This window comes from Streptomyces sp. NPDC096193 (genome assembly GCF_040302905.1).
Lineage (GTDB): Bacteria > Actinomycetota > Actinomycetes > Streptomycetales > Streptomycetaceae > Streptomyces.
The window spans coordinates 56,572-113,684 of sequence record NZ_JBEOSJ010000001.1; the positions used below are offsets into that span (position 1 = coordinate 56,572).

Below are 57,113 nucleotides of genomic sequence, written 5' to 3' on the forward strand. Positions count from 1 at the left end.
CCGGCCACCGGGTCACCGCGCTGGACGTCCCCACCCCGTCGTGGATGCGCGCTCCCGGCGAGGCGTCCGGCATGTACGCCCTGGAATCGGCGATGGACGAACTCGCCGTGGCCGCCGGCGTGGACCCGGTGCTGCTGCGGCTGCGCAACGAGCCGGACGCGGAGCCCGACAGCGGCCGCCCCTTCAGCAGCCGTCATCTCACCGAGTGCCTCGCCGAAGGAGCCCGGCTCTTCGGCTGGCAGCCCAGGGACCCGCAGCCGGGCATCCGACGTGAGGGCACCCTCCTGCTGGGCACCGGGGTCGCGGCCGCCACCTACCCGGTGCTGGTGAGCGCCTCCAGCGCCTCGGCGCATGCCGCCGCCGACGGCACGTTCCGCATCCGGGTCAACGCCACGGACATCGGCACCGGGGCCCGTACCGTGCTCGCGCAGATCGCGGCGGACGCGCTCGGCGTACCGCTGGAGTCCGTCCGCGTGGACATCGGCAGCAGCGACCTGCCCCATGCCCCGCTGGCGGGCGGCTCGTCGGGGACGGCGTCCTGGGGCTGGTCGGTGCACAAGGCCTGCCGGACCCTCGTCGAGCGCCTGCACGGGCTGGTGAACGAGCTGCCGGCGCAGGGACTGACGGTGACCGTCGACACGGAAGAGGAGACGGCGAAGGAATCCCCGTACGCACGGCACGCGTTCGGCGCGCACTTCGCTGAGGTCCAGGTCGACACGGTGACGGGTGAGGTCCGCGTACGCCGGATGCTCGGGATGTTCGCGGCCGGCCGGATCCTCAACGCCCGTACCGCCCGCTCCCAGTTCACCGGCGCGATGACGATGGGCATCGGCATGGCGCTGACGGAGGGGAGCCATCCGGACCCGGTGTTCGGGGACTTCACCGAGAGCGACCTGGCGTCGTACCACGTGCCGACGAACGCCGATGTCCCGGAGATCGAGGCGCACTGGATCGACGAGGAGGACGAACACCTCAACCCGATGGGCAGCAAGGGCATCGGGGAGATCGGCATCGTCGGCACGGCAGCGGCGATCGGCAACGCCGTCCACCACGCCATCGGGGTGCGGCTGCGGGAGCTGCCGCTCACGCCGGATGTCATCCTGCCGCACGTGACGTCGCGGTGAGGTTCCGCTTCGCCACGAGGGGTCAAGGGCCTCTCACCCGTCCCGTCGATCCATGCCGGCGAGGTGCGCTGCGCGGTCGAAGACCTCCACGAGCATCGGCTGAGTGAGCCGCCCGGTGGACGTGTTGCGCATGCTCGGGTGGTAGCAGCCGAGCAGATGCAGATCGCGGGCGTCACCGCCCCCGGGCAGGACGATGTGCGCACCGTGGCCGAACAACGGCCGGCGCGGCGGGAGTCGATAGCCGGCCTCACGCAGGACGGGCAGCAGGGCCTGCCAGCCGAATGCTCCGAGTACGACGATCACCCGCAGCGAAGGGGCCAGCAGTTCGATCTCCCGTGCCAGCCACGGGCGGCAGGTGTCCCGCTCGGCCGGTGTGGGCTTGTTCTGGGGCGGCGCGCAGCGGACGGGCGCCGTGAGCCGCACTCCGTACAGCTCCAGGCCGTCACCGATGTGGGTGCACGTCGGCCGGGATGCGAGCCCGACCTGGTACAGCGCCCTGACGAGGAAATCTCCCGAGGGGTCGCCGGTGAACATGCGGCCGGTCCGGTTGGCGCCATGGGCCGCGGGGGCGAGTCCGACGACGCCCAGAGCCGCGTCCGTCGGGCCGAAGCCGGGTACGGGACGGCCCCAGTACTCCCAGTCCCGGAAGGCCGCCCGCTTCACCACGGCGATCTCTTCGCGCCAGGCGACGAGGCGTGGGCACGCGCGGCACCCGGTGACGACGGCATCCAGGGCGGCGACATCGACGCAGTGCGGCGCGCGGCGGGTGGGGAAGTCGCTGTCGTCCGGTGCGGGCGGCGGATCTGCGGTGTCGTGCGGGCGCATACGTCCACGCTAGTGCGACGCCCCGGAACCCGCGTGACCCGAGGGGCCGCACGCGGGCCGGGACGGCCGGAGCCCGGAGCCCATGGCTCAGAGTTCGGAGCCGGGAGTCCGGACGTCCGGGCCGGCCGGGCGCTCGAACGGTCAGACGGCGGGTCTGCCGAGCAGGCTCACGGCTCCCCCGGCTGCCGCCGGCAGCGCGTTCAGCGCCGCCACGAGCCGCTTCTCCTCGTAGACGAAGTGCGACTCCAGCAGCGCGGTGAGGCCCTCCAGCTCGACCCGTACACGCGCGGGGTCGAGTGCCGTCTCGTCGGCGACGAGGTTCTCCACGGCACGCAGGATCTCGGTGACTGCCTGATGGTCGTGCTCCAACTCCTCGATGACGGGCCGGAGTTCGGGGTGCTGACGGGCCAGTGCCGGGAAGGCTCCGCCGTCCTCCCCGGTGTGGTGCCGGATGAGTGCCGAGCAGAAGGCCAGACAGTGTGCCCGCAGCTCCCGCGGCCGTTCGCCCCGGCCGTCGAGCCAGGCGTCGGCGTCCTCGCGGAGTTGCTCGAGCTCCTCGCGGAGCGCGAGATGAATGCCGTCAGTTGATTGCCGAGGGCCGTGATGCGGCCGTCGGGTCCGACAGGGGTGTCCATTGGGGTCCCATGGTGCGGCGCCTCCATGTCCACGGCGGTCTCTTTGCCGGGTACACCGCGACGCTGACGTGGGATCCCATCACTCTTCGGACGGTCCGTCAACCGACTTCCGCAGCCGGTCCTGCGATTCGGCCACGGGTGCGGCGGCGGCGGCCGGATCGAGGATGCGGTTGAGGAAGTTCCTGGTCCGCTCGTGCTGCGGGTCGCCCACGACCTGCGCCGCCGGCCCCTGCTCGACGATCACTCCCTCGTCCATGAACACGACCCGGTCGGCGACCTCGCGGGCGAAGCTCATCTCATGGGTGACGACCATCATCGTCATGCCCTCGGCGGCGAGCAGCCGCATGACCGACAGCACATCGCCGACCAGTTCGGGGTCGAGCGCCGAGGTCGGCTCGTCGAAGAGCATCACCGCGGGGCCCATCGACAGGGCCCGTGCGATCGCGACCCGCTGCTGCTGTCCGCCGGACAACTGCGCCGGGTAGGCGTCCGCCTTGTCGGCGAGGCCGACGCGTGCCAGGTTCTCCCGGGCGACCGCGGCGGCCTGCGCCTTGTCCCGGCCGAGCACTCTGCGCTGGGGCAGGGTGAGGTTCTCGGTGACGTTCACGTGCGGGAACAGGTTGAATTGCTGGAAGACCATGCCGATACGCCGGCGCACGGCGTCGATGTCCACATCGAGGTCGGTGACCTCGGTGCCGCCGACGAAGACCTGGCCCTCGTTCGGCTCCTCCAAGAGGTTCACACAGCGCAGCAGTGTCGATTTGCCCGAGCCGGACGGCCCGATGACACACACCACCTCGCCGCGGCCGATCTCCAGGTCGATGCCCCGCAGGACGTGGTTGTCCCCGAACGACTTGTGCAGCCCTCGGATCTCGATCTCCGGGCGGTCGGTGGCCATGGTTTCCGCGGTCTCCGTCTTTTTCGGCATCTCGTCCTCACCTGGCCTTGTCGGCACGCGCTTCGAGGCGGCGCACCACGAAGCTCAGCGGCACGGTCACAAGGAGATAGCACAGGCCCGCGACCAGGATGGGGGTGGAGTTGGCCGTCTCGCTCGCGAGGTCACGGCCGAACTTCGTCAGTTCCCGTTCCTCCAGCGTCACACCGAGGAACAGCACCAGGGACGAGTCCTTGAACAGCAGGACGAGTTCATTGGTGAGCGGCGGGATGACGATGCGGAAGGCCTGCGGGATGATTACCGACACCATGGCGCGGGCGTGCGAGAAGCCCAGCGACCGGGCGGCCTCCATCTGTCCCTTGGGGACCGCCTGGATACCCGCCCGAATCGTTTCCGCCATGTAGGCGGCCGCGACCAGACCGAGGCCGAGCGCGACCTTGCCGTAGGTACCCCCGGGGATCTCCACCCCCGGGAACGCGAGCGGGACCGCCACCCCTACGAAGATAAAGATCAGCAGGGCGGGCAGACCGCGGAAGAACTCGATGTAGACCCCGGCCACCCACCGGTAGGGGGCCACCGACGACAGCCGCATCAGCGCGATGATCAGCCCGAGCACCAGCCCGAAGATGAACCCGGAGAGGGTGTACACCACCGTATTGCGCAGGGCGATGGTGATGATGTCGGGGAAGAGCCGCGACGCGAGGTCGGTCTGTGCGAACTGGTTCTGGAGCCGGTCCCAGTCGGCGAAGACGCCGATCAGGACCAGCACCGCCACGAAGACCGCGTACTGGATTCCCTGCGAGACGCGGCGTTGCTGCCGCTTGGTCAGCCGAGAGGTCACGACGAAGCCTTGGGCAGCGGACCGATCCACTGCTCGTAGAGCTTCTTGTACGTGCCGTCGGCGCGGGCGTCGGTGATCGCCTTGTTGAGGGCGGCGAGGAGCTTGGTGTTGCCCTTCTTCACCGAGAAGCCGTACTGCTCGCCGGTCTCGATGTTCTGGCCGAGGACGAACTCCGCGGCGTTCTTCTTGTCCTTGAGCCAGCCCTGGACGACGGGGTAGTCGATGACGACGGCGTCGACCTGACCGGTGCGCAGACCGTTGAGAACGGCGTCGGAGCTCTCGAAGGCGACCGGGTTGAAGCCCTGCTCCTTGGCGTAGCTCTCGCCGGTGGTTTCCGCCTGTGCGCCGAGCTTCTTGTTCTCGGCCTTCACGTCGGCGAGCGTGGTCACACCGCTCTTCTTGGTGGCGAGGAGGGCCTGGGTGGCGTCGAAGTAGGGAACGGAGAAGTCGACGTTCTTCTTGCGCTCCTCGGTGATCGTCATGCCGGCGGCCGCGAGGTCGCACTCGCCGGAGTTGAGGAAGGCACCGGTCTTGAAGTTCTCGAAGGGGGTGTCGAGAATCTTCTGTTCGACCTTGAGGTTCTTCGCCGCCAGGTCCACCAGGGCGACGTCGAAGCCGACGATCTTGCCGTTCCGCTCGAACTGGAACGGCGGGTAGGGCAGATGCGTACAGGTGGTCAGCTTGCCCTTCTCCACGACGGGCACTCCGCCCGCGGCCTCTCCGGGACCGTCGCTGCCGGAGGAACAGCCGACGGCAAGGAACATCCCCGCGGCGGCAGCACCGGCCGCGGCGCGGATGCGGAAGCTGCTGCGGTGACTGCGGTGTCCTCTGGCCGTCCAGAACACGGTTGACCTCCATGGGGTACAGGGCGGGCGGTGACACGACGAGACCGTCCGTCGCGATCGTAAGGCACCGGCGGCGGTAGGTGAGGGAGCCGTCCACCATGCGTTCGGGCCGGTCCGACACCGTGTCCGGCCTGCGGCTCTGAGTGATCGTCGACCCGGCCGCACGAGCCGGTCGAATGGCCGGAAAGGGGATCGGGGACGGCGGTTCCGGCGCCGTATCGCGGACGACCGGGGTGCCGTCCGACCCGGGGTACGCGGTCAGTTCGTGTCGATGACGAGCTCCGGCCGGTCCCACATCACCGCGGGCGGACGGGCGCGGACGGTGCCGGTACGCCGGGCACCGACACTCAGATAGAAGCCCTCGGCGGGCGGATGGGCGACGACGCGTACGGCCTCGATCCCGGCGGCCCTCGCCTCGGCGACCATGTGGGCGACGAGGAGCCGGCCGATGCCCCGGCCCTGCGCGCTGTCCGCGACGAACATCAGGTCCAGCTCGGGCGGGTCGAGGAGCAGCGCGTAGAAGCCGAGCACGGCGCCGTTCCCGTCGGCCGCGACGAAGACCCGGTGGGTCTCGATGTAGTCGGGGCCGACCCGGTAGCCGGAGACCATCGGGGCGTAGGGGCCCTCGTAGGCGCGTGACCTTCGTACCAGGGCGGTGAGCCGTTTCGCGTCCCGGGCGGTGGCACGCCGGATCAGCGCGGCCTGCCGCCGCCCGCCCCGGCCGGCTCCTGTCATGTCCGACTGCATGGAACGAGTATTCCTCGCCGGTGAGCGGTGGGGAAAAGGAGCCCAGGGCGGCCGGGGGCGGCGGCCCCTTTGCGCCATGGGGCGGAAGTGGCGGGAGCGTGTCTGGCCTTGGGCGCGTGCACGCGGTGGAATGTGCGCGCGCTCCCCGCGTGATCGTCACCTTCCGGGCCCTGGAGACACGATGGCGAGACCCACCGCATTACATACGGCACGCAGGCTCGGCGTCACCGCGCTCGCCGCCTCGCTGCTCACCGCACTCCCGGCGCCGGTGGCGCACGCGGAAGACAAGCCGGCGTTGAAGATCGCCGGCAACCGGACCGAACCGGCCTTCTCCCGCGCCGAGGCCGTCTCGCAGCTCGTCGACATCGAGACCGAGGCGGACAGCGATCATGACGGCAGACGGGACACGGTCCGGATGCGCATCCTGCGCCCGAAGGAGACGGACTCCGGGCTCGAGGTCGCCACGATCATCGAGGCGAGTCCGTATTGGGGCGGCGGCAACGATGTGCCGTTCCACCAGGTGGATCTCGACGAGGACGGTCTGCCCGACGGCAGGCGGCTCGGCGGCCGGACCCGGCTGCCGGGGCTCATCGGCCCTTCGGCGCCGTTCTCCGGCTACACCGACAACTACTTTCTGCCGCGCGGGTACGCGGTCGCGCAGGTCGACAGCCTCGGCACCGGCGGCTCGACCGGCTGCCCGACCTCCGGCGGACGCAATGAGACGCTCGGCGCCAAGGCGGCCGTGGACTGGCTGAACGGCCGTGCCAGGGGCTGGGATCCGACCGGGCGGCCGGTGGGCGCCGCATGGTCGACGGGCAACGCCGCCATGATGGGGATCTCGTACAACGGGACGCTGCCGACCGCCGTCGCCGGGACGGGTGTCAAGGGCCTGAAAGCCATCGTGCCGATCTCCGGGATCTCGTCCTGGTACGACTACTACCGGGCGGGCGGAGGGGTGGTGGCTCCGGGCGGCTATCAGGGCGAGGACACCGACATTCTCGCCAAGGGCGTCTACAGCCGCACCGACCGCGAGATCTGCCGGCCGGTGCTGGACCGCCTCACGGCCGAGCAGGACCGTGTCACCGGGGACTGGAGCAGGTTCTGGGCCGAGCGGGACTACCTCCGCGATGCCGGCAGGATCCGCGCCGGTGTCTTCGCGGTGCACGGTGGCAACGACTGGAATGTGAAGACGCAGCACTTCGGCCGGTTGTGGCAGGCGCTGAAGAAGCACGACGTGCCCCGCAAGATGTGGCTGCACCAGGCCGGGCACATCAATCCGATGCCCCTGCGGATGGAGGAGTGGCTTCGTCAGCTGCATCAGTGGTTCGACTACTGGCTGTACGACCTGGACAACGGCGCGCTCGACGAACCGCCGGTCGAGGTCGAGCAGGCGGACTTCAGCTGGCGTCGTCAGTCCGACTGGCCGGACCGCGGCACGCGCGACCTGACGCTGCGTCTGGGCGGGCGTGGACTCGGGGTGTTGCCGGGAGTGCCGGTGAAGCAGTCACTCACCGACGCGGGCCGTACCCTGGCGGCGGAGACGCTGGTAGCCGATCCCGACAGCGCCGATCCGAACCGGCTCGCGTACACCACCGGCCCGCTGGCGGGCGATCTGCGGGTCAACGGTGTGCCCGAGGTGTCGGTGCGTGCCTCGCTGGACGGGACATCGCCGTATGTCACGGCGCTGCTCGTCGACTACGGCCGCGACACCCGGGCGACGGCGGGCACGGTTGCCGACACGTCGAAGCTCGTCTGCTACGGCGAGGGCATCCCCGGGGACACCGGCTGCACGTACCGCACGGAGCACCGCACCGAGACGACCGACTTCAAGATCGTCTCGCGCGGCTGGCTGGACGTCCGCAATCGTCACTCGCTCTCCCGTGAGGACCGGGTGGTCGAAGGGCGGGAATACCGGCTGGATTGGGCGATGCAGCCCCAGGACCATGTGTTCGAGAAGGGGCACCGGCTGGGCGTGGTGCTGATCTCGACGGACCACGACTACACGTTGCGATACCCGGCGGGGACCCGGATGACCGTGCGCACCGGCGTCAGCAGCATCACGCTGCCGGTGGCGCGCTGACACCCACGGGCCTGTGAGGGTGGTGACGCCCACGGCCCGTCGGGGTGGCGCGGGGGGACCCACGGCCCGTAGGGGTGACGACAGCCACGGGCCTTCGGAGCAGTGACGGGCGCCGGACGGGGCGGCGGCGACGGCCGGCCCCGGCGGCGCTCCGTCGACGTCAGGCAGCGCGCCAGTAGCCGAGGGCGTTGACCTGCTCCTTCGGCAGGGCCAGGTCCTTGCGCGCGAAGGCGCTGAGCGAGCGGGTCGTCGCCGTGTCGCAGGCGACCCAGACGTACGCCCCGGGGTTGTCGCGCAGCAGGCCGGGGAGGGCCTCCTTCACCTCCGTGACGAGGTGGTTGCCGGCGTCGCGGCGCGGGATCAGCCGCAGTTCGTGGAGAGCCGGGTCCAGGCGCAGCGGCAGCTCCTTGTCGGAGTCGTGCGTCGTCTCGAACCAGATCACCGCCGGCACCGCGGGGAGCGCCGCGAGCAGGGAGTTGATGGCGGGGAGCGAGGCGGGGTCCCCGACGACGAGGAGCTTTCCGGGGAGCGGGTCGGGCGTGGTGAAGCCCGTTCCCTGGAGAGTCGCCTCGACGGTGTCGCCGGGCTGCGCCTTGCGCGCCCATTCGCTGGCGCAGCCGTCGTGCAGGGCGAATTCGAGACTGAACGTTCCCGCGTCGGGGTCGGCGTCGACCAGGGTGTAGGCGCGCTGATGCGGTTTTCCGGCGTTGTCGAACCAAACACGGACCCACATGGTGGGATGGACCCCGGTCCGGGCCAGCATGCCGCCGTCGGTGAAGTGCACCCGCCGGAAGTGGTCGGTGACGTCCTCGCCTCCTGTCACGGTGAAGGCGAAGTCCTTGCCTCGCATCAGTTTGAGGACGACGCCCTCCCAGCCATGACCCACAGCCCGCTCCTTCCCCCCTTGGTCCGGGATTGTCTCCCGGACATTCGTGCTCTAATTTAGGCCAGCCTAACCTAAGCACTCGGGGGAATCAGCCAACAGGGCGGGGAAAGTGGACATCAGGAATTACCGCGACGGCTGGGGGATCCCGCATCTGCGGGCCGGCAGCGCGGCGGAACTCGCCTGGGCGCAGGGGCGCAATGCCGCCCTCGACCGGGCGTGGCAGATCGAGGTGGAGAGACACCGGGCGCAGGGCACCTCCGCGTCCTTCCTGGGGAGCGGCGCCGTCGGCTGGGACCGGTTCGCCCGGCAGGCGCGTCTCGACGACACCGCGCGGCGCTGTTTCGAGCGTCTGGAGCCTGCGACGGCGGCATGGATCACCAGCTACGTCGACGGGGTCAACGCCGCCCTGGACGAAGGAGCGGATCGCGCACCGCAGTTCGCGTCGACAGGTCTCGCGCCGACCCCGTGGCAACCGTGGGTGCCGCTCGGCATCTGGCTGAGCACGCACATTCTCTTCGCGGGTTTCCCCACCAAGCTGTGGCGCGAGGAGGTGGCCCGGGCGCTGGGCGAGGACGCGATCGACCTGTTCGCCACCGACGGCATGGGCACAACGGGCAGCAACGGCTGGCTCGTCGATGCGGACCGCACGGCGAGCGGTGCCCCGCTCATCGCCGGCGACCCCCACCGGTTCATCGAGGACCCGGGCATCTACCAGCAGATCCATCTGGCCTGCCCGGAGTTCGACGTCGTCGGCCTGGCCGTGCCGGGAGTCCCCGGCATCGCCCACTTCGGGCACACCGGCTCGGTCGCCTGGGCGATCACCAATGCGATGGCCGACTATCAGGACCTCTACCGCGAGCAATTCCGTTACTGCGACGGCACGTTGGAAGCACTCGGCCCCGACGGCTGGCGCTCCGTCTCCGTGCACGGCGAGACCATCGACGTGGCCGGCTCCGACCCCGTCACCGTGGAGGTCGTGGAGACCGAACGCGGACCCGTCATCATCGGCGGACCCGGCGAAGCGGAGTCGATCAGCCTGCGCATACCGCCGCGCGTCACCGGCGAGCTCGGCTTCGACGCACTGCCCGCACTGCTGCGGGCCCGCACGGTCGGCGATGTGGACCGGGCCTTCGACCGATGGGCCGAGCCGGTCAATGTGGTCCAGGCCGCCGACACCGAGGGTGGGGTGCTGCACCGCGTGGCGGGACGCGTCCCGGTGCGCCACCCCGACAACATGCTGCGCGTCGTACCCGCGTGGGAGGCCGGTCACGACTGGGACGGCTGGCACGAGTCACCGCGACGACACGTCGACAGCATCGCCGTGATGGCCAACGAACGGAGCATCGCCGGCCCGCTCGGGGTCGAGTTCGCTCCCCCGCACCGGGCCGAACGCATCCGCACGCTGCTGCACCAGCAGCACTCCTGGACCGCCGAGGGCATGGCCGCCGTCCACATGGACACCCAACTGGACTCGGCGAAGCCACTGTTGTGGCTCGTCGCCGGCGCCGACGGGCTGAGCCCCGAGGCGGCCCGCCTGCGGGACCGGCTGGTCGGCTGGAACCGCCGTATGGACGCCGACAGCGAGGACGCGGCGGCGTACGCCCGGCTGCGCTCCGCCGTGGTGCGGTTGGTCGCGGAGCACCCTGCGCTCAAGGAGCTCGCCGAACGGGTCGACTCCGGCGCCTACCCCGAGGCCCTGCGGCCCTGGCTGGCGTTGGTCCCCAAGGTCGCCTTCGCGCTGGAAGGGCTGCTGGTGACCTCCGCGCTGCCGGAACTCGACCGCCAGGACGTCGTCCGGACCGCCCTGGAGGTGACCGCCGCCACGGCCCCGGCCGCCGCCACCTGGGGCGAGACGCACCGGCTCGCGCCCTGGCAGGCGGAGCCGGACGGCGATCCCGAGGACTGGCCCGGGCTCTCCGGGGACCAGGACTGTGTGCTGTCCACCTCCAGCGTCCCGGGCGTCAGCGACCTCAGCGCCCGTGGCCCTGCCGCGCGCTACGTCTGGGACCTGGCCCGCCGCGACGACAGCCTCTGGGTGGTGCCGCTCGGCGCCTCCGGAGCCGAGGGCGACCCGCACCGGCGCGACCAGCTGCCGCTGTGGCTGCACGGCGGATTCGTCCCCGTCGTCACCGACTGGAACCTGCTCACCGAGGAAGACATGCCCGCTGAACACGCCACCCGGTCCCGTACGGCCGTGCACGAGGCCGCCGTCGACGGGTTCGGTACGGTCCGCATCGTCCCGCTGGACCCCGCCGCCGATGCGGCTCTCGTCCACAGCTGGGTCACCGAGGAGCGCGCCCGGTACTGGGGCATGGCGGATCACTCGCGCCAGCAGGTCCAGGAGATCTACGAGTTCGTGGACTCGCTCGCCACCCACCACGCGTACCTCGTCCACCGCGACGACGAGCCGGTCGCGCTCTTCCAGACGTACGATCCGGCCGCCGACCCGGTCGGTGACTGCTACGACGTGCAGCCGGGCGACTTCGGTATCCATCTGCTGGTAGGCCCGGCCGCGGGCGGATCGCAACGCGGCTTCACCGGTGCCCTGATGGCCGCGCTGGTGGGATTCGTCCTGAAGGACCCGCAGGTCCTGCGGCTGGTCGTCGAGCCCGATGCCCGCAACGAGAAGGCCGTCGCCCGCTTGGTGCGGTCCGGCTTCGTGCTCGGGCCGGAGATCGACAAGCCGGAGAAGAAGGCGCAGTTGGCCTTTCTCAGCCGTGAGACGCTCGACGGATGGGCACCTGTCGGACCGTGACCCGCCCTGCCGCCGGTTCAGAGCTCCAGGGACAGTGACATGCCCGGCCACCGCCGCCTGAACCAGGGGCGGTGGTCGGGCAGTTCGTCAGCAGATGCGCGGCAGTTGCTCGCCGAGCGGCATGTCCACCACCCGTGTCCCGCCGAGACCGGTGGCCGCGACCACCATCCCGGCGTGCTCCTCGACGCAGTGGCCGATCGCCACGGACTCCTTGCCCAGGGGGTGGGCGCGCATGGCCGCGAGAACGGCGTCCGCGTGATCCGGCGGGACGAAGGCCACAAGCTTGCCCTCGTTGGCGACGTACAGCGGGTCGAGGCCCAGGAAGGCACAGGCGTTGGCGACGGTGTCGGGCACGGGCAGTGAGCGCTCGTCGAGCGTGACGCCCACGCCCCCGGCCGCCGCGATCTCGTTGAGGGAGGTGGCCAGACCACCGCGGGTCGGGTCGCGCAGGACGTGGAGGTCCGGGCACACCGCCAGCATGTCCGCCACCAGCCCGGCCAGGCACGCGGTGTCGCTCTGGATCTCGACGCCGAACTCCAGCCCTTCGCGCACGCTCATGATCGCCACACCGTGGACGCCGATCGGTCCGCTGACAAGGACCACGTCGCCGGGTGCCGCGCGCTGTGGACGGATGTCGATGCCGTCCGGGATCAGGCCGATGCCCGCGGTGTTGATGAAGATGCCGTCGCCGTGGCCCGCGTCGACGACCTTCGTGTCCCCCGTGGCGACGACCACCCCGGCCGTCCTGGCGGCTTCTCCGAGTGCTTGTGCCACCCGCCCGACGAGCGCGAGTTCGACGCCTTCCTCCAGGATGAAACCGCAGGAGAGGTAGGCGGGCACGGCTCCCACCATCGCCAGGTCGTTGACCGTCCCGTTGACCGCGAGGTCGCCGATGCTGCCGCCGGGGAAGAACAGGGGCCGCACCACGAACGAGTCCGTCGAGAACGCGAGACGGGCGCCGCCGAGTGTCAGATGGGCGGAGTCACCCAGCTCGGCGAGGACGTCGCTGCCGAACGCCGGCGCGAACAGATGCTCCACCAGCTCGGCGGAGAGCGTCCCACCGCCGCCGTGCCCCATAACGATCCTCTCGTGATCGCGCAGGGGCGCCGGGCAGGTCCACCCGGAGAAGTCGACGGGTGCCGAAGCGGAGTCAGCCAACGGAACTCGCCTCCTTGCTCGGTGCCTCCAGCCGCCGGTACAGGTAGTACGCGGCACAGGCGCCCTCGCTGGAGACCATGGTGGCGCCGAGCGGGTTGCGCGGTGTGCACTCCTTGCCGAAGGCGGCGCACTCGTGCGGCTTGATGAGGCCCTGGAGCACCTCGCCGCTGCGGCAGACCGTGGACTCCTCGGTGTTGATGCCGGTCACCGAGAAGCGGTACTCGGCGTCGTACTCCCGGTACTTGGGCGACAGCCGCCAGCCGCTCTGCGGAATCATGCCGATGCCGCGCCACGACCGATCGGTGACCTCGAAGACGTCGGCGAGCATGGCCTGGGCGGCCGGACTGCCGCCGGCCTGGACGGCGCGGGGGTAGGCGTTCTCCAGCGTGTGCTGCCCGGACTCCAGCTGCCGCACGGCGCGGCGGATGCCCTCCAGGATGTCCAGGGGCTCGAAACCGGTGACCACGATCGGCACGCGGTGCTTCTCGGCGAGCCCCGGGTATTCGCCGGTGCCCATGACCGTGCACACATGGCCGGCGGCGAGGAAGGCCTGCACCCGGCAGTCCGGGGAGTTCATGATCGCGTCGATGGCCGGGGGCACCTTGACGTGGGAGACCAGCAGACTGAAGTTCGGGATGCCGAGCTTCTTGGCCTGATAGACGGTCATCGCGTTCGGGGGTGCCGTGGTCTCGAAGCCGATACCGAAGAAGACGACCTGACGGTCCGGGTTCTCCTGGGCGATCCGCAGCGAGTCCAGGGGCGAGTAGACGACCCGTACGTCCGCGCCCTCGCTCTTGACCTGGAAGAGGTCGCGGCCGCTGCCGGGCACGCGCAGCATGTCGCCGAAGGAGCAGAAGATCACGTCCGGACGTGAGGCGATCTCCAGGGCCTTGTCGATGATCTCCAGCGGGGTGACGCAGACGGGGCAGCCCGGCCCGTGGATCAGCTGGATCTCCTCGGGGAGCAGTTGGTCGATCCCGTGCCGGATGATCGAGTGCGTCTGTCCGCCGCAGACCTCCATGAGCGACCACGGCTGGGTGGTGACGGCCCGGATGTCCTCGAAGAGCCGCTTGGCGAGGACCGGGTCGCTGAACTCGTCCAGATACTTCATGACCGCGCCTCCTTGTCGGGGGGTTCCACGGGGGTGTCCCCGGCGCCGGGGAGTTCGGTGCCGGCGGGGCGTTCCGCGCCGGCGTCCCGGGCGGCCCTGCCCCACGCGTCGCCGAACTCCTCCTCGAGCACGCCGAGGTTCGCGAAGAGTTCGAGGGTCTGCTTGGCCGATTCCTCGTCCAGGCGTTGCAGCGCGAAGCCCACATGGACGATCGCGTAGTCCCCGACCTGCATGTCCGGCACGTATTCCAGACACACGTCCTTGACGACGCCGCCGAAGTCCACCTTGGCCATCCGCGTCGCGTCACGTTCCTCGATCTCCAGCACTCTGCCGGGTACGGCCAGACACATGATGCGTTCCTCCCTCACTCCTCGGCTCGGGCGGCGACGATCAGCTGTCCGAGGGCCAGACCGCCGTCATTGGGCGGCACTCGGCGGTGCCGCAGCACGGTGAAGCCGTCCCGTTCCAGGACGTCGCAGCAGCCTTGTGTCAGCAGGGCATTGCAGAACACCCCGCCGCTCAGAGCCACCGTTTTGATGCCCGTACGGTGTCGGGCCACCTCACACACCTCCTGGACCAGGGCGATCACGCCCTGGTGGAAACGACGGGCCACAGGCCCGGCCGGAGCCCCCGCGCGGATGTCCGCGACGGCGGCTGCGAGGACCGGCGCCGGATCCGCGATCAGCGGTGCCGCGGGGTCCTCGGTCTCCGCTTTCAGGATGAACCGGTACGCGTCATTCCGCGCGTCGTCGCCGACCGTGCCGGTGACGTCGGCCAGTGCGGCGTTCTCCAGTTCCATCGCGGCCTGTGCCTCGTACTCCACCCGGTGGCAGACCCCCGCCAGCGAGGACACCGCGTCGAACAGGCGCCCCATGCTGGACGTGGGCACACAGGCGAGCTCGCGTTCCAGCTGACGGTCGAGAAGTCGGCGCTCCCCCGGTGTGGCGACAGCCGTGCACGGCAGGTCGTCCGACCAGGGCAGCCCGGCGGCCCGCACGTGGGACAGGGCCATCCGGTACGGGTTGCGGACGGCCGCGTCGCCGCCCGGCAGCGGCACATAGGCCAGGTGCGCGAACCGGCGGTATCCGTCGTAGTCGGCGATGAGCACCTCACCGCCCCAGACCGCGCCGTCGTCGCCGTACCCCGTGCCGTCGAAGGCGATCCCGATGATCGGTGCCGTGCCGTCCAGGCCGTGTTCGGCCATCGCCGAGGCGACATGGGCGTGGTGGTGCTGGACCTGGCGCAGGGGCAGTCCGGAGGTCTCGGCCGCGCGGTGCGCCCACTGGGTGGAGCGGTAGCCGGGGTGCCGGTCGGCGATCAGCATCCGCGGGGTGACGGAGGTGAGATCCGTCAGATGCACGGTGGCGCGTTCGAACGCGGTCAGGGTGGCCAGATCGTCCATGTCCCCGACGTGCGCGGACATCCAGGCGTAGCGGTCGTCGCCCGCGCAGAAGGTGTTCTTCAGATCGCCGCCCACGGCGAGCGCGGGAACGACGGGCACCGGCAGGGCGACCGGGAAGGGGGCGTAGCCGCGCGAGCGGCGTACCGGCAGTTCGGCCCCGGCGCAGATCCGGACGACCGAGTCGTCGCAGGGCACATGGATCGGTCGATCGTGCATCAGCCAGGCGTCGGCCAGCCCGTCGAGACGGGTGAGTGCCTCGGTGTCGTCGGTGGCGATGGGCTCGCCTGCGCGGTTCCCGCTGGTCATCACCAGGACGGCGGGACCGGGCGGATCACCGGGCAGTCCGAGGAGCAGCCGGTGCAGGGGGGTGTACGGCAGCATCACGCCGAGGTCGGGGCTGCCCGGCGCGACACCGGGCGCCACATCGGCGGCGGGCGCGGACCGGTGGCGCCGCAGCAGGACGACGGGCTTGCGCGGTCCGAGCAGCAACTCCCGTTCCGCCTCGCCGACCTGGGCGAGCCGCTCGACCGTTTCCAGCGAGTCCGCCAGCACGGCGAAGGGTTTGTCACCGCGGTTCTTGCGCTTGCGCAGGGTGCTGACGGCCGTGGGGTCGCTCGCGTCGCAGGCCAGGTGGTAGCCGCCGAGCCCCTTCACGGCCAGGACGGCGCCTTGGGCGAGCAGGCTGCGAGCCTCGGCGAGCGCGGCGGCGTCCAGGCGCGGATCGGTGTCCGCGCCACCTCGGCGCAGGGTGAGCCGGGGGCCGCAGGACGGGCAGGCGATGGGCTGCGCGTGGAAGCGCCGGTCGCCAGGCGCGGTGTACTCGCGCCGGCAGTCGGCGCACATCGGGAACGCGGCCATGGTGGTCCGGTCCCGGTCGTACGGCAGCGAGGTCACCACGGTGAAGCGCGGACCGCAGTGCGTGCAGGTGATGAACGGGTGCCGGTGGCGCCGGTCGGCAGGGTCGGCGAGTTCGCGCAGGCAGTCCTCGCAGGTGGCGGTGTCCGGGGAGACCAGGGTGCGGCCGGGTCCACCGGCGGAGGGCCTGATGGTGAACCCGTGGTCACCGCTCTGCGGGGGTACGGCGCGGTGCTTGACGGACTCGACGACGGCGAGCGGCGGGGGCTCGGTCGCGATCCGCGTGCAGAAGTCCGCGACGGCCTGCCCCGGGCCTTCCACCTCGGCGACGACTCCGTCCGCGTTGTTGGTGACCCATCCCGTCAGGCCGAGCTCCTCGGCGAGGGTGTAGACGAAGGGCCGGAAGCCGACGCCCTGCACGACACCGCGGACGGTGACCTGTCTGCGCTCTCGGCTCCGGTCCCCGGTCATGACACCGCCCCCGGCTCCCGCACCGTGCCGTTCGCGTGACTGTGCAGATGCTTCTCGTGCTGCCGCGCCAGTACCGGGGTGTGTGCCTCCTCGCCCTCGGCGCTGCGCAGGATGTGGGCGAGGAGCGCGTCGACGCCCTCTCCCGTTCGGGCGGAGGTCTCCAGGACCGGAACACCGGGATTGACCTGCTGGACTCCTCCGAGGAACGCCTCGCGTGCGAAGCCCACGGCATCCGCGAGATCGGTCTTGGTGACGACCACCAGCTGGGCAAGACCGAAGGCCGCCGGGTACTTGACCGGCTTGTCCTCACCCTCGGTCACCGAGGCGAGCGCGATCCGAAGCGTCTCGCCGAGGTCGTAGGAGGCGGGGCAGACGAGGTTGCCGACGTTCTCGACGAACAGCAGCCGGGTGCCGTCGGGCAACCAGTCCGCCAGCCTGCTCTGGAGCATTCCCGCCTCCAGATGGCACAGGCCGTCGGTGAGGATCTGCTGCACGGGGGCGCCGGAGCGGGCGAGCCGCGTCGCGTCGTTCTCGGTGGCCAGGTCGGCGGTGACGGCGGCGGCCGGTGTGCCCGCCGCGACCGCGCGGGTCAGCAGTTGTTCGAGCAGGGCGGTCTTGCCGCTGCCGGGGCTGGACATCAGGTTCACGGCGACCGTGCCGCGCGACGCCAGGAAGCGCCTCAAGGCCAGGGCGTTCTCGTCGTTCTTCGCGAGCACGGCCTGGTGGAGGTCAACGGTGCGGCACATGGCTCGTCTCCTCGTCGCGCGTCGTGTCCCGGGCGGCGTCCCCCACCGCGGTCCCGTCCGGGTCTTCGTCGGCCACGACCACCCGGACGATCTCCAGTTCCCGGCCGGCGAGCAGTGTCAGCGGGCGCTCGCAGTCGCCGCACCACAGCACCGGTGGCATCCCGGTCCGTGTGTCCCGGCCGCAGCCGTCGCAGTGGGCCTCTCCGTCAACAGTCTCGATCACCAGCCGGGCCCCCGCGAGCAGAGTGCCCTCGGCGGCCAGAGCGAAGGAGAAGTCCAGGGCCTCGGGGACCACCGCGACGAGCTCGCCGATCCGCAGGGTCAGCGATGCGACCCGGTCGTCGGGGACGGCGTCCCGGACCTGGGCGATGACGGCCATCGCGATGGACAGTTCGTGCACGGCGCTCACCTGCCCGGCCCGCGGTCCGCCCCGCCCCAGTGGGCGGACCCGGCCTGCCTGGCTACTCTGAAAGAACGATGGCTGGTCACGAGGTCGAGCGACGGGCTCTGCTCACCCCGGTCCTGCTCCTGCTGCTCGCCGAACGTCGGGGTCATGGCTACGAGCTGGTGCAGCGACTGGGAGCTTTCGGCTGGGCCGAGGCCGAATCGGCGCACGTGTACCGGCTGCTGAGGGGCATGGAGAGCTGCGGCGAGGTCACCTCGCACTGGCACGCCTCGGCCACCGGCCCCGCGCGCCGGGTGTACGCCATCACGCAGCAGGGCGCGATGGACCTCGCGCTGTGGTTCGTGCGCCTCGGTGAGCTGCACAGCACCCTCCACCTCTTCCTCGAGCGGTATGTGCAGCTCGAGGACGTCGCGAGTGGTGAGGGCGGGGGCGGGAAAGCCCCGGACCCCGGTCCGCACCATCCGGATCACATGCGCCGGATGCGCAGATAACGCCGTACGTCCGGTACGGCTCTGGCGGCGCCGTAGACCATCGCGAGGCCCGCGACCGCCAGGCCGACCCAGGTCCATTCCATTCGTGCCTCCATCATGTTCAGCTCCTTTGGGGTACGGAGGTTGAGCGGCGCACGAGGCCGAGCACGAGCCCCGCTGCCGGCTCCACGGCGTCCGCGACGGGTGGAGTCAGGCCCATGCCCTCGTCCGTGTCCTGCGGCTGGCACCCGACGACGTAGACCTCGTCGGGAAGGGTGCCGCCCGCGCCCGCGTGCAGGTCGTGCAGCAGGCCGAGCACGGTGGCGGGATCCATGGCGTGGGTGTCCAGCGGCCCTGGTTCGCGCGCCTGCGGCGGCTCGGGGCCGACGTCGATCGTGTAGAGCGTGCCGGGCGCGCCGCCCCGGTCGACGATGTCGACGAGGACGAGCGTCCGATAGCCCTCCAGCAGCCGGTAGGCGAGGTGCACACCACGGATACCGGCGTCCATCAGCTCGACGCCGGGCGGCAGTCGGGACGGGTCGCGGCCGAGCCACCGGACGGTCTCCACGCCGAATCCGTCGTCCTGGAGAAAGACGTTGCCCACTCCGGCGACGAGGACACGGCGTGGTGTCTCCGCTGCGGTCATGGCGCCTCCTTCAGTGGGGCCACCTCGTCGGGCTTGAAGTAGAGGAAGCGGCCCTGCTGCCGGCGCACATCGGTGCCCGGGTCGTCGTCGACGACGACCGCGAGGTGGGTCTCGCCGTCCAGGTCGCTGACCACCGCCTCGACGGTGGCGTGCCGACCGAAGAAGAAGGCGTCCTGGGCGTCGGAGCGACGGGCGCCAGGGGTGAGCAGGACCCTGCTTCCCGCGCCCACGGCCTCGCCGTCGATGGTGACGGTGGCAGGCACGTCCAACGCTTCGGCGTCCTGCGCCGGGTCCCACCAAGGGTGTCCGGCGCCATCGGGCAGGCTCAGCCCGGCCGCTGGTGCGGGCGTCCGGCCCGCCGGCTCCTCGCCCGTCACCTCGTGCAGTCCGCGGATCGCCCCGTGCAGCCGTTCCATCACCGCTTCCGGCAGGCTGTCGACCAGATCGATGACCTCGCAGGCGCGGGCGTCCGTGCCGCGTGCCTCGCGCTTCTCCTGCTCGGTGAGAGCGGCGGTGCGCAGCGAGAGGATCTCGTCGATTTCGGTGGCGTCGTAGAGAGGTCCCGGGCTCTCGTCGGCGAGCACGGGGTGGTCCTCCAGGATGATCGGCGAGGAGAGCATGATGTCCTCCCGGCCGTCCGTGCCGGCCAGGACGGGCCAGGTGTGGTCGTTGTGGCAGTCGGCGACGGCCGGGCGCGCCCATTCGGGCGGGTCCGTCATCGAGAGGAAGCGTCCGCCGGGCACTCCGAGCAGCAGATGGGTGCCGATCATGCTGTGGGCGAGGGCTGCCTCCCGGCCGCCGCTCTCGGGACCGCCGTCCTCGGTGGTGTTGTGCACGGTCACCGTGAGCCGCGAGACCCGGTAGGGGCCGGGCAGTTCCTCTATCTGCGGGCGCAGTTCGCCGGACAGCCGCTCCCTGCGCCGGACGAGCCGGCCCAGCGTGGTGCCGTCCTCGTCCAGCACCGGTTCGTACGCGGTGGCGGACGGCAGGTCGAACCGCACGGTCCGCGCATGCGCCTGCTCTCCCGTCAGCTCGATGAGCGGCGCGTGGATGAGCACGCGTTCCTCGGCGCCCTCGTCCCAGGGCACGACGACCCGGTCCGCGAGCTCCAGTTCGGGCACCTCGGTGTAGGCGCCGTCGGGTCCGAGCCGTTCGACGGTGCGCCGCCGGACGTGCAGGAAGCGCAACTCCGCGTGCAGCCGCTCGCCGTCGCGGGGCTCGAGGAGGCATTCGGTGCGCTGTACGGAGTGTTCGCCGCCGGTGACGGCCCACGCGGGAGGCACCAGGACGCCGAACTGCCAGCGCATCCGGTTCTTGGCCGAGGAGGCACGGTAGGGGTAGAGCACATAGCCCTCGAACAGGACGGCGTCCGCGACCGCGCGCGCCTGAGCGAAGGCGTCCTCGACGGGGTTCTTCATCTCAGTCGCCACCCTTCGCGCCGGCGGTGGCGAGCAGTTCCTGGAAGACCTGCTCCCACGAGGAGAAGGCACGCTGCGAGCGGTAGTGCCGGAGCGATTCGAGGCAGTCCTTGCGGAGCCTGAGCCACCCCGTGTTGGGGAAGTACTCCTCGATCATCCGCTGCCACACGTCCACGGGCATCAGATAGCTCGACTCCTTGTGCCAGGGGATGGGCTCGGCGCGAAAGCCGTTCCTGCCGGTGAAGACCGTGCCGGAGAAGAGGAACAGCAGCGGTATCTCGCCGCGGGACAGGGCCCGGAAGTACGACGCGGAAGCGACCTCCGTGTCGTAGGTGCAGGGCACGGGAAGGTCGATGTCCGTCGTGCCGGTGAAGCCGGGCACGGTGATGGAGGAGTGCGCGAACTGCATCGGCTTGAGGGTGCTGCTCCAGCGGCTCGGTTCGCCGAACAGGTCGCCCAGCATGCCGACTTCCTCCGGCTCGTACTGCCTGCGGACGGGCTCGATGCGGATCTGGCAGCGCAGCGCGATCGCGTGGACCGGCTGATGGTCCGATTCCTCGATCCGCAGCCCGAACAGCAGGGTGGGGCTCGCTCCGTAGGGTTCGGGCCGCGCGCCGGTGCACTCGAAGTGGAGGTCGGTCATGGCGCGCCCCCCGGCTCCGGAGCGGGCTGAGGCTCCTGCTCGGTGGCGGCCTGTTCGCGCTCGGGGCGGGCCTTCAGCGGGCGGGCCGCCGCCGTGACCCGGCGGAAGAACTCGGCGAGGTCCTCGCGCGCTTCGGCCCCGCCGTCGAAGCCCTTCCAGTGGAGCCGCATCCGGCCGACGAGCTCGTAGCAGACGTCGACCGGCACGAGGGTGCAGGTGGCCGGGGAGCCGCGCTCCTGGTGGAGCAACAGGGCCTCCACATCGGGTTCGAGGAGTTCCGCGAGCCGGGTGCGCCCGAGAACGGCGTCCCAGGTCTCGGGGTCCAGCTCGCTCTCGGTGGCGCCCGCCGGGCTGGGGTAGAAGGCCGCCAGCCGGTCGAGGGAGGAGTTGCGGAAGAAGAACGCGAGCCCGACGGGTATCTGGAGCCGGTTCCAGCCGGAGTCGTCGAGGGTGAACTCGGGGTCGGTCAGATACCGGTCCGGGACGGCCCGGAAGCGGCCCTGCCCGGCGCCGGGACGGGTGAAGAGCATGTGGCAGGGCATGCAGGCGCACTTCAGGGACCGCCGTGAGATGTCCACCAGATGCCGGTGCTCCGACGCCAGCGGCTCTCCGCACAGTTCGCAGCGCTCCCCCGGCGGTGGGGGCCGCCGGGTGAACTGCTTGAGTACGTCCGCGCTCACGGCCCCGCCCCCAGCAGCTCACCGGGCAGCGCGACCCGTACCGATCCGTCCTCCTCCAGGAGCGGTACCGGTTCGAGATGCCCGCGCTCGCCCCGTCCTGCCCGGCGTACGTCGAAGGTCGCGGCGCACCGGACGCACCGCAGCGACTCCGCCTCCAGCAGCGCCTCGTGGAGCCCGCCGCCGCAGCCGGGGCAGTGGTCGCGATAGGCGTACAGGTTGCCCGGCAGGCGGACGAGCAGCAGCGCGTGCCCCGCGACATCGGTGACGCCGGTGGCGCGGTCGTGGGCGGGCAGTGTCTGCCGGGCCACGGTGTGCCAGTGGGCGAGGTCTCCTTCGCCGTTGCCGGACACGCGCCCGTCGTCGCCGGCGGGTGGCCCGTCCGGGGCGCCGTCCGGGCGATGGGGCAGGATCTGGAGCAGCGGCTGCTCCTGCGGCGTGTCCTCGGCCACGCCCTCGACCTCGATGAGGGCGATCTCCGGCGCCAGCCGGGAGACCGCTTCTTCGATGGTCCAGCGCACGGTCTGGGTGGAGGAGGGACAGCCGTCGCAGCTGCCGCGCAGACGCAGCCGCAGGGTGGGGCCCTCCGCCGGGTCCGTGTCGAGACCCGCGACCTCGACGTCACCCGCGTGGGAGCCGAGATAGGGACGGACCTTGTCGAGCGCCCGGCCCACCCGCGTCATGGTGTCCTCGGGATGCAGGTCGTGCAGGATCAGCAGATCGCTGACGAGCTCGTCGGCCGTCAGCACCTCGATCGGGTCGGACCCGCCCGGTGCCGCGCGCAGCAGGCGCACGGTCCGGGCGAGGCCTTCGCCGTAGAACTCCACGACACACCGCACCAGTTCGTCGGCCGTGTCGCGTACCTCGGGTCCTGCCTTCTCCCCCAGCTCGTCGAGCAGCGCGGCGATGCGCTCACCCGTGTCCTGTCCGGCCATCGGCAAGCCCCTCTCCTGAGGATCAGAAGGCCAGTCCGCTCAGTCCCGTCGGCAGATGGGTCTGCTCGACCGTCCGGCCTCCGCCGACGTACATGTGCACGCCGCACGGCAGACACGGGTCGAAGCTGCGGACGGTCCGCATGATGTCGATGCCCTTGAAGTTCTCCGGGGGGTTCTCCTCGAAGATCGGCGTGTTCTGCACCGCGTCCTCGTACGGGCCGGGGGTGCCGTAGACGTCACGGACACTCCCGTTCCACGGGGTCGGCGGGTAGGGGTGGTAGTTCGCGATCTTGCCGTCCCTGATCACCATGTGGTGGGACAGCACACCGCGGACGGCCTCGGTGAATCCACAGCCGATGGACTCGTCCGGCACGTCGAACTTCTCCCAGGTCTGGGTGCGTCCGGCGCGTACCTCCTCCATCGCCATCTCGGCGAAGTGGAGGGCCGAAGCGGCCGCGTAGGCCTGGAAGTAGGTCCGGGCCCGGTTGCGTTCGATGGCGTTGCTCCACTCCGGGATCTTCCACTCCAGGGCCATTTCCGGCTTGGTCATGGTCCGGGGCAGATTGATCTCGACGCTGTGTCCGGTGGCCTTGACGTAGCCGTTGTCGACCAGTCCGGACAGGGCCGTGGACCACAGCCGTGCGATGGGGCCGCCGCCGGTGTCCAGGGCGAGATGGTCCTTGCCGTCGAACCAGCGCGGTGACATGACCCAGCTGTACTTGTCGTCGAAGTCGCGCTTCTGCGGGGCGGGAATCGTGTGCTGGTTCCACGGGTGCCGCTCGTCGACAGGGTTGCCCAGCGGGTCGCGTTCGACGAACTTCTCCATGCCCACCCAGTCCTCGTAATACGAACTGCCGAGCAGGATCCGGATGCCGAGGTTGATGTCGACGAGGTCGTTGGTGATCAGCTCGCCGTCGACGATGATGCCGGGGGTGACGAACATCCGTCGGCCCCAGTCGGCCATGTTGGCGTAGGTGAAGTCGCAGTACTCCGGGTCGTTGAGCGCGCCCCAGCAGCCGAGCAGGACACGGCGCCTGCCGACCTCCTCGTACCCGGGCAGCGCCTCGTAGAAGAAGTCGAAGAGGTCGTCGTGGAGCGGGACGACCCGCTTCATGAACTCCACATAGCGCGTGAGCCGGGTCAGATAGTCGGTGAAGAGCTGGATGGTCGCTACGGTGCCGACTCCTCCGGGGTAGAGCGTGGAGGGATGCACATGGCGGCCCTCCATCAGGCAGAACATCTCGCGCGTGTAGCGGCTGACCTGGAGGGCCTCGCGGTAGAACTCGCCCTCCAGCGGGTTCAGCGAGCGCATGATGTCGGCGATGGTGCGATAGCCGTGATCGCCGGCGTGCGGTGCTTCCGTGCGCTCGGCGAGTTCGAGCACGCCCGGGTTGGTCTCGCGGACCATCTTTTCGCAGTAGTCCACACCGACCAGGTTCTCCTGGAAGATGTTGTGGTCGAACATGTACTCCGCGGCCTCACCGAGGTTCATGATCCACTCGCCGAGGTGCGGCGGGGCCACACCGTAGGCCATGTTCTGCGCATACACCGAGCACGTGGCGTGGTTGTCGCCGCAGATGCCGCAGATCCTGCTGGTGATGAAGTGTGCGTCCCTCGGGTCCTTGCCGCGCATGAACACGCTGTACCCGCGGAAGATGGACGAGGTGCTGTAGCACTCCGCGACGCGTTTCGCGGCGAAGTCGATCTTCGTGTGGATACCCAGGCTGCCCACGATGCGGGTGATCGGGTCCCACGACATCTCCATGAGGCCGTCGCCGTCACCGGCGGGCTTGTTCGTCGCCGTCGCCATGGTGCGCGCCACCTTCCTGTTGAGTGTCCTGCTCAGCGGGGAACTCGGGTCACCACGGCGGCCGATAGCCGGTCTTGAGCGTCTCGCTCTTGGTGCGCCACTTCGGTTCCTTGTCGACGGTTTTGGCGGTGATGCCCCGCAACCGTCGGATCACCGTGCCGTACATACCGCTCGCCGTCGTCGACACATGGCCGCCCGGTGGCTCGTCCATGAAGGGCATGAACTTGTCCGGGAAGCCCGGCATGGTGCAGGCGATGCAGATGCCGCCGACATTGGGGCAGCCGCCCACTCCGTTGATCCAGCCACGCTTGGGCACATTGCACTTGACCACCGGGCCCCAGCAGCCGAGCTTGACCAGGCACTGGGGGGATCCGTACTCCTCGGCGAACTGGCCCTGTTCGTAGTAGCCGGCGCGGTCGCAGCCCTCGTGGACGGTGCCGCCGAACAGCCAGGTCGGCCGCAGCTCCTCGTCCAGCGGGATCATGGGGGCAGCGCCCGCCGCCTGGTAGAGCAGGTACAGCAGCGTCTCGGAGGCGTTGTCGGGGTGGACGGGGCAGCCGGGGATGCAGACGATCGGGATGCCCGCCTGGGACTTCCACTCCCAGCCGAGATAGTCCGGCACGCCCATGGCGCCGGTCGGGTTGCCGGCCATGGCGTGGATTCCGCCGTAAGTGGCGCAGGTCCCGATGGCGACGACGGCCAGAGCCTTGGGAGTGAGCCGGTCGAGCCACTCGCTGGTGGTGATCGGCTGGCCCGTCTCGGGGTCGTCACCGAAGCCGCACCAGTAGCCCTCGGGCTTGATGCGCTCGTTCGGGATCGAGCCCTCGACGATCAGGACGAACGGGTCCAGCTCGCCGCGCTCGGCCTTGAAGAACCACTCGATGAAGTTGTCGGCGCCCTGGACGGGGCCGCACTCGAAGTCGATGAGTGGCCAGTGGACCGCCACTTTGGGCAGTCCGGGCAGGGCACCCAGCGCCAGCTCCTCGATCGTCGGCTGGGTCGCGGCGGTCAAGGCCACCGAGTCCCCGTCGCAACTCAGGCCCGCGTTGATCCAGAGAATGTGTACGGTCGGGTCCTCCTGGGGTTCTTCCATGAGGTCCGTGTCGGCCGTCGTGGCGGTCGGGGCGTCCATGAGCCCTCCTCGGGATCAGCCCTGCTCCAGGCACCTGATCAGCAGCCTCTGATTCCTGGATACGCGCCCGCTTCTCACGGGGTAAGTGCACAGCGGCCCTATCGCCGCCGCGCACTGCCTCCGGCCAGGCGACCGCCGGGAAAGTGCCGACCGGCAGGGGCGGGCCCGCTCGGGCGGTCAGCCGGTCCGCCCGGTCACCGTCCGCTCGTGCAGCCCGATCAGGCGACCCGCCCGGCCGGCTCTCCCGGTCCTGTTCGCCCGGCCGCCGGACCCCTCAGCCCACGTCGCCGAGGAAGCCGGACACAAGTTCCGCGAACTCCTCCGGCGAGACGATCCGCGTGCCCAGCTTCTCCGCCTTGTCCCGCTTGGAACCCGCGCCCTCCCCTGCGACCAGGAGCGAGGTCCGCCCGGAGACGCTGGACGAGGACCGGCCGCCGGCCCGCTCGACGAGCTCGTTCATCTCGTTGCGGGACAGCTTCTCCAGCGGGCCCGTCATGGCACCCGTCACTACGACGGCCATGCCGTCCAGCGGTCGGGCTTCCGGGGCCGGCCCGCTGCCGTCCGCGGACTCTTCGCCGTCCGTGTCGCCGCCGACGGCCGGCGGGACGGCACCCGGCTCCGTCATGTTGACCCCAGCGGCGATCAGTTTGTCGATCAGCGGAGCCAGCTCGTCGAGCTCCGCGACGACGACCGTCGCCTTCTCCACCCCGATGCCGTCGACCTGCTGGAGCGCCTCGGGTCCCGCCGCGCGTATGTGCTCCATGGTCGCGAAGTGCCGGGCGATCCGACGCGACATCGAGCGCCCGGTACCGCGCACACCGAGGGCGCAGAACACCCTCGACAGGGGCCGGGACCTGGCCGTCTCGATGGCCGCGAGGAGGTTGTCCGTGCTGGTCCCGCCCATCCGTTCCAGGCCGAGCAACTGTTCGCGGGTGAGCGTGAACAGGTCGGCGATGTCGCCCACCAGGCCCGCCTCGACCAGCTGGACGACCCGGGTGTCGCCGAGTCCCTCGATGTCGAGCTGGTCGCGCCCCGCGGCGTACGAGACGGAGGCGACCAGCCGGCAGTCGCGTCCGCGCACACAGCGCCAGCGCTGCTCGGAGGTGTCGATGCCGGAACCGCACTGCGGGCACACCTCGGGAAAGACGATCGCCTTCTCCGCACCGCTCCGCAGATGGGCGACCGGTGCCTCGATCCGGGGAATGATGTCGCCGGCCTTGTAGACCATCACGCGGTCGCCCAGGCGCAGGTCACGACGGGTGATGTCGGCGGGGTTGTGCAGTGTGGCGTAGGTGACGGTCGTGCCGTCGATCTCCACCGGCTCCAGGACGGCGCGGGGCGCGATCGTCCCGGTCCGGCCCACGTTCCACTCGACGTCCAGCAGGGTGGTGACCTTCTCCACCGCGGGGAGCTTGTAGGCGATGGCCCAGCGCGGCGCGCGCGAGCCGAATCCGGCGGCGGCCTGATCGGCCGCCCGGTCGGCCTTGATGACGATGCCGTCGATCCCGAAGGGCAGATCCGCGCGCAGGGCGGCGATCTCCTCGATCCTCGCCATGATCTCGTCGGCCGTGGTCAGGGTGCGCGACGCGACGGCGGTGTCTTCCGCGGTGTGCACACCCAGGGCGGCGACGTGGGTCATGAGGGTGCTGTGGGGCCACTGCCCGAGCCGGTCGGCGAGGTCGGCGCCGGTCCCGGGCAGCGGCAGCGCCCCGTAGCCGAAGAAGGTCATCTCGACGCGGTAGGCCCGGTCCCGGGCGCGCAGGGTGCCGGCGGCGCCGTTGCGCGGGTTGGCGAAGGGGGCGCCGCCATGGGCCGTGCGCACGGTGTTGGCCTGTTCGAACTGCTCGTTCGTCATCAGGACCTCGCCGCGGACCTCGATGGTGACCGGCTCGGCGAGCCGGTCGGGGAGGCCGGTGATCGTGCCGATCGCGTGCGAGACGTCCTCGCCGGCGGTGCCGTCGCCGCGGGTGATCAGCCGGACGAGCCTGCCCTCCTCGTAGCGCGCGGCCACCGCGAGACCGTCGAGCTTCGGCTCGACGCTCCACTGCTCGACGGGTCTGCCGATGCGCCGCTCCACCGACGCGGTCCAGGACACCAGCTGCTCGGCGGAGAAGACGTTGTCCAGCGACAGCATCGGCACGGTGTGCGGCACGTCCCCCACGGCCGCACCGCCCGCGACCTTGCCCGTCGGCGAGGACGCCGACACCTCGTCGGGATGCGCCTCCTCGTAGGCGGCTATCCCGTGGGCGAGCCGGTCGTACGCGTCGTCGTCGAGGGTGCTCTCCCCCGTCGCGTAGTACGCGGCAGCGGCTCGCGAGGCGGTTTCGACCGCCTCGGCGTACGCGACGGAGTCGGCGATCGATGCGGGGGCGGCGGGGGCGGCGGGTGAGGTCGTCGTCATGGGTCCATCCTGCCGCCCACCACTGACAACGCTTCTGCACGAAGGCTGCGACCGGTTCAACACGCCGAGTGACAAAAGGAGTTGCCGTGGAGCGGTCGTCGCACCAGGCTGAACGGCATGCTGTCCGACCTGATCGCCGAGCTCATCGGTTCTCCGCTGATACTCGCCGTCGCCCTGTTCGCGGTCTTCCTCGACGCGCTGGTGCCGGTGATGCCGAGCGGCACGCTGGTGCTGGCCGCCTCCCTGTGGGCGACCACCCAGGAGGTCGGCCTGCTGACCGTCGCCGTACCGGTGGCGGCCGCTTCCGTGCTCGGGGACCTGCTCGTGGTGACGCTGGCCCGCACCCGCCCCCTCAGACGCCCGGCCCTGACATCCGCCGCGGCCAGGCTGGAGGAGGCCCTCGCCGGTCGGCTGGGGCGTACGACGGTGGCCGCCCGCTTCGTACCGGGCGGCCGTACCGTGCTGGCGGTCGCCGTGGGCACCACGAGGGTGTCACGCCGTCGCCACCTGCTCTGGTCGGTGGTGGGAGGGGGGCTGTGGGCCGGCTGTCTCACCGGCCTGGGACGGCTCAACAGCCTCTGGTTCGACGCTTCCTGGCTGGGCTTCGCCGTCTCCGTCACGGCCACGGTCGTGATCGGCGCGTGCCTGGCACGCGCGCTGTCAGTAGGGAAGCACCCGACCCGAGGGGGTGCGCAGGTCCAGCTCTCGGACGGGCCTCTGCGGAGCGGGCTTTCGGATACGGATCTGAGCGGCCTTGGCCATCGGACTCACCCTCTCAAGCCACAACGGCTTCGTACGCGTCGGACCGTTGACGAGAAGATTCCACCTGTGACCGGTGCGTACACATGGTGGACCTCCAACTTGTGGCGCGTGCGGCGGGTTTGCCGCGTGTTCTCTCCACCGGTTATGACCCCTGCTGCCCCTCTGAGTCATCGCTCAACCCCCGCCGGGCCATCCAATTGCCCGGCCTGTGGCATATGACAGAGGCACCACCGTATCGAGTGTTGCCAAATCCCTTACGGGCCATCGCTCCCTGTGCAACAGTCGTAACCGGTCCATTGTTCAGACCGTGTTTCAGACTGGCCGTGGCCACGCCTGTATCGGAGTACGTCATGCCCTCCCATGTGTTCGCGGATCATCCCGCACCACAGCCGCCGGAGCGTGGCACCGTCGACGCTCTGATCACCCGGACGCGCCGGCTGCGCGGTGACGTGGATGCCGTGCGCCGCGACGCCGTGTTGGAGGATGACGACCCCCAGGGCCGCTGGCAGCGGGCGCTGTGCGACCTCGCAGTCCATCATCTGGACGACCTCGGCGCCCATCTGGGACAGCTGAAGGAGGGCCTGCCCGCCGAGTCCCTCGGTCTCTTCGAGGACGAACTCGCGGAGTACGAGGCCGACAGCGCGCAGAGCACCGGATCGCTTCTCACTCGGGTCGGCAGCGCCGAGTGGAACCTCCTCACCGACGAGGTGAGCTGGTCCGACGAGCTCTATCAGATCCTCGGACGCTCCCCGCAGAGCGGACCCATGACCCTGGACGAGCTGCCGTCGATCGTGTTCGCGGAGGACCAGGCCCTGCTCACCTCGATGGTGACGGACTGCCTGGTCGACGGACGCCCCATCGACGGCGAGTTCCGCATGGTCCGCGCCGACGGCCGCGTCCGTACGGTGCACATGATGGGCGAGCCCGTCCTCGACTCCGACGGGTCCACCGCCTCCATGTGGGCGGTCCTCAGGGACGTGAGCGAGCTGCGCCGCAGCGAGCGCGCCCTCCGCGAGAGCCGCGATCACGCGCAGCGCAAGCAGCATTTCGAGCAGACCGAACGCCGGCTCGCGGTCGAACTCCAGGAGGCGGTGCTTCCGCCGTGGCGGGGCTCGCTGCAGTTCCCGCTCGACGGTCCCGCCGAGCTCGACGTCGCCGCGCACTATCTGCCGTCCGCCAACAGCGCCCTGATCGGCGGCGACTGGTACGACGCACTGCAACTTCCCAATGGCGGCTCGCTGTTGAGCGTCGGCGACCTCACCGGACACGGTGTGAGCGCGACATCGGCCATGGCGATGCTGCTCGGTGCGCTGCGCGGTATGGCTGTCGCGGGCATCGAGCCGGGACCGCTGATGGCGCACCTCAACCAGCTGTTGGAGACTTCCGTCCAGCCGGCGCTGGGCAGCGCGGTGTGCTGCCGCTTCGACCCGGCGAACCGCACCCTCTCCTGGGCGCAGGCGGGACACCCCGCCCCGCTGCTGTTCCGCAACGGGACGGGGCAGGTCCTCACGCCCCCCGAGGGTGTGCTGCTCGGTGCCACGTCCGGCGCCGCGTACGAGCAGGCCGAAGTGCCCCTGCTCCCCGGTGACCTGTTGCTGCTGCACACGGACGGACTGACGCGCACCAGCGCCGCAGGGGACAGCGGCACCGGCCGACTGCTCACGCTGGCGCCACGTTTCGCCGCGGCCCGGGATGCGCAGGAGTGCGTCCGGGCAGTCCTCGAGGTGTTCGGTGAGGGCAACCGTGAGGACGACGCCTGCGTGATGGTGGTGAAGATCGGCGCCTAGGATGCCTCCAGTCCACCGGGCCCGACCGCACGGGGGTCCTGTGCGCGGGCACGTGGATCCTGGGTGTGGGCACGTGGATCCCGGGCGCGGGTTGGTTCTCGGTACGCTCGGCGCAGTCCGCGCCTGGTGCCGGGAGCGGCACTAGATGTCGGTGTTCCTCGCCTTCTTCGTCGAGCCGGCGGGCAGGGCCTGCTGGATCTCCTGGCGCAGGTCCTCGATCCTGGCGTAGCCCGAGTACTGGCCGGTGAGCCGGTACATCTCCCGCAGCCGGTCCCAGGTCCGGTGCGACGAGGTCTCCCCCATCGAGACGAGCGCCAGCCGCGCATAACGGTCGGCCTGTTCGGGGTCGTCCGCGATGAAGCAGGCCGAGGCCAGCGAGATGTAGTCGAAGATCTTCGACCGCTGCCGTCCGCCCTCGCGCAGTTGCAGCGCCTGCCGGGCGTGCCTCTGCGCGATGTTCGCGGCCGACGGGTCGTGCTCGGCCAACGTGCGGTAGGCCAGCGCCTCCATGCCGTGCAGATCCGCCTCGTCGAACATCTGCATCCAACTGGGCGCCGGCACATCCCCCTTGTCGGAGACGAACAGGTCCTCGGCCTCGCCGAGGGTGCGGCGCATGGCCTGTCCGCGGCCCATGGAAGCCTGTGCCCAGGCCTCGATGGTGTGCAGCATCGCCCGGGTGCGCGGCAGGGTCTGTTCACCCGAACCGGTCTTGGCGAGCTTCATCAGGTCGAGTGCGTCGTCGGGACGGCCCAGATGGACCATCTGCCGGGCGGCACGGGAGAGCGCCTCGCCGGCGCGGGGGCGGTCGCCGCCCTCGCGTGCCGCGTGCGCGGCGATGACGAAGTACTTCTGCGCGGTGGGTTCGAGGCCGACGTCGTGCGACATCCAGCCGGCGAGTACGGCGAGGTTGGCGGCGACGCCCCACAGGCGCCGCTGGAGGTGGTCCGGGTGACGGTAGGCGAGCATGCCGCCCACCTCGTTGAGCTGGCCCACCACGGCCTTGCGCTGGAGGCCGCCGCCACGGGCGGCGTCCCAAGCGCGGAACACTTCGACGGAACGTTCCAGAGCTTCGATCTCCTGCGATCCGATGGGCGCCGCCTCATAGCGGTCGAACCCGACGGAGTCGGCGTGCAGGGCGTTCTCGAAATGTGGTGCGTCCTTGGCGAGTGCGGGGTCGGTGTGCAGCCAGTCGTGCATGGCGCTGCTGAGTGCGGAGCCTGCGGCGAGCGCGGCGCCCGCGCCCACCAAGCCGCGTCGGTTGAGCATGAGGTCCATTCCCGTGAATTCGGTGAGGACCGCCGCCGTTCGTTCGGGCGCCCACGGGAGGCCGTCAGGGTTGGTGTCACTTCCCTGCACGTCCTTCCGCTTTCCTGCTCGCCCGCTTCGTACGAACCCGAGGTCCTCGATGGTCACGACACGACCGAGTCGCTCGGTGAACAGAGCTGCCAGCACACGTGGCACGGGATCGCGCGGGGTCTCCCCCATGTCGATCCAGCGCCGCACCCGCGAGGTGTCGGTCGCCAGCTGCGGGTGGCCCATGGCCGCCGCCTGCCGGTTCACGAGTCTTGCGAGTTCCCCTTTGGACCAGCCGGCGAGGCGGAACAGGTCGCAGAGGCGGGTGTTGGGTTCTCCGGTCACGTCAAGCCCCCAGGTTCTCGGCTGAGTTGACAGTAACCCCCTGTCAGATGCGGGGCGACTATTCGCCAGGGTTCGCCAGGGTGCGCCAGATGGTGTGCCACCCGCGGACTGGTGTGACGTAGGAACGCGCCACCCCGGCCCGGCAGCCGATCGCACTCCCCAGGGTGTTGACCGGCTGCCGGGGCGGGGCCGCGCACGCAAACTGTCGGCGCACGAAGGGATCTGTCACCCCATGTACACAGCATCGTCCTCCGTGTCCGCCCCACACCGACCGCAGCGCTCCGCCGTACCGGCCGGCTCCGGACCGTATCTCGACCCCACCAACGCCGGCCGGGCTCGACGGCCGGTGGGGGCGGTCGGCCAACCCCTCAGCGGGAGAATCGACTTGTCCGGCACTCAGGGCGCGCAGCTGCGTATGGCTGTCGCGTCGGTGCACCGCATCTGCCCGGAGTTCAATCCGGTCCAGGTGCTGCGCCGCAGCGGACGTTCGGTCCTGCTCGTCGGTACGACGGGGCGGATGACGGCGGTGGCCAAGTGTCTTCTCGACCACTCACCCGCCTGGTCCGAACGGTTCCGGCACGAAATAGCTGCCTACCGCGCCTTCGTCCGGCACCGCCCACCGGTGCGGGTCCCGCGGCTGGTCGCCGCGGATCCCGACAATTGCACCCTGGTGATCGAGCGGATGCCGGGCCGGGCGGCGGCCCTCGCGCGGCACCCGGCCGAGGCTCCGCCCCGTGCCGATGTGCGGGCCGCCCTCGGCGCGATCGCGCGGCTCAACACCTGGCGGCCGCCGGCCGGGATGTTCGACGCCCCCCTCGACTATGCGTCCCGTATCTCGCGCTACCACGAACTGGGTCTGTTCACCGACCGTGACCTGGGCGACCTGCAGAAGCTGCTGCACGGTCTGGCGCACGCCGGCGGCAAGCAGGGCATGGGCCAGTTCTGCCACGGTGACGCCTTACTGTCCAACATCCTGCTGTCGCCGACGGGTCCCGTGCTGGTCGACTGGGAGCACGCCGGCTGGTATCTGCCGGGATACGACCTGGCCACCCTGTGGTCCGTGCTCGGCGACGCGCCGGTGGCGAGGCGGCAGATCAGCCAGCTCGCCCAGCAGCACGGGCCCGCGGCCCGGGACGCCTTCCTGGTGAATCTGATGCTGGTGCTGACCCGGGAGATCCGCACGTACGAGACGGCGGTGCAGCGCACGATGCGGGAGGCCGCTCCCGCTACCGGTGCCACCGCCCCCGCCGCCGGCGGTCTGTCGGCCGGTGAGGAACAGCGGTTGCTGCTGAGGCGGCTGCACGACGACTGCGCACTGGCCCGGCGGGCCGTGCGTGCGGCGGTCGGCACTCGCTGACCGCCCCCACCGAGGGGGAAGCTCGCTGCGCGCCCCGTGCCGACACACGGGGCGCGCAGCGAGCTGTGCGGGTGATGTCCGGCGCCTCGACGACACGCCACCCGTCCGGACTTCTGTGGGCCGACCGGCGGTACGCGCTCGCGCGGGCATCCGGCGCTCCGCCTACGCTCGGCGCATCGGATCATGATGCTCGGTTGCGGGAGGTCGCCCTCGTGAGCTCGCCCCTGCCGGACCTGCCCGACGACGTGGCGAGCCTGAAGGCGCTGATCGAGGACGAGATCGCCACGCTCCGGGCGGAGGTCAGGCGCAAGACGGAGAAGCACGTCCCGACCGCGACGGCCACCGCCATCGCGTCGCGAAACAGCGTCCCCCGGCTGGAGGGCTCCCTGTCCCTCGCGGCCGGCGACGATGTGCCCGACGCCCGGTTGGCCGCCGGTCTCCCGGCGATCCCGGTCTCGGCCGCACTGCTCACCCCCGTACGGAACGACAGCGGTGCGATCGAGGACTTCGTCATCAGCGCCGGCAACCAGGTCCGCTCCTCGGAGTGGCTCGAGGCACCCGGGCGCCAGGTGGGGCAGCGGTTCCTTCAGGCCCGTCCCGGCGCTGCCACGAGCGGGCTGCTGGCCGCGCTCACCGAGGTGTTCACGACCGGAAAGTCCCTCAACGCGCTCAGCGTGGACTACACCGAGGAGCGGCACGGCCGACTACGGCGCGCGCCTCTCCTCTATTACGCGGCGTCCTGCGGCGACCAGCTGCTGACCACCTGGCGTCCCGCGCGGAGCCAGACGGAGCTGCTGACGCTCGACGCCCAGCACATCGCCTCGATGGGGTGGGGTCACTGGGACCTGCTGTCCGGCGGGGTCTCGTGGTCGGAGGGACTGCACCGGATCTTCCGTACCGATCCGCACATGCCGTGGTCACTGACGGAGCTGTGCGACGCGGTCCTGCCCATGGAGGTGCCCGCCCTCGCCGAGCTGATCACCGCGGTGCTGGCGGGCGAGGAGCCCGCCTGGACGCGGGTCCGGTTCCAGGTCCTCGGCGAAGTACGCACGCTCGATCTGCTCGGCCGGCCGGTCGCGGGCACCGACGGGCGTCCCTGGGCGGTGCATATCGTGGCCCGCGACCTCACCCCCCAGATGCGCAGCCGCCGTCGGCTGGTGGAGACCCAGCGGGAGTCGGAGCGACTGCGGCAGCAGGCCGCGGCGGAGCGGCGTATCGCGTCGGTTCTGCGCGAGGCTCTGCTGCCCACGCACTCGCGGGAGCTGGCCGAGCAGGGGCTGACGGTCGCGGCCGCCTATCTGCCGGCCGAACCCGACGCGGCGGTCGGAGGCGACTGGTACAAGTGCCGTCCTCTCCCGGACGGCCGGGTGCTGGTCGCGATCGGCGACGCGGTCGGCCATGGACTGGACGCGGTGGCCCGGATGGCGCAGCAGCGCCATGCGCTCGCGGGTCTGGCCCAGACGAGCGCCTCCCCCGGGGAAGTGACGACGTGGTTGAACGAGCTGGTGTGCAGCGATCCGGACGCGCTGACCGCGACCATGATCACCGGCCGGATCGACCGGAACCATGTGCTGCGCTGGGCGTGTGCGGGGCATCCGGCTCCGCTGCTGCGCCGGGCGGGCGAGGTGTCTCCTCTGCCGGTGGACCATCTGGGGCCGCTGCTGGGGCTGATGCCCGGCTTCCCGTACGAGACCGCTTCGGTGCAGCTCCAGAGCGGTGACCTTCTGCTGCTGTTCACCGACGGCGTGGTGGAACGCCGGGGCGAGGACATCGGCGAGGGCATGGACCGGCTCGCGCGGAGCCTGGCGGAGAACGCCGGGCGATCCCCCGCCGAGACGCTCGAACGGATCATCGCGGACTACACACGCTCGGCCCACGACGACGACGCCTGTCTGCTTGCCGTTCAGGTGAACTGAACCGCTCCCCGGTCCCCGAAACCGGGCGGCGGCCTGTCGGTGTCAACATCCGTCCCGTGGGCGTGAATTGGCCCAGACCACTGACGCGTCGCAGGCCCGCGGCCCCTCACTGCGAAACTCGCCCGAACCTGCGCTGACGTGCAAACTTCCTCCACCTGGGCGCGATTGACGGATCGTCCGGCAGCCGATACCCCTGTAGTCGAGACCGACCCCGCAGGCCCGCCACGCACCATCCGCCCCTGGAGGCTGCCTTGCAACGTTCCGCCCCCGCGCGCCCGCTCAGCGCCCGCCGCCGCATGCTGAGGGCAGGGGGCGCGGTGGCGTCCGCAGCCCTGCTGCTGCCTCTGGTCTCGGCCGGCCCGTCCGCCACCGCCGAGCAGGGCGGACCCGGTTCGCTCCAGCGGGAGTTCGCCGCGGCCGCCGCCCAGTACCGCGTACCGCAGAGCGTTCTGCTCGGTGTGTCCTACCTTCAGTCCCGGTGGGACACCCACGGTGGCGCGGCGAGTGTCACCGGCGGCTATGGACCGATGCATCTCACGGACGCCCGTACGGCGCTGGCCGAGGCTCCGCACCATTCCCACGGCAGCGAGGACCCGCGCGGCGACGACGCCCGTGAGACCCTGCGGCCGGCGGAGGCCACGCTGCCGGACCCCGCCGAACTCCCGCCCCGGCTCCGGACGCTGGACCGAGCGGCCGAGCTGTCGGGCTACAGCGCGGCGCAACTGCGCGACAACGCCGCCGCCAATGTGCGCGGCGGCGCGGCCCTCCTCGCCGACGCGCAGAAGAAGCTGGGCCGACCACTGAGCGACCGGCCGTCCGACTGGTTCGGCGCCGTCGCCCGTTTCTCCGGCGCCGACGACACGGCGACCGCCACGGTCTATGCGGGCGACGTCTTCGACGTGATCCGCACCGGCCGGTCCCGCACGACGGACAGCGGGGAGCACGTCTCGCTGGCGGCCGACACCTCGGCGGTCCCCGACGCCGCGCAGACGGCCCGGCTGGGGCTGCGCACGGCGGACGCGGGGAAGACGGAGTGTCCGCGGACCGTGGCCTGCGAGTGGATCCCGGCGCCGTACGAGGAGTTCGGCGAGGGCGAGTACGGCAATCACGACCTGGCGGACCGGCCCGCGTCGCAGTCGGTGAAGTACATCGTCATCCATGACACCGAGGGTTCCTGGGACACCACCCTGAAGCTGGTGCAGGACCCGACGTATGTGTCGTGGCAGTACACCCTTCGGTCCTCCGACGGGCACATCGCCCAGCACGTGCCGCTCAAGGACGTCGCCTGGCACGCCGGCAACTGGTACGTGAACGCGAAGTCGGTGGGCCTGGAGCACGAGGGCTTCCTGGTCTCTCCGGACGCCTGGTACACGGAGGCGATGTACCGCACCTCGGCGCGTCTGGTGCGGTATCTGGCGCAGCGGTACGACATCCCTCTGGACCGGCAGCACATCCTCGGGCACGACACGGTGCCGGGCACCACCGCGGCGACGATCGCCGGAATGCACACCGACCCCGGCCCCTACTGGGACTGGGCCCACTACTTCACGCTGCTGGGCGCCCCGTTCGTGCCGAGTGCCGGTCCCCACAGCGACGTGGTGACCATCCGTCCCGACTACGTCCGCAACCAGCCCCTCTACACGGGCTGTGTGAAGCCCGCCGAGGCGTGCGCACCGCACGGCTCGGGTGCGGTGCGGTTGCACACCGCTCCTTCGGACGACGCTCCGCTGGTCAAGGACATCGGTCTGCGTCCCGGCGGGCAGGACTCCACCACCGGCGTCAACGACACGGGTGCGCGGGCCTCGACGGGCCAGCAGTACGCCGTGGCGGAGCGCCGCGGCGAGTGGACCGCCATCTGGTACATCGGCCAGAAGGCCTGGTTCCACAATCCGCGCAGTCAGCCGACGGCTGTGGGCGCGCGGGAGGCCCTGCTGACGCCGAGGTCCGGCCTGGCGGAGATCCCGGTGTACGGGCGCGCCTATCCGGAGGCGGCCGCCTATCCTGAGGGTGTGCCGGTGCAGCCGGTGTCGCCGCTGCCCTACAAGCTGCTCGCCGGGCAGAAGTACGTGGTGGGCGACCGGGTCCCGGGCGAGTACCTGTACGCGACGACCTTCGATGCGACGGGACATCGCGTCGTGCGGGGCAAGGAGCTCTACTACGAGATCCAGTTCGGGCACCGGGTGGCCTTCGTGAAGGCCGCGGATGTGCGCGTCCTGAGGTAGCCGGCGGGCGCCACCGGTCGAGGGGTCCGGTGGCGCACCGCCTCAACTTTGTGGGCTTGTGTGACTAATGGGCCGTTGTGCGTGGGCCGTCCGAGGGACGGGTAGGCCTCGCCCGTCCACCCGCTCCGCGCTGGCGCGGATGCTCACCGAAAGGCTCACGCACAGATGGCACAGCCCTTCGTACTGCCGGACTTCTACGTCCCGTATCCGGCACGGCTCAACCCCCATGTCGAGGAGGCACGGCGGCACACCAGGGAGTGGGCCCGCGGCATGGGGATGCTGGAGGGGTCCGGCATCTGGGAGGAGGCCGACCTCGACGCGCACGACTACGCCCTGCTGTGCGCCTACACGCACCCCGACTGCGACGCCGAGGCGCTGTCCCTGGTGACCGACTGGTATGTGTGGGTCTTCTTCTTCGACGACCACTTCCTCGAAGTCTTCAAGCGCAGCCAGGACCGTGAGGGGGGAAAGGCGTATCTGGACCGGCTGCCGGCCTTCATGCCGATGGGCTCCGTGGCCGGTGTCCCGGAGCCGCGGAACCCGGTGGAGGCGGGACTGGCAGATCTGTGGGCACGGACCGTGCCGAGCATGTCCGACGGCTGGCGGACCCGGTTCGCCGAGTCCACGGCGAACCTCCTCAACGAGTCGATGTGGGAGCTCACCAACATCAACGAGGGGCGGATCTCCAACCCCGTCGAGTACATCGAGATGCGCCGCAAGGTCGGCGGCGCACCCTGGTCGGCTGGGCTCGTGGAGTACGCGGCGGGTGCCGAAGTGCCCGAGGCGGTCGCGGACTCCCGTCCGCTGCGGGTGCTGCGCGACGCGTTCTCCGACGGTGTCCATCTGCGCAACGACCTGTTCTCCTACCAGCGCGAGGTGGAGGACGAGGGTGAGCTCAGCAACGGCGTGCTGGTGCTGGAGACCTTCCTGGGGTGTACGACGCAGGAGGCGGCCGAGGCGGTCAACGACCTGCTCACCTCGCGGGTCCAGCAGTTCGAGAACACCGCGCTCACCGAAGTCCCGGGCCTCTGTGTGGAGAAGGGCCTCACCCCGGTCGACTGCGCCGCGATCGCCGCGTACACCAAGGGACTGCAGGACTGGCAGTCCGGTGGCCACGAATGGCACATGCGCTCCAGCCGCTACATGAACGAGGGCGTGGACCCCGGGCCTTCACATGTCGGCGGGGTCCTGGGCACCTCGGCGCTCGACATCACGACCCTCTTCGGCCGTCCCGCGGCCTCGCGGCTGCGTGGCCTCGGGCACCGTCCGCACCAGCGGGTCGGACCCTCGCTGCTGCCCGACTTCGACCTGCCCTTTCCGCTCTCGATCAGTCCGCACCACCACGACGCGCTCGACAAGTCGGTCGCCTGGGCCGACCGGATGGGTCTGCTCGGGGACATCTGGGACGGGCCGATGCTGCGAGGCTTCGACTTCGCGCTGTGCTCGGCGGGCCTGGACCCGGACGCCACGGCCGAGGAACTGGAGCTCAGCGCCGAATGGCTGACCTGGGGCACCTACGGCGACGACTACTACCCCGTCGTCTTCGGCCGCCCGCGCAATCTCGTCGGGGCGAAGCTGTGCAACGAGCGGCTGTTGACCTGCATGCCCATCGACGAACCGGCCGCGGGAGCGGCCCTTGCCGTCAGCCCGATGGAGCGGGCGCTCGCCGATCTGTGGGGGCGCACCGCCGGCCCGATGGAGGCCAGGGCCCGGGTGACGCTGCGCCGGTCGATCGAAGTGATGATCGAGAGCTGGTTGTGGGAGCTGCACAACCAGGCGCAGCACCGCGTCCCCGACCCGGTCGACTACATCGAGATGCGGCGGCTGACCTTCGGGTCGGACCTGACGATGAGCCTGTGCCGGCTGCGGCACGAGGGGGAGTTGCCACCGGAGGTGCTGCGCAGCGGGACGGTGCGGAGCATGGAGAACGCCGCTGCGGACTACGCCTGCCTGATCAACGATCTCTTCTCCTACCAGAAGGAGATCGAGGTCGAGGGTGAGGTGCACAACGCGGTCCTGGTGGTGCAGACGTTCTTCGACTGCGACTATCCGACCGCGGTCTCCATCGTCGACGACCTGATGCGCGGCCGGCTCCGCCAGTTCCTTCACATCAAGGAACGGGAACTGCCGCTGTTGTTCGAGGACTTCGCACTCGACGAGGACGGAAGGGCCGCACTCGACACCTATGTGCGCGAGCTGGAGGACTGGCTGGCGGGCATCCTCAACTGGCATCGCGGAGTGCGCCGCTACAAGGCGGAGGATCTGCGCACGGGCGCGGGCACGACACTGCTGAAGGAGCCGACCGGGCTCGGCACCTCGGCGATGCGGGTGGCCGCGATGCTCGCGCGATAGCGGCGGCCGACGGACGCGGGCCGCGAAGCCGGACGGTTTTCGCGGCCCCGCACCGGCGGGGGGCGCCGGTGGGTCGGCCCTGGTGCGGGCCGGAGGGTCAGCCCTGCTGGAAGAGTTCCGCCGGCAGCGGCTTGAGCAGCGCGTACAGGTCGTCCGTGATCGGACGGTCCCAGCTGGCGATGGTGACCAGCACATTGTCGCTGCGGTCGAACTGGACGCAGGAGATACGGCTCTCGGAGAGCTTGAGCCGGCGCACGATCAGCAGATTGTCCCCCTGCATCACCGGCAGGTCCTCGGTCTCGACGACCTCGACGGGCTCCTCGTTCTCCAGGGCCAGCAGCAGCTGCGCCACCTCGAACGGGATCTGTCCCTCGTCGACCTCGCGGGCGGGCGAGCCCTCCGGGAGATTGCCGATGATCATCGCCGGGCCCCGGCCGCCGAACAGGTCGTACCGCAGAAAGACACCCTGGCAGGAACCGTCGGGGGCGGGAAGGAGGCCCGCCCCGAGGTTGCCGGGCCAGTCTCCCGGGTCCATGGCCAGGACATCGAAGTCCGGACCCGCGGGAGTGGCGGCGCTGCGGCGGCGGAGGAAGGACATACCGCCATGGTACGTGTCCGCGGGGGTGCGCCAGAGCCGGGGCCGGGTGCCTTCGGGCTACTGTTCGGTCACCTTCCGCGCCCGCCGACCGTCGCCTCCTCGGTGTCCTCGCCGAGTGCCGCGGCGAGTCCCGCCTCGTCGGTCCCGACCTTGCGGTAGACGGCCGAGAGCAGCTTGATCACGGCGGTTTCGTCGAGGTGCAGGGCGGCGGCCACAGCCGCCGCGTCGGCACCCTTCACGGTCAGCAGGGCCGCGGTCCGCTCCCGGGTGGTGAGGGCGTCCGTCTCCAGGGCGCGCAGCCGCCGGGGGCGCAGCCCCGCGGCGGAGAGCTCGTCGCGTGCGGTGTCGGCGAGCCCGTCTGCGTCGCACTGACCGGCGGCCTCCAGCCCTCGGTAGAGATGCTCCGCGGCCTCCTTGGGGTGGCCGGTGCGACGCAGATGTGCGCCGAGGCCGACGAGGGCACGGGCCAGTTCGTACGCGGCCGGTGAGCGTTCGAGGCAGGTGACGGCTTCCCGCAACAAGGCGGTGCGCTCGCTGCCGTCGGACACCTCGGCGGCGACGCGCAGTGCCTGGCCGATACCGGAGGCGGTGGCGTACCGGCGGGCGCGCTGGACGGCGTCGAGGGCGATGGTCCGTGCTCTCTCGGGTGCGTCGTGGGCCTCGGCGAGGGCGAGATGGAGCTGCCAGGGGCACCACGCGGGGTTGCGCATACCGCGCGGGTCGAGCCGGCGACCCACGGCGGCGAGCTCGACCGCCGCCTCCTTGGTGCGGCCCCGGGCGAGCAGCAGTTCGCCGTACACGGACTGCGAGTCGGGAAAAGTGACGGCCGCGGGAAAGGGCTCGCCGAAGCCGTGGTCCTGCGCGACGGTGATCGCTTCGTCGGTGCGGCCGCGGGCCAGCAGTACCTCGATGAGGGTGCCGACGGCGTACCACGCGGCCGGGCTGCGGGGGCCGACGCGCTCGGCGAGACGCAGTCCGTCCCGGACGACGTCCTCCGCCTCCGCGAGCCGCCCGCGCCGGTAGCGGATGTACGCCAGCAGGGTGTAGGCGAAGGAGAGGTGGGCGCCGCGCCAGCCCTGGCGTTCGAACTCCGCGGTACCTGCCGCGAACAGCTCCTCGGCACGCCCGGGCCGGTCGGCGTAGAGGAACGCGAGGGCGACGAGCACCGGGACTTCGAAGCCGCGGTCCTCGACGGCCCAGCTCAGGCCGCCCTTCAGGGCGCGTTCGGCGTGGTGGAGCGCGACGGAGGCGGGTTCGGCGCGCAGTGTGGCGTCCCAGGCGCGCAGCCCGATGATGTACCGCTCGGTGAGATCGGTGCCGGAGAGGCGGTCGGCGAGGCGGGCCAGTCGCCGGGAGCGGGCCGGAGAGTCGGGTTCGTCCGCGCGGAACGCGTCCCACATGAATTTCTCGGACTGCATCCGCAGCCGGGTGCGCGGGTCGGTCGAGCGCCTGGTCTCGCGGGCGAGGGTGTCGCAGGCTTCACCGAGGCGGTCGGAGTGGGCGAGGACCTGGGAGAGGCGGTAGACGACGGCCTGGCGCAGGGCGGGGTCCGTGATGGGTTCTTCGAGTGCGGCCCGCAGATGGTTGACGGTGGTGGCGGGTTCCGTGAGCAGGGAGGCGCAGCCCAGTTCGTACAGGACGGCGGCCCGGTCGTCGAAGGCGGGTGGCTCGCGCAGTGCGCGGGCGAGGAAGCGGCGGGCGGCGTCCGGGGCTCCGGCGCGCAGTGTCTCTCCCGCTGCCCGGCGCAGCTGCTGGACGACCCAGGGATCGCCGTCGGGATGAGCCTCCATCAGGTGGCGGGCGGCGGCGGTCGAGCCGAGTCCGGCGTCGACGACCGCCCAAGCCGCCAGGCCGTGCAGCGCGACCCGCACGGCGTCGGGAATGGCTCGGTACACGGCGGTGGCGATCAGCGGGTGGACGAATTCGAGGGTGTCCGAACCGGTGAGGATACGGGCGTCGCGCAGCCGGTCCGCGGCGTCGGCCGCGGCCTCACTGCCGAGGCCTGCGACGGCCGCGGCGAGCGACGGCTGGATCTCGGTGCCGAGGACGGCCCCGGCCCAGGCGAAGCGGACGGTGGAGGTGCCGAGCCGTTCCAGCCGCGAGACGAGGCCGCTTCCCTTGACCGCGGCGGCGAGGTCGCGCAGCAGGTGGGCACCGGCTTCGACGGGTTCGATGCCGCGGTCACCGACCTTGGCGGTGAGTTCGACGGCCTCGAAGGGGTTGCCGGCGGTGACGGCCCAGCATTCTCGGCAGAACGCGTCGTCGGCGTGCGCGCCGAGCCGGTCGCGTACGAGCCGGCCCACGGCGGAGGCGGTCAGCGGTGCGAGGTCGATGGGGCGTTGTCCGGCCCGCTCGGTGATCGCGCGGAATTGCTGTGCGTGGTCCGGGAGTTCGTCGGGGCGGTAGGCGACGACGAGCAGCATCGGCAGTTCTTCGGCGCGGGGTGCGTACGCGGCGAGCCAGCTCAGTGACTCCGGGTCGGCCCAGTGGGCGTCGTCGAGGACGAGGACGAGCGGGGCACGCCGCACGGCGAGATGGGTGAGGACCCAGTCGAGCCCGTCCCGCAGGCCCTGCGGGTCGGGCGGGGCACCCGCGTCCGCGGTGCACAGTCCGAGCGCCGGGCCCACGATGGCGTACCAGCTGCCCAGTTGCATGCGCAGTGCGGCCTCGGATGTGGTGCCTGCCAGCTGGGGCTGGATCAGCTGGCGGGCGACGTGGAAGGCGACCTGCTGCTCCTGCTCGCCGCCGCGCGCGGAGAGAACGGTGCAGCCTTTCGCGGCCGCCCGTCGGCGTACCTCGTTGAGCAGCGTCGTCTTGCCGAGACCGGCGAGGCCGGCGAAGGCGAGCAGCGCGCCGCGCGGCCGCTCGGGCGGGTCGAGGTCGTCCGTGCGGAAGCCGGTGAGTTCGTCGAGAGCCTCGTCGACAGCGGCCAGTTCGGCCTCGCGCTCGAGGAGTCGGCGTCTTGTCCCGCCGGCACGTCGCGTCATCTGTACCCCCACGGCCGGGCGTGCTCCCGGCGCGTGGAAGGGGCCGCCGGACACACGTCCTTGAGGCACCTCAGCGTACGCCCGCGCGCGCTCTCAGGGACCTGTCCTTGCAAAACGCAGGCGCAGGGAGCGGGAGTTGTCGGGACGTGGTGAGTTCTGCGGCCCGGCCCGCCGCACAGGCGTGCGATCACGTGCGGTGGGCCGGGGTCCGCCTGATGGCGTGCGGCCGCAGTTGGCCGCCGGGACGGCCCTCAGGCAGACGTCTGGGTCGGACTCATTCCGGGGCCGGCGGTTCCGTTGATCTTCTCTATCGCCTGCCGTGCGTGTTCGCCGGGTGATCGCCCGGTGAGCGAGGAGACGGACGAGGGCGCGGCCTGCTGGGCTGCCGCGGGCCTGGCATGACTCGCGGTGGTCCGCGACCGGAGACGGTGGCCGACGGCCTCGTCGAGGCTCACGGGGCGCTGCATCTGGGCCGACAGCCGACCCGCTTCCTGACCCAGCGCGGCGACGTCCTCCCATTGCAGACGGACCACCAGGCGCAGTTCGGCCTCCCCGTCAGGGAGGGCTTGGACAGACGGGTTGACGGCGTCGTTCATGGCTGATCCTCACGCTGTTGGAACGGAATCCTCGCGGGACGCTGCGCACCCCGGCGTGCGGGGCATGCAGAGTCATACGGGGGGAGGCCGCGCAGCGTTCACTTCAGGGTGCGGGTCCGCGCGCGTGTACGGGTGGGGCCGTCCGCGGGGTACCGCTCGTGTGAGCGAGCAGCCGACAGTGCGGACGGGCCGTACGGCACGCGAGGCGCGCGCGGCGGCAGGATCAGTCAGCCCCCACCGCAACCCAAGGACCGCAGCCCGAAGAAGACAGGCAGGCGGACGGGTTCCACGACCCGCGCGGGTGACGGGGCCGGCGCCTCCCCCGGCCCCGTCCCGAATCGCCGCGCCCGCCCAGAGGGTCGGCGCGGCATCGCTTGGGTGGCCGCGGCGGTCGGACCACCGAGGCTGCAGCGATCGGGAACGAGGGCGGGCGGGAGTGGAAAGGGACAGCGCGAGCCGTCAGGTGAGGTCGAACTCCCCGCCGCGGGCGTTCAGCACAAAGGCTCGCCACTCCGCCGGTGTGAAGATCAGGGACGGGCTCTCCGGCCGTCCGCCGTTGCGCATCGCGATGAAGCCCTCCACGAAGGCGATCTGGACATCCCCCGTTCCCTGACTGCCGGACTGCCAGTCGGCGTTGGTGAGGTCGAGTTCAGGCTTGTCCCAGCCCGAAAACATCTGCGTGGTGGTCGTGCTCTCGGCCACGTCCGTGCTCCTCCCGCATTGTCTCCGGCCTCAGACTAGCGATCGTCCTCGGTCACCGACAGGCCGCGGAGGAAGGCCGGGAGCCACCGGGGGCGGACGTACCCGTCAGGTGCGGGGCGGCTCCGCGCCGACGAGCCACATCGAGAAGAACTGCGACCCTCCGCCATACGCGTGCCCGAGGGCTCTGCGGGCTCCTTCGACCTGGTGCTCGCCCGCCCGGCCGCGTACCTGAAGTGCGGCCTCGGCGAAGCGGATCATGCCGGAGGCGCCGATGGGGTTGGTCGACAGCACACCGCCCGACGGGTTCACGGGCAGGTCGCCGTCGAGTTCGGTGACGCCGGACTCGGTGAGTTTCCAGCCCTCGCCCTCGGCGGCGAAGCCCAGGTTCTCCAGCCACATCGGTTCGTACCAGGAGAAGGGGACGTACATCTCGACGGCGTCGATCTCCCGGCGCGGGTCGGTGACGCCGGCCTGCCGGTAGACGTCGGCGGCGCAGTCCTTGCCGGCCTGCGGGGAGACGAAGTCCTTGCCGGCGAACATTGTCGGTTCGCTGCGCATGGCGCCGCCGTGCACCCAGGCAGGCGGGTTCGGGGCCCGCGAGGCGCCGACCCGGTCGGTGAGGACCATCGCGCACGCGCCGTCGGACGAGGGGCAGGTCTCGGAGTAGCGGATCGGGTCCCACAGCATCGGGGAGGCCTGGACCTTCTCCAGCGTGATGTCGTGCTCATGGAGATGGGCGTACGGATTCTTCAGCGCGTTGCGGCGGTCCTTGTAGGCGACCAGGGAGCCGACCGTGTCGGGGGCTCCGGTGCGCCGCATGTAGGCGCGTACATGCGGGGCGAAGAAGCCGCCGGCGCCCGCGAGCAGCGGCTGCTGGAAGGGGACCGGCAGGGACAGGCCCCACATGGCGTTCGACTCGGACTGCTTCTCGAAGGCGAGAGTGAGGACCGTGCCGTGCACCCGTGAGGCCACCAGGTTGGAGGCGACGAGGGCGGTGGAGCCGCCGACGGAGCCCGCGGTGTGCACCCGCAGCATCGGTTTGCCGACGGCGCCGAGCGCGTCGGCGAGGTAGAGCTCCGGCATCATGACGCCCTCGAAGAAGTCGGGGGCCTTGCCGATCACGACCGCGTCAATGTCCGCCCAGGTGAGCTCGGCGTCGTCGAGCGCTCTGCGGGCGGCTTCGCGCACCAGGCCGGCGATGGAGACGTCCTGGCGTGCGGCGACGTGTTTGGTCTGGCCGACGCCGACGACGGCGACGGGCTCCTTGCCTCGGGCGGTGTCAGGCACGGTCCTCCCCTTCCAGGACGGCGACCAGGTTCTGCTGGAGGCAGGGGCCGGAGGTGGCATGGGCGAGTGCCCGGTCGGACTCGCCGCGGTGGATACGGGCGGCGGCCTCGCCGATCCGGACGAGGCCGGTGGCCATGACCGGGTTGGCGGCGAGCGCTCCGCCGGACGGGTTGACCCTCACGCTGTCGTCGAGGTCGAGGGCTCGCCGCAGGACGATCTCCTGCGAGCTGAAGGGTGCGTGGAGTTCGGCGGTGTCGACAGGCCGCTCGAAGGCTCCGGCGCGCTGTGCGGCGAGCCGGGTGGAGGGCGAGTCGGTCAGATCGCGTACACCGAGACTGTGGGCCTCGATCCGGTGGTCCATGCCGCGGATCCAGGCGGGCCGTTCGCACAGCTCGCGGGCGCGGTCCCCGGCGGCGAGGATCACGGCGGCGGCGCCGTCCCCGACCGGGGGACAGTCCCCGGCCCGCAACGGCTGGACGATGTACTCGCCCTGCGGGACCGATCCGGTGAGCTGGGCGTGCGGGTTGGTCCGGGCGTCGTCGCGGCTGCGGGCGGCGACGGCGGCCAGCTCCGGCTCGTCCGCACCCCCGGCGTCGATCAGCGCCTGCGCCTGAAGTGCGGCGAGCGCCACCGAGTCGGGCCAGAGCGGGGCGAGGTAGTAGGGGTCGAGCTGGCGGGTGAGGACGTCCCGCACCTGGCCGGGGGACGACTTCCCGTAGGAGTAGACGAGTGCGGTGTCGGCCTCACCGGTGAGGATCTTGACCCAGGCCTCGTACAGCGCCCAGGCGCCGTCCATCTCGACATGGGACTCGGAGATCGGCGGCCAGGCGCCGACGCCGTCGAGGGCCATGGTGAAGGAGAAGGCACGCCCGGCGAGATAGTCCGAGGAACCCGAGCAGGTGAAGCCGATGTCGCCGGTCTTCAGGCCGGTGCGCGCGAGGACCTCGTGGAGGACCGGCATCAGCATCTCGACCTCGGAGAGGTCGTCGCTGCGGCGCCGGTGGTCCGTCTGCGCGAAGGCGACGATCGCCACGTCGTGCGTCACAGCAGCTCCTTGTAGGTGTCGTAGTCGGCGTCGGGTTCGCCGGTGGGGCGGTAGTGATCGGGGTGGCGGCCGCCAGGTTTCCACACGGGCTCCACCCGCAGCCCCATGCGCACCTGGTCGTAGGGCATCCCGGCGATGCGTCCGTGCAGGGCGAGGTCGGCACCGTCGAGGGCGATGTGGGCGTAGACGTACGGGACCTCGATGTCGAGGTTCTTGGCCTTGATGTTGACGATGCAGTAGGTGGTGACCGTGCCCCGGGGACCGACCTCGACGCGGTCCGTGGTGGCGACACCGCAGGTGGGGCAGGCGCCGCGGGGCGGCACATAGACCTTGTGGCAGGAGGGACAGCGCTCGCCGACGGTCCGGTGGTCGGCGAGCGCGGTGATGTGCGCGGTCTGGGCGCGGCCGGGCGAGTAGACGTAGTCGAGCCTTGCGGGTGCCACGATGCCGGTGACGGCGTCGTCGAACCGCCCGGTGTGGTCCGTGCCGTGAGCCTCGGGCTCCCCGTCGTACGGCTCGAAGCAGGCGATGTCGGTGATCGCGCCGGTCCGCTCCCCGGCCCAGCGGATACGCACCCGCATACCGGTGCGGACGGTCTCGGGCCCGGGTGCGTCGAGGGCGTGCAGGAGGGAGGTGTTGGCGCCGTCGAGCCGCACCAGCACCCAGGCGAACGGCTCCGTCAGGGGCTGACCGCGGCGGGGCGCCGGGTTCCAGGCCCAGGTGGTGACGGTCCCGCAGGAGCCGACCTCGACCAGGTCGCGGATCTCCTCGGCGGTGACCGGGTCGTACTCGACGGGCGGCACGAGCACGCGGCCGTCCTGCGTCCGTACGCCGAGGACCGTCCGCTCGCGCAGTCCGGTGAGAAAGGCGCTCTGTACGGGGCCGAGTGAGCGGGTGAAGGGGAACTCGACGACCAGCGGGGCGCTCAGCAGCTCGGGCATCCGGTCTCTCCCTCGGGTCAGGCGCGGCGGTAGACGGGGTCGCGCTTCTCGGCGAACGCGCGGGCGCCTTCCTCGGCATCCTCGGTGTCGAAGATGGGCCAACCGCGCTTGAGTTCCGCGGCGAGCCCTTCGGTCTCGGTCATCTCGGCGGTCTCGTAGACGGATGCCTTCACGGCCTCGACGGCGAGCGGCCCGCAGGCGTTGATCTGCTCGGCGACGGCGAGGGCCTTGTCGAGCGCCGTCCCGTCGGGGACGACGTGGCCGATGAGCCCGATCCCCTGTGCCTCCTCGGCGCTGTAGGGCCGGCCGGTGAGCAGCATCTCCAGGGCGTGGGTGCGCGGGATCTGGCGCTGGAGCCGTACGGTCGAGCCGCCGATGGGGAACAGTCCCCGTTTCACCTCGAACAGCCCGAAGGTGGCGCTGCGGCCCGCGACCCTGATGTCGGTGCCCTGAAGGATCTCGGTGCCGCCGGCCACGCAGGCGCCCTCGACGGCGGCGATCACGGGTTTACGGGGCCGGTGATGGCGGAGCATGGCCTTCCAGTGCAGATCCGGGTCGGCCTTCATCCGGTCGCGGTACTGCTGTCCGTCCATCCCCCGGCCGGCGAGCGCCTTGAGGTCCATTCCGGCGCAGAAGGCTCCCCCGGCGCCGGTGAGCACGACGGAGCGTACGGAGTCGTCCGCATCGGCCTCGGTCCAGCCGTCGTGGAGGCCGACCAGCATCGGCAGCGAGAGAGCGTTCTTCGCCTCGGGCCTGTTCAGGGTGAGCACGAGTGTGGCGCCTTCGCGCCGCACGGTGAGGTGCTCGGTTCCACCTCGACGTTCCATGTGCGGACCTCCCGTCTCGACCTGGAACAGGTTGCAGCAGGCGGAGGCCCAGTTCAATAGTTTTCTGACACTCAGTCAGATTTCTTCTGCGGTGCCCCTTCCCAGTTGTGTCCCCCGGCGCTCTAATGACCGCCGAGCCGGAGTTCACCGGGGACGCGCCGCGGTCAGGAGGAACGGTGGAGTACAACCTTGCCGACCTGTTCGAGTCGGTCGTCGACGTGGTTCCCGACCGCGAGGCGCTTGTCTACATCGACCACCCCGGCACGGGCGCGGAACGCAGGCTCACCTACGCGGAGCTCGACGCGGCGGCCAACCGTGTCGCCCACCATCTGATCGACGCGGGCATCGAACCCGGCGAGCATCTCGGCCTGCACCTCTACAACGGCGTCGAGTATCTGCAGACCGTGCTCGGCTGCCTCAAGGCGAGGGTCGTACCGGTCAACGTCAACTACCGTTACGTGGAAGAGGAACTGGTCTACCTCTACCGCGACGCCGACCTCGCGGCCCTGGTCTTCGACGCGGAGTTCACCCGGCGGGTCGCGACCGCGCTGCCGAAGACGCGGAAGCTGCGGCATCTCGTGCGCGTGGGCACGCCCCCGCAGGACGCACCGCCCCTGGACGCCGTCCCCTTCACCGATGCTGCGGCGGGCGCCTCGCCCGGACGCGGCTTCGGACAGCGTTCCGCCGACGACCAGTTCATCATCTACACCGGCGGCACCACCGGCATGCCCAAAGGGGTGATGTGGCGTCAGGAGGACCTGTTCTTCTCCGGTCTGGGCGGTGGTGCGCCGACCGGCGAGCCGGTCTCCTCGCCCCAAGAGCTCGCCGAGCGGGTGGCCGCGGGCGGTGAGGGGATCACCTTCTTCCCCACACCCCCGCTGATGCACGGCACGTCCACCCTCACCGCGTTCATCGGCTTCAACTTCGGCCAGCGGATCGTGATTCACCGCAAGTACGTACCGGAGGAAGTGCTCCGGACGATCGAGAAGGAGAAGGTCACCAGCGTGTCCCTGGTCGGCGACGCGATGCTGCGTCCGCTGATCGACGCGCTGAACGGGCCACTGAAGGGCACCGACCTGTCCGCGTTGTTCAGCGTCTCCTCGTCCGGCGCGATCATGTCGGAGACGGTGAGGGCGCAGTTCTCCGCGCTCGCACCGAACGTGATGCTGCTGAACAACTTCGGTTCGTCCGAATCCGGGTTCAACGGCACCGCGACGGAGGACTCGGGACCCGAGAAGGGTTTCCGGCTCCGGGTCAACTCCCGTACGCAGGTGGTCGACCCGGCGACGTACGAACCGGTCGCGGCGGGCGAGCCGGGACGGATCGCCCAGCGCGGGCATGTACCCCTCGGCTACTACAACGATCCGAAGAAGACCGCGGAGACCTTCTTCCAGCGCGGCGACGAGCGGTGGGTGCTGCTCGGTGACATGGCGACGGTCGACGAGGAGGGCATCGTCACCGTCCTCGGCCGCGGCTCGCAGTGCATCAACACCGGTGGCGAGAAGGTGTACCCGGAAGAGGTCGAGCAGGCGCTGAAGTCCCACCCCGACGTGTACGACGCGCTGGTGGCCGGGGTGCCGGACGCCACCTGGGGAAGCCATGTGGCCGCGGTGGTGCAGGTGCGCGAGGGGGCGGTGGAGCCCGGTCTGGAGGAGATCCAGTCGCACTGCCGCACCCGGCTGGCCGGGTACAAGATTCCGCGCCAGCTGGTGATCGCGAAGGAGATCCAGCGATCCCCGAGCGGCAAGGCGGACTACCGCTGGGCCCGCACGGTGGCGACGGAGGCCGCCGGGCAGTGAGCGCCCGGGCACGGATGCCTCGCCGGGGCGCTTCCTTCAGGACGCCCCGGCGAGAAGCCGCTTCATGGACTCGGCGGCCCGGACGGCCGCGTCGCCGCAGCAGTTGTTGAACAGGACGTGGAGCTGGTCTGCCCGGTGGGACATGTCCGTCAGCCGCGGCAGCCACTCGGTCAACTCGCCCTCCGTGTAGGTGTGCCGGAACCGGTCCTCCTTGGTGCCCGATCCCCACGCGGCGTTGCGTCCGTGGAAGCGGACCACGGCCGGCCCGGCGGCGGTGACCTCCGTGGCGGGAGGCAGCGACAGCGGCAGATCCGCCGCGACGTCCACGCTCGCCGAGGCGAGGCCGAGGTCCCTCAACAGCGCGGAGGTGGCCGCGCACCGGTCCTCCTGCCACCACGCGGGATGCCGGAACTCCACCGCGACCGGCCACCCCTCGGTCCGCTTGCGACAGCGGTCGAGCACGACCTCCGCCGGGGCGCCGGGCGCGAACCACGGCGGGAACTGGAAGAGCAGCGTCCCGAGACGGTCCGCGTTCCGCAGGGGCAGCACCGCCTCGCTGAACCGCCGCCACACCTCGTCGAGCAGACCCGGGTCGTCGTCGCCCTGCCCCGGCCTCCCCCGCCGGGCGAAGGCATCGCGCATGTCGGGCGGCAGCGCCTTCGAACGCGTCGGATGCCCGGTGAGGAGGGAGAAGGCCTTCACGTCGAACCGGAAGCCCTCGGGCGTACGGTCCACCCACAGCACGCTGTTGCGGACGCTGGGCAGCGCGTAGTAGGTGGAGTCGACCTCGACCACCGGGAACTGCTCCGCGTAGTGGCGCAACCGTCCTTCGGCGTCCCGCCTGCCCGGCGGGTACCAGCCACTGGCGACCAGCGCGCTGTCCGTCCACGAACACGTACCGACGAGGATCTCACCCATGCCAGTCGGCTACCCGCTTCCGGCCGCGCGTCTCCCGCGAGACGGAAAGCGGCTTGAGGAAGGGGCTGTTCGCAGTCCTGGGGTCCGTCGTGGATCAGGCCGGGTCGATGAGGGGGCACCCCCGTAGAGGGAGGGGTCTGGTGCGTGCGATCGCAAGGCGGAGGAAGGAGCCGACGCGGTGGGGGCTCCTCCCGCGCCCGAAGGGCGGTGGGTGGGGGCACCTCCCGTGCCCGAAGGGCTACGGGGACCCGTCCTCGACGACGCAACGGGCCATGCGCAGCCGCCCGGTCTCGGTCAGAGGTGCCTTACGGTGGACCACGAGGGCCTTTCTGGTCGGCGTTGATGTCGCAATCCACACCGAACCCGGCAGGCCCTCACCTGTTCAAGATCCCTCAGCCGAGACCTGGCTCACCCGTCCACAACCTCCCCGGACAGAACACCTAGGCGGGGTCCGCTGTCAGGATCCGCTCACCGTTGAAGACGCCGAGCCGCTCCTGATAGAGCTCCAGGGGAACGCCGTTGGGGTCGCGGAGATAGAGACTGTCCTCGACCCCACGGTCCGGGCCGAGATACTCGACGCCCGCGTCGTCGAGCCGCGTGCGCGCCGCGGCGAACCGTTCCGCGTCCACGGAAAGCGCCAGATGCTGTACGCCGCCGATCGTCTCCTCGATGGGCGGGTGGTCGTGGCCGGGGAAGTCGAAGAACCCCAGCAGATTTCCGTGGCCGAGGTCGAAGAAGAAGTGGGTGGAGCCGCGGTAGTCGCGGTTCTCCACGATCTCGACCAGCGGGAAGCCCAGGAACTCCTGGTAGAAGCGGATGGTCTCCTCGACGTCGCGGCAGATGAAGGCCACGTGGTGGATGCCGCGGACCGCCGTCGGGGGCCGGTCTTCCGGCGCGCGCAGATACCGCTGCTTCAGCAGTTCCCGGCGTGCCTGCACGGCTTCCAGTTCGGCGCCCTCGGGCTGCGGCATCGCGGTCTCCTTCGTCAGGATGCATGCGGGATTCAACTTCCTTCCCGCATCCTCCCCCTTCGGGCGGTGATCACCCCGCAGACACCCCTCCTCTTCGCCCGGTGAGGAGCCGCCGGAGTGCAGGAGGGACCTGCCGGTGCCGTCCGTACGAGCCCGTCCACATGCCTTGACGCCCGGCCGCGGGGCTGAATTACTGATCCCGGTGCACCACGACCGAATGATCGGTCGTCCGATTTGGGACGGGAGAATCCGGCATGACGGACCTGCTGGACGCGGCGGAGCGGCTGAGCCGCGAGGAGCTCGAGGCGCTGCAGCTCGAACGACTGCGTGCGACCCTGCGTCATGCGTACGAGCATGTGGACTTCTACCGCCGCTCCTTCGACAAGGCAGGTCTGACCCCAGAGGACTGCCGCAGCCTCACCGATCTCGGCCGTTTCCCCTTCACCGCCAAGACCGATCTGCGGGACAACTACCCGTTCGGGATGTTCGCGGTGGAGCAGTCCGAGGTTCGGCGCATCCACGCCTCCAGCGGAACCACCGGCCGTCCGACCGTCGTCGGCTACACCGAGCGCGACCTGGACACCTGGGCCGATGTGGTCGCCCGCTCGATCCGCGCGGCCGGCGGCCGACCCGGTCACAAGGTCCATGTGGCGTACGGATACGGCCTGTTCACCGGCGGTCTCGGCGCGCACTACGGAGCCGAGCGCCTCGGCTGCACCGTCATCCCGGCCTCCGGCGGCATGACCGCCCGTCAGGTGCAGCTGATCCAGGACTTCCGCCCCGAGATCATCATGGTGACCCCCTCCTACATGCTCACCCTGCTCGACGAGTTCGAGAAGCAGGGCGTCGATCCGCGGTCGACCTCCCTGAAGGTGGGGATCTTCGGCGCCGAGCCGTGGACCGAGGAGATGCGGCGGGAGATCGAGGAACGCTTCGCCATCGACGCCGTCGACATATACGGGCTCTCGGAGGTCATGGGGCCGGGTGTGGCACAGGAGTGCGTGGAGACCAAGGACGGTCTGCACATCTGGGAGGACCACTTCTATCCGGAGGTCGTCGACCCGTTCACCGGCGAGGTGCTGCCGGACGGGGAGCCGGGGGAACTGGTCTTCACCTCGCTCACCAAGGAGGCCATGCCCCTGATCCGGTACCGGACGCGGGACCTGACCCGGCTCCTGCCGGGAACGGCCAGGGTGTTCCGCCGGATGGAGAAGGTGACCGGCCGCAGCGACGACATGGTGATCCTCCGCGGGGTGAACCTCTTCCCCACCCAGATCGAGGAGATCGTGCTCCGGACCCCCCATGTCGCTCCGCACTTCCAGCTGCGGCTGACCCGCGAGGGGCGTCTGGACGCGCTCACCGTACGGGCGGAGGCCCGCGCCGGTGCGACTCCCGACCAGCGCGCGGAGGCGGGCCGAGTGATCGCCGCGGCCGTGAAGGACGGCATCGGGGTGTCGGTCTCGGTCGACGTCGTGGACCCGGAGACGCTGGAGCGCTCGGTCGGCAAGATCAAGCGCATCGTCGACCTCCGCTGACCACATGGTGCCGGTTGTGTCCCTGCGGCTGCCGCGAGGTCCCCGCACGGCCATCATGAGCGTATGAGCTCCTTCGACGACACAGAGGGCGTCACCGGCGGAACGTCCGCGCCCCTGCCTCCGCTGCCCGAGGACTGGCAGCGGGGCATGGCGGTCGCGGCGCACCCCGACGACATCGAGTACGGGACGGCGTCGGCGGTCGCACGCTGGACCGCGCAGGGCAAGAGCTTCACCTACCTCCTGGCCACGCGCGGGGAGGCCGGCATCGACGGAATGCACCCCGATCAGGCGGGCCTTCTGCGCGAGGCGGAGGAGCGCGCGGGCGCCCACGCCGTCGGCGTGGACGTCGTGGAGTTCCTCGACCACCGCGACGGCGTCGTCGAGTACGGCCCGGCCCTGCGCCGCGACATCGTCCGGGCGATCCGCCGGCACCGGCCGGAGGTCATCGTGTCGGGCGCGTTCACCGTGCGGATGATCGGCGGTCTCACCAACCAGGCCGACCACCGGGTGGTGGGCCTCGCCGCGCTCGACGCGGCGAGGGACGCGGGCAACCGCTGGATCTTCCCCGAACTCGCCGACGAGGGCCTGGAGCCGTGGGGCGGGGTGCGCCTCGTGTGCTTCGCGGGAGCCGCCGAGCCCACGCACGGTGTGGATGTGACGGGTGCTCCGCTGGAACGGGGCATCGCCTCACTCGCCGCCCACGCGGAGTACACCAAGGGCCTGGGCACGAACGGCTTCGAGCCGCGACCGTTCCTGACCTGGGCGGCCAGGACGGCCGGGCCGACACTGGGCGTGGAGGCGGCGCTGCTGCTGGACGTCCACGAACTGATCCCGCAGGGGCCGCCGCCGTGGGCGTGACGGGTGCGCAGCCGTGGGTGCGGCCGGCCCACCGGAGCGGCTGTGACCGGCGCCCCCGCAGCGCAAGCGTGTGGGCCGCCTACTCGGCGAACCGGTCCCGCAGCTCCCGCTTGAGGATCTTTCCGCTTGCGTTGCGCGGGAGTTCCTCCACGAACAGGACCTTCTTCGGGGCCTTGAAATGGGGAAGCTTCTCGCGTGCGTGGTCGATGAGTTCGGCCTCCGTGACCTTCTCACGGGTCACCACCACCGCCGTGACCGCCTCGACCCAGCGGTCGTCCGGCAGGCCGATGACCGCCGTCTCGGCGACGGCCGGGTGGGTGTAGAGCGCGTCCTCGACCTGCCGTGAAGCCACCAGCACTCCCCCGGAGTTGATGACGTCCTTCACCCGGTCCACGACCGTGAAGTAGCCATCGGTGTCGCGTACGGCGAGGTCGCCCGAGCGGAACCAGCCGTCGCGGAAGGCCTCGGCCGTCTCCTCCGGCTTGTCCCAGTAGCCCTCGCACAGCTGCGGCGAGCGGTAGACGACTTCGCCGGCCGTGCCGTCGGGCACGTCCTTGCCGTCCTCATCGACCACTTTCGCGTCCACGAACAGCACGGGGCGGCCGCAGGAGTCCATCCGTCCCTCGTGCTCGGCCGGGCCGAGCACGGTGGCGAGCGGGCCGATCTCGCTCTGGCCGAAACAGTTGAAGAAGCCGAGGCCGGGCAGGCGTTCCCGGAGCCGTTCGAGGACGGGCACCGGCATGATCGAGGCGCCGTAGAACGCCTTGCGCAGCCCGCCGAGGTCGCGGGTGGCGAAGTCCGGGTGGTTCGCCAGCGCGATCCACACGGTCGGCGGGGCGAAGAGGCTGGTCGCGCGTCCGGCCTCCACCAGGTCGAAGATCGCGGTGGCGTCCGGTCCGTCCAGGATGATGTTCTCCGCGCCGACCGCGAGGTACGGCAGCAGGAACACATGCATCTGGGCGGAGTGGTACAGGGGCAGCGAGTGCACCGGCCGGTCGCTCTCGTTGAGGTCCAGGGCCGCGATCGCGCTGACGTACTCGTGGGACAGCGCCCGGTGGGTCATCATCGCGCCCTTGGGCAGCGCGGTGGTGCCGGACGTGTACAGCAGCTGCACCAGGTCCTCCGTCTCCGGCTCCCGCCGGGGCGTGAAGTCACGGGGCGTGGACAGCTCGGCCAGCAGCGAGTCAGCGGCGTCGCGCAGGAACCTGACGATGGGTCCGCCCGGGAGACGGGGCGCCAGGTCGGGGTCGGCCAGCACGAGCGCGCTGCCCGACTGCTCGATGATGTACGCCAGATCGTCGCCGGTGAGGTTCTGATTGACCGGTACGTGCACGAAACCCGCCCGCGAGCAGGCCAGGAAGGCGATGAGGTACGCGTCGGAGTTGTGGCCGTAGGAGGCGACCCGGTCCCCGGGCCGCAGACCGTGGCCGGTCAGGACGGCCGCCGCCGTGGTGACCGCGGCATCCAGTTCCGCGTAGCTCCAGGTCCGGTCCGCGTAGTGCACGGCCGTGCGGTCGGGGGTGCGCCGGGCGCTGCTCCGCAGGACGGAGTCGACGGTGTTGCTGCGTACAGCTGTCATGGCGCGATCCTGTGCGGTGCCCGATGGACGGTCAAGTCCTCGGATACCGAACGGGATGTTGACACCGTGCGCCGCGACTGCATGCATGGACCATCCTGCTTCGAACCGACCTTGTTGGGAGGCACGTTGCTCTTCCGCACCCGCCTGAGACGCCTCGGACTCGCCGGTGTCGCGCTCGTGACCGCGGCGGCCGCGCTGCCGTCGGCGGCCGTCGCCGATTCCGGTGACCGGCACGACCGGCACCCCTTTGGCGGCGGGCTCTCCGCCGTCGTCCGTTACACCGAGCACGGCATTCCGCACATCGTGGCCGAGGACTACGCGAATCTCGGCTTCGGCACCGGCTGGGCGCAGGCCGCCGACCAGGTCTGCGTCCTCGCCGACGGCTTCGTGACGGTACGTGGTGAGCGCTCCCGTCACTTCGGCCCCGACGCGGCCCCGGACGGCTCGCTGTCGTCCGCGACGAAGAACCTCTCCAGCGACCTCTACTTCGCCGGTGTGCGGGACGCCCGCACGGTGGAGAAG

At 70.8% G+C, this 57,113-nt stretch carries 48 protein-coding genes (2 of these 48 only partly in view); 14 read left to right on the plus strand and 34 right to left on the minus strand.

The features are described from left to right. A protein-coding gene (locus ABTX78_RS00310; protein WP_352204561.1) for a xanthine dehydrogenase family protein molybdopterin-binding subunit crosses the window boundary here: on the plus strand, positions 1–1,124 show its 3' portion. The gene continues 979 nt to the left of window position 1, outside the view; 1,124 of the gene's 2,103 nt are visible here — the last part of the coding sequence; its start codon lies off the left edge, out of view; its stop codon occupies positions 1,122–1,124. A 33-nt stretch (positions 1,125–1,157) separates the two neighbouring features. Here ABTX78_RS00310 and ABTX78_RS00315 read toward each other — a convergent pair whose 3' ends face one another. From ABTX78_RS00315 to ABTX78_RS00340, 6 genes are all read right to left on the minus strand, one after another. Next, positions 1,158–1,949, minus strand: coding sequence for a uracil-DNA glycosylase (locus tag ABTX78_RS00315; RefSeq protein ID WP_352204562.1), 792 nt, complete (start codon positions 1,947–1,949; stop codon positions 1,158–1,160). A gap of 141 nt (positions 1,950–2,090) precedes the next feature. Then, positions 2,091–2,525 (minus strand): hemerythrin domain-containing protein, encoded by a 435-nt coding sequence (locus ABTX78_RS00320; RefSeq protein ID WP_352205006.1) that lies wholly within the window; start codon positions 2,523–2,525, stop codon positions 2,091–2,093. A 138-nt stretch (positions 2,526–2,663) separates the two neighbouring features. Beyond that, on the minus strand, positions 2,664–3,482 hold the full coding sequence (locus ABTX78_RS00325) for an amino acid ABC transporter ATP-binding protein (RefSeq protein ID WP_352205007.1): 819 nt from the start codon (positions 3,480–3,482) through the stop codon (positions 2,664–2,666). A gap of 37 nt (positions 3,483–3,519) precedes the next feature. Next, positions 3,520–4,350: an amino acid ABC transporter permease gene (locus ABTX78_RS00330; RefSeq protein WP_502993713.1), complete on the minus strand. Its 831-nt coding sequence runs from the start codon at positions 4,348–4,350 to the stop codon at positions 3,520–3,522. Further along, on the minus strand, positions 4,317–5,084 hold the full coding sequence (locus ABTX78_RS00335; RefSeq protein ID WP_352205008.1) for an ABC transporter substrate-binding protein: 768 nt from the start codon (positions 5,082–5,084) through the stop codon (positions 4,317–4,319). The genes ABTX78_RS00330 and ABTX78_RS00335 overlap by 34 nt, the downstream gene beginning before the upstream one ends. A gap of 339 nt (positions 5,085–5,423) precedes the next feature. After that, the gene (locus ABTX78_RS00340) at positions 5,424–5,912 is read right to left on the minus strand and encodes a GNAT family N-acetyltransferase (protein ID WP_352204564.1); all 489 of its coding nucleotides are present in this window, start codon (positions 5,910–5,912) and stop codon (positions 5,424–5,426) included. A 181-nt stretch (positions 5,913–6,093) separates the two neighbouring features. Between ABTX78_RS00340 and ABTX78_RS00345 the strand changes: the two genes are divergently transcribed. Further along, complete coding sequence (locus ABTX78_RS00345; protein WP_352204565.1) at positions 6,094–7,992, plus strand: Xaa-Pro dipeptidyl-peptidase; 1,899 nt, start codon at positions 6,094–6,096, stop codon at positions 7,990–7,992. A gap of 160 nt (positions 7,993–8,152) precedes the next feature. On the opposite strand, the gene ABTX78_RS00350 is transcribed toward ABTX78_RS00345, so the two are convergent. After that, entirely contained in the window at positions 8,153–8,878 is a 726-nt protein-coding gene (locus ABTX78_RS00350) for a siderophore-interacting protein (RefSeq protein ID WP_352204566.1), read from the minus strand. Between the two features lie 109 nt (positions 8,879–8,987). Here ABTX78_RS00350 and ABTX78_RS00355 point away from each other — a divergent pair, with 109 nt between their 5' ends. Beyond that, positions 8,988–11,633: a GNAT family N-acetyltransferase gene (locus ABTX78_RS00355; RefSeq protein ID WP_352204567.1), complete on the plus strand. Its 2,646-nt coding sequence runs from the start codon at positions 8,988–8,990 to the stop codon at positions 11,631–11,633. Positions 11,634–11,720: 87 nt separating this feature from the next. Here the strand turns inward: ABTX78_RS00355 and hypE are convergent, their stop codons facing one another. The 6 genes from hypE to ABTX78_RS00385 all read right to left on the minus strand — a co-directional run bounded on the left by hypE (position 11,721) and on the right by ABTX78_RS00385 (position 17,776). After that, positions 11,721–12,710 carry a hydrogenase expression/formation protein HypE gene (gene hypE, locus ABTX78_RS00360; protein WP_352205009.1) on the minus strand — a complete coding sequence of 330 codons (990 nt, stop codon included), beginning with the start codon at positions 12,708–12,710 and terminating at the stop codon, positions 11,721–11,723. A gap of 73 nt (positions 12,711–12,783) precedes the next feature. Beyond that, positions 12,784–13,902: a hydrogenase formation protein HypD gene (gene hypD / locus ABTX78_RS00365; protein WP_352204568.1), complete on the minus strand. Its 1,119-nt coding sequence runs from the start codon at positions 13,900–13,902 to the stop codon at positions 12,784–12,786. Further along, entirely contained in the window at positions 13,899–14,252 is a 354-nt protein-coding gene (locus ABTX78_RS00370) for a HypC/HybG/HupF family hydrogenase formation chaperone (RefSeq protein WP_352204569.1), read from the minus strand. Before ABTX78_RS00370 ends, hypD begins: the two co-directional genes overlap by 4 nt. Positions 14,253–14,266: 14 nt before the next feature. Then, a complete protein-coding gene (gene hypF / locus ABTX78_RS00375) occupies positions 14,267–16,630 on the minus strand; it encodes a carbamoyltransferase HypF (protein ID WP_352204570.1) in 2,364 nt (787 codons plus the stop codon). After that, the gene (gene hypB, locus ABTX78_RS00380; protein ID WP_352204571.1) at positions 16,627–17,376 is read right to left on the minus strand and encodes a hydrogenase nickel incorporation protein HypB; all 750 of its coding nucleotides are present in this window, start codon (positions 17,374–17,376) and stop codon (positions 16,627–16,629) included. Before hypB ends, hypF begins: the two co-directional genes overlap by 4 nt. Then, positions 17,360–17,776 (minus strand): hydrogenase maturation nickel metallochaperone HypA/HybF, encoded by a 417-nt coding sequence (locus ABTX78_RS00385; protein ID WP_352204572.1) that lies wholly within the window; start codon positions 17,774–17,776, stop codon positions 17,360–17,362. The genes hypB and ABTX78_RS00385 overlap by 17 nt, the downstream gene beginning before the upstream one ends. Before the next feature lie 77 nt (positions 17,777–17,853). Between ABTX78_RS00385 and ABTX78_RS00390 the strand changes: the two genes are divergently transcribed. After that, positions 17,854–18,273 (plus strand): helix-turn-helix transcriptional regulator, encoded by a 420-nt coding sequence (locus ABTX78_RS00390; protein WP_352204573.1) that lies wholly within the window; start codon positions 17,854–17,856, stop codon positions 18,271–18,273. On the opposite strand, the gene ABTX78_RS00395 is transcribed toward ABTX78_RS00390, so the two are convergent. The 9 genes from ABTX78_RS00395 to ligA form a co-directional block, all read right to left on the minus strand. Continuing rightward, on the minus strand, positions 18,249–18,371 hold the full coding sequence (locus tag ABTX78_RS00395) for a DUF6893 family small protein (RefSeq protein ID WP_352204574.1): 123 nt from the start codon (positions 18,369–18,371) through the stop codon (positions 18,249–18,251). The two genes, ABTX78_RS00390 and ABTX78_RS00395, sit on opposite strands and share 25 nt — an antisense overlap. A 2-nt stretch (positions 18,372–18,373) precedes the next feature. Continuing rightward, the gene (locus ABTX78_RS00400; RefSeq protein WP_352204575.1) at positions 18,374–18,898 is read right to left on the minus strand and encodes a hydrogenase maturation protease; all 525 of its coding nucleotides are present in this window, start codon (positions 18,896–18,898) and stop codon (positions 18,374–18,376) included. Further along, positions 18,895–20,316 carry a hypothetical protein gene (locus ABTX78_RS00405; RefSeq protein WP_352204576.1) on the minus strand — a complete coding sequence of 474 codons (1,422 nt, stop codon included), beginning with the start codon at positions 20,314–20,316 and terminating at the stop codon, positions 18,895–18,897. Before ABTX78_RS00405 ends, ABTX78_RS00400 begins: the two co-directional genes overlap by 4 nt. A gap of 1 nt (position 20,317) precedes the next feature. After that, entirely contained in the window at positions 20,318–20,959 is a 642-nt protein-coding gene (locus tag ABTX78_RS00410; RefSeq protein WP_352204577.1) for a DUF6084 family protein, read from the minus strand. Continuing rightward, entirely contained in the window at positions 20,956–21,639 is a 684-nt protein-coding gene (locus tag ABTX78_RS00415; protein WP_352204578.1) for a DUF5947 family protein, read from the minus strand. The genes ABTX78_RS00410 and ABTX78_RS00415 overlap by 4 nt, the downstream gene beginning before the upstream one ends. Next, complete coding sequence (locus tag ABTX78_RS00420; protein WP_352204579.1) at positions 21,636–22,571, minus strand: NifU-related iron-sulfur-binding protein; 936 nt, start codon at positions 22,569–22,571, stop codon at positions 21,636–21,638. The genes ABTX78_RS00415 and ABTX78_RS00420 overlap by 4 nt, the downstream gene beginning before the upstream one ends. Positions 22,572–22,593: 22 nt before the next feature. After that, the gene (locus tag ABTX78_RS00425; RefSeq protein WP_352204580.1) at positions 22,594–24,381 is read right to left on the minus strand and encodes a nickel-dependent hydrogenase large subunit; all 1,788 of its coding nucleotides are present in this window, start codon (positions 24,379–24,381) and stop codon (positions 22,594–22,596) included. 49 nt (positions 24,382–24,430) lie between these two features. Next, positions 24,431–25,513, minus strand: a complete 1,083-nt coding sequence (locus tag ABTX78_RS00430; RefSeq protein ID WP_352204581.1) for an NADH-quinone oxidoreductase subunit B family protein — start codon at positions 25,511–25,513, stop codon at positions 24,431–24,433. A gap of 274 nt (positions 25,514–25,787) precedes the next feature. Continuing rightward, positions 25,788–27,914, minus strand: coding sequence for an NAD-dependent DNA ligase LigA (gene ligA, locus ABTX78_RS00435; RefSeq protein ID WP_352204582.1), 2,127 nt, complete (start codon positions 27,912–27,914; stop codon positions 25,788–25,790). A gap of 117 nt (positions 27,915–28,031) precedes the next feature. Here ligA and ABTX78_RS00440 point away from each other — a divergent pair, with 117 nt between their 5' ends. Continuing rightward, complete coding sequence (locus tag ABTX78_RS00440) at positions 28,032–28,895, plus strand: DedA family protein (RefSeq protein WP_352204583.1); 864 nt, start codon at positions 28,032–28,034, stop codon at positions 28,893–28,895. A 131-nt stretch (positions 28,896–29,026) separates the two neighbouring features. Beyond that, positions 29,027–30,463, plus strand: a complete 1,437-nt coding sequence (locus tag ABTX78_RS00445; protein ID WP_352204584.1) for a PP2C family protein-serine/threonine phosphatase — start codon at positions 29,027–29,029, stop codon at positions 30,461–30,463. Positions 30,464–30,604: 141 nt separating this feature from the next. On the opposite strand, the gene ABTX78_RS00450 is transcribed toward ABTX78_RS00445, so the two are convergent. Next, entirely contained in the window at positions 30,605–32,101 is a 1,497-nt protein-coding gene (locus ABTX78_RS00450; protein ID WP_352204585.1) for a DNA-binding protein NsdB, read from the minus strand. A gap of 232 nt (positions 32,102–32,333) precedes the next feature. Between ABTX78_RS00450 and ABTX78_RS00455 the strand changes: the two genes are divergently transcribed. The 4 genes from ABTX78_RS00455 to ABTX78_RS00470 all read left to right on the plus strand — a co-directional run bounded on the left by ABTX78_RS00455 (position 32,334) and on the right by ABTX78_RS00470 (position 39,948). Then, the gene (locus ABTX78_RS00455; RefSeq protein WP_352204586.1) at positions 32,334–33,458 is read left to right on the plus strand and encodes an aminoglycoside phosphotransferase family protein; all 1,125 of its coding nucleotides are present in this window, start codon (positions 32,334–32,336) and stop codon (positions 33,456–33,458) included. Positions 33,459–33,670: 212 nt separating this feature from the next. Next, positions 33,671–35,374 (plus strand): PP2C family protein-serine/threonine phosphatase, encoded by a 1,704-nt coding sequence (locus ABTX78_RS00460; protein WP_352204587.1) that lies wholly within the window; start codon positions 33,671–33,673, stop codon positions 35,372–35,374. 296 nt (positions 35,375–35,670) lie between these two features. Continuing rightward, a complete protein-coding gene (locus tag ABTX78_RS00465; RefSeq protein ID WP_352205010.1) occupies positions 35,671–37,596 on the plus strand; it encodes an N-acetylmuramoyl-L-alanine amidase in 1,926 nt (641 codons plus the stop codon). Between the two features lie 165 nt (positions 37,597–37,761). Continuing rightward, positions 37,762–39,948, plus strand: a complete 2,187-nt coding sequence (locus ABTX78_RS00470) for a terpene synthase family protein (protein ID WP_352204588.1) — start codon at positions 37,762–37,764, stop codon at positions 39,946–39,948. A gap of 97 nt (positions 39,949–40,045) precedes the next feature. Here the strand turns inward: ABTX78_RS00470 and ABTX78_RS00475 are convergent, their stop codons facing one another. From ABTX78_RS00475 to ABTX78_RS00510, 8 genes are all read right to left on the minus strand, one after another. Continuing rightward, positions 40,046–40,546: a hypothetical protein gene (locus tag ABTX78_RS00475; protein ID WP_340471561.1), complete on the minus strand. Its 501-nt coding sequence runs from the start codon at positions 40,544–40,546 to the stop codon at positions 40,046–40,048. Between the two features lie 68 nt (positions 40,547–40,614). Continuing rightward, positions 40,615–43,533, minus strand: a complete 2,919-nt coding sequence (locus tag ABTX78_RS00480; RefSeq protein WP_352204589.1) for an ATP-binding protein — start codon at positions 43,531–43,533, stop codon at positions 40,615–40,617. 251 nt (positions 43,534–43,784) lie between these two features. Further along, entirely contained in the window at positions 43,785–44,129 is a 345-nt protein-coding gene (locus ABTX78_RS00485; RefSeq protein WP_352204590.1) for a hypothetical protein, read from the minus strand. Positions 44,130–44,588: 459 nt separating this feature from the next. Then, entirely contained in the window at positions 44,589–44,804 is a 216-nt protein-coding gene (locus ABTX78_RS00490) for a DUF397 domain-containing protein (protein WP_383240041.1), read from the minus strand. Positions 44,805–44,936: 132 nt separating this feature from the next. Beyond that, the gene (locus ABTX78_RS00495; RefSeq protein WP_352204591.1) at positions 44,937–46,118 is read right to left on the minus strand and encodes a thiolase family protein; all 1,182 of its coding nucleotides are present in this window, start codon (positions 46,116–46,118) and stop codon (positions 44,937–44,939) included. Continuing rightward, a complete protein-coding gene (locus ABTX78_RS00500; protein ID WP_352204592.1) occupies positions 46,111–47,163 on the minus strand; it encodes a thiolase family protein in 1,053 nt (350 codons plus the stop codon). Before ABTX78_RS00500 ends, ABTX78_RS00495 begins: the two co-directional genes overlap by 8 nt. Beyond that, positions 47,160–48,104, minus strand: coding sequence for a Zn-ribbon domain-containing OB-fold protein (locus tag ABTX78_RS00505; RefSeq protein ID WP_352204593.1), 945 nt, complete (start codon positions 48,102–48,104; stop codon positions 47,160–47,162). Before ABTX78_RS00505 ends, ABTX78_RS00500 begins: the two co-directional genes overlap by 4 nt. A gap of 17 nt (positions 48,105–48,121) precedes the next feature. Further along, positions 48,122–48,931 (minus strand): crotonase/enoyl-CoA hydratase family protein, encoded by an 810-nt coding sequence (locus tag ABTX78_RS00510; RefSeq protein WP_352204594.1) that lies wholly within the window; start codon positions 48,929–48,931, stop codon positions 48,122–48,124. Positions 48,932–49,107: 176 nt separating this feature from the next. Here ABTX78_RS00510 and ABTX78_RS00515 point away from each other — a divergent pair, with 176 nt between their 5' ends. Next, positions 49,108–50,730 carry an acyl-CoA synthetase gene (locus tag ABTX78_RS00515; RefSeq protein WP_352204595.1) on the plus strand — a complete coding sequence of 541 codons (1,623 nt, stop codon included), beginning with the start codon at positions 49,108–49,110 and terminating at the stop codon, positions 50,728–50,730. A 36-nt stretch (positions 50,731–50,766) separates the two neighbouring features. Here the strand turns inward: ABTX78_RS00515 and ABTX78_RS00520 are convergent, their stop codons facing one another. Beyond that, on the minus strand, positions 50,767–51,648 hold the full coding sequence (locus ABTX78_RS00520) for a DUF72 domain-containing protein (RefSeq protein ID WP_352204596.1): 882 nt from the start codon (positions 51,646–51,648) through the stop codon (positions 50,767–50,769). Between the two features lie 440 nt (positions 51,649–52,088). After that, the gene (locus ABTX78_RS00525) at positions 52,089–52,619 is read right to left on the minus strand and encodes a VOC family protein (RefSeq protein WP_352204597.1); all 531 of its coding nucleotides are present in this window, start codon (positions 52,617–52,619) and stop codon (positions 52,089–52,091) included. A 254-nt stretch (positions 52,620–52,873) separates the two neighbouring features. On the opposite strand from ABTX78_RS00525, the gene paaK reads away from it, so the two are divergent. Then, the gene (gene paaK / locus ABTX78_RS00530; RefSeq protein ID WP_352204598.1) at positions 52,874–54,154 is read left to right on the plus strand and encodes a phenylacetate--CoA ligase PaaK; all 1,281 of its coding nucleotides are present in this window, start codon (positions 52,874–52,876) and stop codon (positions 54,152–54,154) included. Between the two features lie 63 nt (positions 54,155–54,217). Continuing rightward, positions 54,218–55,012: a PIG-L deacetylase family protein gene (locus tag ABTX78_RS00535; protein ID WP_352204599.1), complete on the plus strand. Its 795-nt coding sequence runs from the start codon at positions 54,218–54,220 to the stop codon at positions 55,010–55,012. A gap of 79 nt (positions 55,013–55,091) precedes the next feature. On the opposite strand, the gene ABTX78_RS00540 is transcribed toward ABTX78_RS00535, so the two are convergent. Beyond that, complete coding sequence (locus tag ABTX78_RS00540; protein ID WP_352204600.1) at positions 55,092–56,591, minus strand: fatty acyl-CoA synthetase; 1,500 nt, start codon at positions 56,589–56,591, stop codon at positions 55,092–55,094. 126 nt (positions 56,592–56,717) lie between these two features. On the opposite strand from ABTX78_RS00540, the gene ABTX78_RS00545 reads away from it, so the two are divergent. Further along, on the plus strand, positions 56,718–57,113 hold the beginning of the coding sequence (locus tag ABTX78_RS00545; RefSeq protein WP_352204601.1) for a penicillin acylase family protein. Its footprint extends 1,986 nt past the window's final position; only the first 396 of its 2,382 coding nucleotides appear in the window; its start codon is at positions 56,718–56,720; the stop codon falls past the right edge of the window.

Excerpts from the sequence above, each read along its gene's own strand:
- ABTX78_RS00470 (WP_352204588.1), top strand. The coding sequence starts at position 37,762 with ATGGCACAGCCCTTCGTACTGCCGGACTTCTACGTCCCGTATCCGGCA.
- ABTX78_RS00475 (WP_340471561.1), bottom strand. The coding sequence starts at position 40,546 with ATGTCCTTCCTCCGCCGCCGCAGCGCCGCCACTCCCGCGGGTCCGGAC.
- ABTX78_RS00480 (WP_352204589.1), bottom strand. The coding sequence starts at position 43,533 with ATGACGCGACGTGCCGGCGGGACAAGACGCCGACTCCTCGAGCGCGAG.
- hypD (WP_352204568.1), bottom strand. The coding sequence starts at position 13,902 with ATGAAGTATCTGGACGAGTTCAGCGACCCGGTCCTCGCCAAGCGGCTC.
- ABTX78_RS00420 (WP_352204579.1), bottom strand. The coding sequence starts at position 22,571 with ATGGCCGGACAGGACACGGGTGAGCGCATCGCCGCGCTGCTCGACGAG.
- ABTX78_RS00520 (WP_352204596.1), bottom strand. The coding sequence starts at position 51,648 with ATGGGTGAGATCCTCGTCGGTACGTGTTCGTGGACGGACAGCGCGCTG.
- ABTX78_RS00395 (WP_352204574.1), bottom strand. The coding sequence starts at position 18,371 with ATGATGGAGGCACGAATGGAATGGACCTGGGTCGGCCTGGCGGTCGCG.
- ABTX78_RS00505 (WP_352204593.1), bottom strand. The coding sequence starts at position 48,104 with ATGCCCGAGCTGCTGAGCGCCCCGCTGGTCGTCGAGTTCCCCTTCACC.
- ABTX78_RS00445 (WP_352204584.1), top strand. The coding sequence starts at position 29,027 with ATGCCCTCCCATGTGTTCGCGGATCATCCCGCACCACAGCCGCCGGAG.
- hypF (WP_352204570.1), bottom strand. The coding sequence starts at position 16,630 with ATGACCGGGGACCGGAGCCGAGAGCGCAGACAGGTCACCGTCCGCGGT.
- ABTX78_RS00340 (WP_352204564.1), bottom strand. The coding sequence starts at position 5,912 with ATGCAGTCGGACATGACAGGAGCCGGCCGGGGCGGGCGGCGGCAGGCC.
- ABTX78_RS00455 (WP_352204586.1), top strand. The coding sequence starts at position 32,334 with ATGTACACAGCATCGTCCTCCGTGTCCGCCCCACACCGACCGCAGCGC.
- ABTX78_RS00440 (WP_352204583.1), top strand. The coding sequence starts at position 28,032 with ATGCTGTCCGACCTGATCGCCGAGCTCATCGGTTCTCCGCTGATACTC.
- ABTX78_RS00390 (WP_352204573.1), top strand. The coding sequence starts at position 17,854 with ATGGCTGGTCACGAGGTCGAGCGACGGGCTCTGCTCACCCCGGTCCTG.
- ABTX78_RS00345 (WP_352204565.1), top strand. The coding sequence starts at position 6,094 with ATGGCGAGACCCACCGCATTACATACGGCACGCAGGCTCGGCGTCACC.
- ABTX78_RS00325 (WP_352205007.1), bottom strand. The coding sequence starts at position 3,482 with ATGGCCACCGACCGCCCGGAGATCGAGATCCGAGGGCTGCACAAGTCG.
- hypE (WP_352205009.1), bottom strand. The coding sequence starts at position 12,710 with ATGGGGCACGGCGGCGGTGGGACGCTCTCCGCCGAGCTGGTGGAGCAT.
- ABTX78_RS00430 (WP_352204581.1), bottom strand. The coding sequence starts at position 25,513 with ATGGACGCCCCGACCGCCACGACGGCCGACACGGACCTCATGGAAGAA.
- ABTX78_RS00525 (WP_352204597.1), bottom strand. The coding sequence starts at position 52,619 with ATGCCGCAGCCCGAGGGCGCCGAACTGGAAGCCGTGCAGGCACGCCGG.
- ABTX78_RS00370 (WP_352204569.1), bottom strand. The coding sequence starts at position 14,252 with ATGTGTCTGGCCGTACCCGGCAGAGTGCTGGAGATCGAGGAACGTGAC.
- ABTX78_RS00510 (WP_352204594.1), bottom strand. The coding sequence starts at position 48,931 with ATGGAACGTCGAGGTGGAACCGAGCACCTCACCGTGCGGCGCGAAGGC.
- ABTX78_RS00540 (WP_352204600.1), bottom strand. The coding sequence starts at position 56,591 with ATGACAGCTGTACGCAGCAACACCGTCGACTCCGTCCTGCGGAGCAGC.
- ABTX78_RS00410 (WP_352204577.1), bottom strand. The coding sequence starts at position 20,959 with ATGACCGACCTCCACTTCGAGTGCACCGGCGCGCGGCCCGAACCCTAC.
- ABTX78_RS00335 (WP_352205008.1), bottom strand. The coding sequence starts at position 5,084 with ATGTTCCTTGCCGTCGGCTGTTCCTCCGGCAGCGACGGTCCCGGAGAG.
- ABTX78_RS00425 (WP_352204580.1), bottom strand. The coding sequence starts at position 24,381 with ATGGCGACGGCGACGAACAAGCCCGCCGGTGACGGCGACGGCCTCATG.
- ABTX78_RS00485 (WP_352204590.1), bottom strand. The coding sequence starts at position 44,129 with ATGAACGACGCCGTCAACCCGTCTGTCCAAGCCCTCCCTGACGGGGAG.
- paaK (WP_352204598.1), top strand. The coding sequence starts at position 52,874 with ATGACGGACCTGCTGGACGCGGCGGAGCGGCTGAGCCGCGAGGAGCTC.
- ligA (WP_352204582.1), bottom strand. The coding sequence starts at position 27,914 with ATGACGACGACCTCACCCGCCGCCCCCGCCGCCCCCGCATCGATCGCC.
- ABTX78_RS00400 (WP_352204575.1), bottom strand. The coding sequence starts at position 18,898 with ATGACCGCAGCGGAGACACCACGCCGTGTCCTCGTCGCCGGAGTGGGC.
- ABTX78_RS00315 (WP_352204562.1), bottom strand. The coding sequence starts at position 1,949 with ATGCGCCCGCACGACACCGCAGATCCGCCGCCCGCACCGGACGACAGC.
- ABTX78_RS00465 (WP_352205010.1), top strand. The coding sequence starts at position 35,671 with ATGCTGAGGGCAGGGGGCGCGGTGGCGTCCGCAGCCCTGCTGCTGCCT.
- ABTX78_RS00405 (WP_352204576.1), bottom strand. The coding sequence starts at position 20,316 with ATGAAGAACCCCGTCGAGGACGCCTTCGCTCAGGCGCGCGCGGTCGCG.
- hypB (WP_352204571.1), bottom strand. The coding sequence starts at position 17,376 with ATGTGCCGCACCGTTGACCTCCACCAGGCCGTGCTCGCGAAGAACGAC.
- ABTX78_RS00535 (WP_352204599.1), top strand. The coding sequence starts at position 54,218 with ATGAGCTCCTTCGACGACACAGAGGGCGTCACCGGCGGAACGTCCGCG.
- ABTX78_RS00490 (WP_383240041.1), bottom strand. The coding sequence starts at position 44,804 with ATGTTTTCGGGCTGGGACAAGCCTGAACTCGACCTCACCAACGCCGAC.